The sequence below is a fragment of the Pectobacterium brasiliense genome (assembly GCF_013449685.1).
Taxonomy (GTDB): domain Bacteria; phylum Pseudomonadota; class Gammaproteobacteria; order Enterobacterales; family Enterobacteriaceae; genus Pectobacterium; species Pectobacterium brasiliense_A.
Window position 1 is genome coordinate 1 of record NZ_JACDSF010000067.1, and the last position, 44,225, is coordinate 44,225.

Genomic DNA, 44,225 nt, shown 5'->3' on the forward strand with positions numbered 1-44,225 from the left:
TTGATCACTCATGCGGACGCCCTGCGTGGGTACCACTACCACTTAATGTCTTTTTTATTGTGATTGAACTACTTAATTCTTCATTTGATGGGGGAAACCCTATCTATCGTAATGGTAGATTTACTGATCGTAGTCATTCCAATTTTATATTTATTCCACAGAGCGAACCTCGTTATTAAACTCCTTTAAAATAAAAAATGATACGGATCCTGCATTATACTCCCGTAATTTACGGTGTGCATCATGAATTGATGTGGTCATGGTGGCAGGTTAAATTTTTTTCTAAATGAGGCCAATGAATGAAAAAAGATGAAAGTGTTAAAAGTGAAAATAAATTGGAAGTTAATTTTCATGAGGGAAACGAAACTGAAGAAAAAATAAAACCTGAAGAGATAAAAAAGCGGCGGCCTGGATGTAAACGGGAAAAGTGTTTTTGTGCACGATGAAATATATCTTGGAAAAGGAGAGTGAAAATGGCGATATACAAGGTAAGTGATTTAACTACTAAGATTACAATTGATTGCCCTGATGATGTGTATATATTAGATGCCTTAGAGGAAGCAGGGGGGAATTTACCATACTCATGCCGTGCAGGCTCATGTTCGAGTTGTGTAGCATTATTAATTAATGGCGATGTTGATCAGAGTGATGGCAATTTCTTAGAAGCAGAAGATCAGGATATTTTTTTATTAACCTGCGTAGCTTACCCTCTTAAAAACTGTGTTATTAGAACGGGTGTTGAAGAAATGTATGGTGATAGAGTAAAAGCGCGCCGACAGATTCTTTCAGACCGGTTGCGTATTAATATTGATTTTTTATTAGAGTCTGAAGGGTTTAAAACAAAAGGATATGTTCCTAAAAATGACAAGGGGAAAACAGATGAAAACTCAGGGGTTACTATCGGTGGAGGTGTGGATTTAGGACAAAGAGATAAAAATGAATTGCTACGTGATGGTGTACCGCAAGATCTTGTGGATATATTGTCACCTTATACCAGAATTAAAGGGAATGTTGCTGCTGAAAAATTAAGGAACTCACCATTAACTTTGAGTGAAAATGATGCTGACTTCTTAACCTCTATTTACACACAAAAAGCAATAAGAGATGTAGGAAAGCGTTTTGACGCTGAATCAGTCGGTTTGAAGTTTAATGAGTTACCGACAAACACAAGGACGGCGATAGTAGATTTGGAATTTCAATATGGGAATCTAAAAGTAAAAACGCCAAAGTCTTGGGGGTATATTACTCGTAATGAATGGGATTTATTCTTAAAGGAGCTTAATGATTTTGGTGATGATTATAAAACAAGAAGACAGAGGGAAGCGGCATTAATTCAGCATGATCTTGCTATGCAGGCTTATTTAGACGAGGAAATGCGAGAGGTGATGCGTTTCTTTGAAAATGATTTTTGGCTATGGCGGTAATGGAATGTTTTTTAAATAACGGTCAGTATAACTGAGTGTGCTGATAGGACAGGGGGCGATGTATTAACACCGGTATGAAATCGGAACTAGCTGGGTAAGTAGTTCCGGTTTTTTATTAGAAAGTTGACATTTATTAAACCAATCGAATGTTTAGAGACCGTAATTTAAATTGTACATTGGCTGACTTTGGGTAGTTCACCATCAGTGATGGAAGCTGGCTGGCGATGGTCGTAAGGATACAATAAAGTCCTTAATTGCGTGACAGCCTCATACCGCTTAAAAAGTGTTGCATTGTGCCACTGGCTTAGATGATAATGAGTATCAATTAGACTAATATCATCTGCTTTTTGCCTGTTGAAACCATTATGACGCAGCTAATTTCTTTCTGGAGTGATTTTTACCAGACCCACCAAGGATGGCTGCGGGGATGGCTTTGTAAAAAAATAGGCTGCATTCATCAGGCCGATGATCTTACCCATGACACCTTCCTAAAACTCCTGACGCTTGCCGACCCTGCCGCTATCCGACAGCCTAAGGCGTATCTGATGGTGACGGCGAATCACGTCATGATCGATCAGTTCCGTAAGCGTAAGCTGGAACAAGATGCGTTATCTGCATTAGCAGTACTAGTTGATGGGGAAGAAGAGCATTCTGCGGAATATCGTGTTGCGATAAGTCAACTTGTGGCGACAGCGCTACATATTCTGACCCATGAGTTAGATGAAAAGGTACAACGTGCGTTTATTATGGCGCGTGTGGAAGGACACGATTATCGGACGATTGCTGAGGCGCTGCACGTGAGCGAAAGTAGCGTAAAGCAATATCTGGCGAAAGCGATGGTGCATTTCCATAGCCGGATCTTTTTCCAGGAACATGATGAAGCATAACGCTGACTTTGAGCAGATTCAGCAGCAAGCCGCTGAATGGGTACTACGCTTCTCGGAGGTCGAGCAGGATAGCGACGACGCGATATTACTGCACAAAGAGTGGCAGCAGTGGTGCCTGAGCGATGCTCGCCATTCTGTGGTTTATCATCAGATGCAGCAATTATGGGCAAGTGCAGCCATCACGCCAGCGGCGACATCCCGAAAATCACGCTCATCCCGTTATGCTGCTCTGGCGATTTTCATCGCAGGTGGTTGGTTACTAAGCCAACTGCCTTATGCTTATTGGTTGGCCGATCAGCGCACTGTTGCTGGTGAAGTTCGGCGCATTGTTCTGGATGACGGCAGCGAATTGATGCTGAACAGCAATTCGGCTGTGAATATTTCCTTCACATCACAAAAACGAACAATCACGTTGCTACGTGGTGAAGTTTACGCGCATGTTGCCAAAGATCCGCGTAGCAGACCGTTTGTGATTGACAGTGCACAGGCAGCGGCTCAGGCACTGGGTACTCGCTATAGCGTACGTGATACAGGAGAGGATACGCTGGTGAGCGTTGACGAATCTCGTGTACGTGTTACTGCAAATGAGAACTCGGATATCCGCCTCGACCTTGGTGCTGGTCAGCAGGTTGGACTCGATCGGCTCCATATTACCCGGCCAGTGGGGGCATCAACGGAAGCGGGTTGGATTCACAACCAATTGATTTTTGAAAATGCCCCGTTCATTCAGGTTGTTGATGAACTTTCCCGTCATTACTCTGGGCTGATTTATCTGGATCCGCGTCAGCGTCAGGAACTCGACAGCCTGCACTTTACTGGTGTTCTGCCATTGAATGACAGTCAGCAGGCGCTAGAGTTACTGAAACATTCCCTTCCTATCTCCGTCCGGCAGTCTTTCGGTTACATTGTCTGGATTAGTGAAAATAAAAATCTTTAATAATCAATGGCAAGAGACTAATTTAAATGTAAATGATAATTATTTTTATTTTCTTCTGCCCGATTTTTGCTGAACAACGTCTTCTCTCCTGAAAACATAAAATAATTCAGGATAAATTCATGCGTAATTTTTTGGGGATGCGTAACACGATTTGGCCGATTGCGATGCTAACGCTGGCGTTAAGCGGAGGCGGTTCAGCGTTTGGCGCAACGGCACCAGCACAATCAATACTCCTTCCTGCACAGTCATTGGAAAAATCATTAACACAGTTGGCACGGCAGACGGGTGTCAATTTTGGTGTTGATAGCCAACTGGTTGCAGGGAAGCAAGCTCCTGCTCTGGAAGGAAACTACACGGTGGAACAGGCTTTGGGACGGTTATTGAATAGCAATAACCTTTATGCAGAGCCTACAGAAACCGGTAAAGCTTTTATCATTCGCCCAATGGCTAGCGTGCCTGCGGCGGATGATGTGCAGAGCATAACTACGGGGGCAGAGAATAGCCGTGTAGGAAATGAAGGGCGCGGCGATGTGATCATGGTAAAAGCGCAGATTACGCCGGGGCCGATGGAGATCGGTAGCCAGCAATTGGTAGCTGAGGAAATCGCAAAAAAGCCGACAGCTAATGGAAATATTACTGAATTGCTGCGCACCAATCCAAACGTGCAATTCTCTGAAACTTCACGCAATAGTGAGACGCCGGGAGAGCTGGCCCCAGATGTTGTCTCGTTTCACGGTGAGAAATTCTATAACAACAACTTCATGATCGATGGGATGTCGAACAACGATCGCCTGAACCCCGGTGTGAATGTCGGTGAGGTGGGGTCTACAGCCAATGGGAATGCGGCTAATGATTTCCCATCTGGCCACCCTGAATCTTTCTGGATAGACAGTAGCCTGATTGAAAGTTTGTCGGTTTACGACAGTAATGTGTCGGCTAAGTATGGGCAGTTCACTGGTGGGGTAATTGATGCAAAACTTAAAAAGCCCTCGTTTACCGAGCCATCCGGTTCTATCTCTTACCGCACAACGCGGTCGTCATGGACGAAATATCATCTGGAGAAAAAAGATGAAGCCTCGTTTAGTACCGCTACCACGCTTAAAAGGCAGCCTAAATTTACCAAAAATTTTTATAATCTGAATGTGAGCCAGCCCCTTAATGATAATGCGGCGCTGATGTTTGTATATAGCCGTAAGGAATCTGACATTCCGTTCTGGCATACGATTTTGCAAAAATGGGAAGATCAGTCGCGCGAATCCGAAACGTATATGTTACGTGGTGCGTGGGATGCTAATGAACGAAATCAATTTAGCTTATCACTCATGCATTCACCTCATAGTGCAAGCTATGTGCGTTCCAATATAAAGGGTGGGGATTTTACTGCCGAAGGTGGTGGATATAATGCCAACCTGAAGTGGGATAATCAGAATAAATGGGGGAAAGTCGCAACACAGTTAATATGGAAGCAGAATGAAAACACCATAAAGAATAAAGGAGATAACTTTTATGCTTGGGCTAAAACAGACAGTATTGATTGGGTATCGAGCTTCTCTGGCGTTGCTGCTCAGCAGGGTGGGTATGGCACGATAAGAACCGAGCAATCTGGCATTAACTTTAAACAGGATTGGCAGTTAAATCCTTTTTCTGCATTGGGTGTACAGCACCAGTTTGATTTTGGCTTTGATACCGATTTCTCCAAAGCGCGCTACCAACGTAGAGACACATCTTACAGTTATTCAGTGGCAGTCAAAAGCGCAGCGATAGTATGTAAAAGCGGTGATTCAGCTTGTATCAACGGTGAACAGTACCTCAGCCAAAGATCGGTTTATGAAGCGTCTGATGTGAGTGTCGCTGCTAGCACTTACGCGGCTTATTTACAGGATACGCTGACTGCTTCCCGTTTAACGATGGTACCCGGTGTTCGCGTTGATTATGACGACTACATGAAAAACATGAATGTCTCACCACGCTTCAGTACCAGTTATGACGTTTGGGGCGATCGTTCCACTGAGGTTTTCGGCGGTGTGAACCGTTACTATGCTGGCAATGTGCTGGCCTATAAGCTGCGTGAAGCGCGTAAACAACCTTATACAGAATGTCGAGCTAATACTCTAACTAACAGAGGAGGATGTACCGAGAAATCAACGAATACAACTCCCGATGATTGGGTTTTTGCTAAGGAACTTAACCAAACTAATTACCGATACACTTCATTAAATACCCCCTATAGTGATGAATTGAATCTCGGTGTGCAGCAACGTATTTATGATACGGTTTGGGCGCTGAAATGGGTTCATCGTGAAGCAAAAGATCAATTTTCTGCTGAGCAAAATAAAACCACAAAAACTTATGAACTCACTAATAACGGTAAATCCGAATCAGACACGTTTAGCCTGGTGGTAAAACCCGTTTCTCCAATTGAATGGAACTCCGCGGTATTCAGCTGGACTGCGGGGGGGAATATTCAGAAAAGTACTTCTTCAAATAAAGACTATGACACTGAGTCGGATATCGATGGCTATATTCTCTACAACGGAAAAATGATCCGCGCTATTGATAAACCGGCAGATAATTTCAATCGCCCTTGGACGGCATTTCTTGAACTGAATACAGAAATACCCAACTGGCGTTTGGATTGGACGCAACGCTTGAGCTATGTGGGTGGCTATAAGGCGATGACGCGAACTGAAACTATTAACTGTCCAGATGATGACCGTTGTTCCGGATATGTTGGTGCTACCGATGTTTATGAAGAAGAGCAGTATGGCAACAATATGCTGTTGGATTGGCGTGTGACTTATACCCAGCCATTAGGTAAGCAGAATCTAAAAGTGGGCGTAGATGTACTTAATGTCCTGAATAAAGCCAATAAGAATGAATCTAATTATGGATTGGGTCGTCAGTTTTGGCTTGATGTGACGTATTCATGGTAAGCGATAAAAAATAATAAAGGTCAGTGATGAAAAATAAAATCATGTACTGGCTAGCGGGCGTTATTTTCCTGTTAGCTGGAAGTGTTGTGAGCCAGGCTGAAGAAATAAAAAGCCCGTTGCCGGTCATTAAAGAAGGGACATTGGCGAATGGACTTCGCTATACCCTCGTGCCGCTGGAAGGGCAGAAGTCACGGGTCGATATTCGCCTGATTGTGGATGTCGGTTCGATTGATGAGAAGGACAACGAATCTGGTGTGGCGCATATCGTGGAGCATATGGTATTCCGCGCCAGCGAGGCGTTTCCTCAAGGTGTCAGTACCGAACTGTACAAGCAGGGATGGGTTCGTGGGCAGAGCTATAACGCGGTGACCAACTACGAGCGCACCATGTATATGATGAGCCCGCCGAAAGGGAATCGCGATCTGGGGACGACCTTGCAGGCGCTGAGCCAGATGACGGGCCATGCCAAGCTGCTGCAAAACGATCTCGATGATGAGCGCAAAATCATTCTGGAAGAGTGGCGTGGCAAACTGGGCGTAGCGGAACGCATGAACCAGCAGCGCGTACAGGCGATTCGCCATGACTCTCGTTATCCTTCCCGCCCAACGATTGGCACGGAAGCGTCGATTAACGACACGCCAGCCAGCGTACTACAGGATTTCTACCAACGCTGGTATCACCCGTCGAATATGCGTTTGATGATCATTGGTGATATCACGCCTGCGGATGCAGAACGCGAAATTCAACGCTATTTTGCACCGTTGCCGAATGTTGCTGTGCCAGCCCGTGATTACTACGAGCCGTTACTGAAACCGAGACTCAACGTGGCGCGTTTGCAGGACAGCCAGAGTGGCAGCAGCCAGGTGTCATTTGTCTACCGTTTCAATGACAAAGATACATTCGGCCAATCCGATTACCGTCATCGTTTACTGACGCAAATCACACTGTCTGCGGTAACACGTCAGGTTCGTCGACAACAAGCGGAACTGCCGCAAGACGCCAGTAGTCTGGTGGTGCGTAAATCGGATATCGGTAAAACGACGGCTGCACTAGGCTTTTTCGCCAATGTGATGCCAGGGGGTCATGACGCTGCTATTTCCGCTGTACTGAAAGAAATTGAGCGTTTCAAACGTTATCCGTTAAACGAACAGGACATCACGGAGATCACATCCGACATTCGTGAAGTCGCGCAGCGGATGAGTACTACCCCTGAAACACGCGAGTTCTCCGATTGGGTTCAGCAGTTGACTATTGTTTGGCAGCAGGATCGCCCTTATGTCGGCAGTCAGCAGCGCGGTAAAGATGCACTGGAAGCGCTGGATACCATCACGGCGGAAGATGTGAACCGCCATTGGCAACGTTGGTTAGCGTCACCTGATACGTTGGTTCAGTTTAGCGTGCCGGGCGCGACGCCTTTCACCTTGCCTAAACCGGATGCGATTCGTAAGTTGCAGGCACAGTGGGCAGCAGCGACGCTGGCACCGCTGCAAGTAGAAAAAGAGAAAGTCATCCCTGAATTGCCTGCCGTAACGCAAAGTGGGAAACGTACGGCGGTGAAGACCTTCGCCGCGCAGAAGGTCGAGCAGTGGCAGTTGAGTAATGGTGACCGCGTAGTATGGCTGCGTGCGCCAGAGGCGGGTAAAAAAGTCTACTTCACAGCCGTGAGCGACGCGGGATATTTATCGACGTCGACCAATCCGTGGCAGGTACTGTTGGCAAGCCAATTAGTCAACCAAAGCGGGCCGGCAACATGGAGCGGTGAAGCGCTTAATAACTGGAAAAAGGAAAAAACGCTGTCGCTGGGCATCAATCAGGAAGCGGATCAATTGACGGTAAGCGGGAATGCGCCAACGGGTCAGTTGGCAAATCTGCTAGCGTTATATCGTGAGCTGAATGTGGCTCCGGGTATCGATCCTGACGTGATGAAAGAGAGTATGATGGGGCTGGCGCGTCAAAAAGCCATTGACGATCAATCGGTTTCAGGAACACAGGCGAGTGACATTACCAAACTGCGTTTTGGTGAGCCAGCCTGGCAGCAGCCTGAAATTGCAGAGCTGAAGCAAATTTCAGCGCCGGCGCTGCTTTCACAGTGGCATAAAGCGGTGTTTGCACCCGTTACCTACTATCTGGTGGCAGATATGCCCGCTGCACAGATTTTGCCGCAGGTTGAACGCTATTTAGCGACGATCCCGCGTCAGTCTACTGGTGACGTGAAATCACATCTGGCTCTGCCGGGTAAACGTGAAGCGACATCGGCTATCAGTATTGAACCGCGTGCCGATATCCGCGCCTGGAGCTTCACACCGCATGCGTGGACACCACAGACCGCGGTGCAGGTGAGCGTTGCCCGTAATCTGGCGAATAAATATCTCAAAACCAGCCTGCGTGATGATGCGTTAGGCATTTACCGCATGCGTGTCGACAGTGAACTGGAAGATAAAAGACAGCGTATTGAGACAGAAGTGAGCTTCACCAGCGCACCTGAACGTGCGCAGGAGCTATGGACATTGGCCGAGAAAGCCTTTGCTGAACTGCCGAAAAATATCACTCAGCAGGATGTAGACGATCAGAAAGCACAGTTCATTCGTGCAGAAAAAGGGCGTCAGAGCGATCTCATGACGATAGAGCGCCGCCTGCTCCTGAGCTACCGCCACTATAACGACCCGCGTTATCTGACTAGCGTAGCCAAACTGGCGGATAGCATCACGCTGGAAGACGTACGGGCGATGTCGGCGAAGCTGTATAACCCGGATAACCGCGTGCTTTACATCACCTTGCCGCAAGAGGTGAAAGAGTGAGGAAGGTTGTCGCTCAATTTGTCGATCTCTGCCGCCCCTTCTGGGGCGGTAAACGCAGCTGGCAGGCATGGCTCCTACTGCTTGTAGCCATTTCGATGGGCGGGATGATCGTCTATCTTAATGTGTTGTTAAACGAGTGGAGTAAGACGTTTTATGATGCGTTAGGCGCATTCGACAGCAATTTGTTGCTGTCTCTGATGAAAGAATACGGCGTTTACATCCTGCTCTATATCGGGTCGATCGTGTATCAGGAGTGGTTTACCAAACTGCTAATTATCCGCTGGCGTACCGCGTTAACCGCCGAGCTGGTAGATAGCTGGCTGGCGAAGCGGGCATTTTATCGCATGTCGGTGGCGGGCAAGATTGATAACCCAGACCAGCGTATTGCCGAAGATATCAACCTGTTTGTCGATAAAGCCGTTAGTCTGGTCATCGAATTTTTGATCGTGACCGCGCGTTTGTTCTCTTTCGTCGTCATTCTGTGGGGATTATCGGGCGTTCAGCGCTTTACGCTGTTTGGCAAAGAGTGGGTAATCGAAGGTTATCTGGTGTGGATCGCTATTCTGTATACGCTGCTCGGCAGCCTGATTACGCATGTGGTCGGGAAGCGTCTGCATAATATTAATTATGAGAAGCAAAAGGCAGAGGCCGATTTCCGTGCGGCGCTGCTACGTAAGCATGATAACGCCGAGCAAATCGCGCTGTACGGCGGTGAAGCGCAGGAGAAAAGCCATCTTCAGCGGCATTTCTCCGCCATCGTGTCGAACTGGGGGCGTTTTATGAATGCCGAGCGTAATCTGGGCTTCTTCACCACAGGCTATATGCGTGTAAGCCAGATTGTGCCGGTCTTTGCCGCTCTGCCTGCTTTCCTGAGTAAAACGGTAACGCTGGGCGGGCTGATGCAGATTCGCGGGGCGTTTGCGCAGTTGCACGGTGCGCTGAGCTGGTTTATCCATAAGTACAAAGAATTCGTGATTCTTTCTGCCAGTATGGCGCGTCTCAGCCAGTTCAAGGACGAAATCAAACGTCATCAGTCTGAACAGGTCGATGCGCCGGTAGGGCAGGATTTACGTATTGATCAGCTTTCTTTCACCACGCCGCAGGGCTCTCCGCTGCTGCAAAAGGTGGATCTGCGCTGTGAAGCGGGTAGCTGGAGTAAGTTTTCTGGCCGCAGCGGGCTGGGGAAATCCACGCTGCTGCGTACGCTAAATGGTCTGTGGCCGTATTACGATGGCCGCTGGCAATCGCTGGAAGGTCGCAGCTTGCTGTTACCGCAGCAAAGCTATTTGGGGCAGGGTACGCTGGCAGAGATCCTCTGCTATCCGCATCCGCCGCTGGCCGACAGTGAGATGCTGCGTCAGACGCTCGATAGCGTTGGGCTGGGCGCGTGGCGCGATCGTCTGGATGAGCAACTGAACTGGGATCGGGTGTTCTCCGGCGGGGAGCGGCAGCGTGTCGCCTTTGCCCGCGCGCTGATTGCTAAACCCGATACGCTCTATCTGGATGAAGCGACCAGCAATCTGGATCATGACGCCGCCAGACAGCTTTTGGCGCTGGTCAAGCTGGTGTTGCCCGCGTGTACCGTGGTGGCGATTACGCACCAGACGGAGCTGGACGATTTGTTCACGCACCGTTATGACTTAACGGATTTTGCCTCACAGCGCAGTTGATGTTGTTCGCAGGCCTTCCGGTTCTCGGGAGGTCTGCGGTTCTGGTAGGTTTCTTTTCACATGCCACCTATAATCCTTCGCAGGATTATCCCGTCTTTACGGCACTTTTCGTCGCTCGCAGACTCCAACCCCCATCTTACTAAGGGGGCTGATGACGAAAGCCGTTCAATCTTGAGGAGTACATGCCATGAATTTTCGCCCGCTGGGGTTATCGCTGGTGCTGGGTTTACCGCTGTTTCTGACCGGATGCAGCACACTTTCCAATTTCTCCTGGTCCAGCCTGTCGCCGTTTAACTGGTTCGGCAGCTCGTTGGACGTTACCGATGCGGGTGTCGGTGGCATCAATGCCGGTACGCCACTGTCCGAAGGGGCGCTACAGAGCGCGCTGGATGGCAGTTATCAACTGCGTAGCGGAATGGGAACGTCCAACGGTCAACTGGTCGCGTTTTATCAGGCGCTGGATGGCAAAGAGGTGAAAATGATCGTCAGCGGCCAGCCGAAGGGCAGCGTGCGCAAAGTTGAGGTCATGGATCCGGCGATTGGCAGCGCAGGTGGTGTGAAAATAGGGGATGCTTTTAGCACTACCTACAGTAAAGCGTTTGAATCCTGCCAGTTAGGGCAAGGTGATGATGCGCAGAGCGTGGAATGTGCCGCGCCGCAGAGTACGCATATCAGCTACGTCTATTCCGGCGAGTGGAGCGGCCCGGAAGGCTTGATGCCGCCCGATGATATCCTGAAAACCTGGAAAGTGAGCAAAATCGTGTGGCACGCGCAGGCGCGAAACTAACTTGCGTTTACGCAAGGTAAAAGTCAGGCGGCTTCCGGTATGATAGCGGCGCCGCCTGATATTTTTTCGGCGGTCGTATGCGCCATAACTATCGTAGTAAACCATAACAACAAAGAAAAAACTGACGCTTGAGGAAGCAGAAATGACACCAATTCAAAGCGGTATTTTATTGGAACACCGCCGTTTTGCCATTTTTATGGAAGCGATGATTCAGGGAGAATTTGATGCTATCCGGCAGGGATGCAAAAAATTCTGTCAGACGTTGCAAGCGTTACAGCAGCAGTATCCTGATGCGGGATTGGGCGCGGTGCTGGCATTTGGCAACGACGTTTGGCGCGATCTGGATTGCAACCACGGCGCAGCGGAGCTGAAACCGTTCACACCGTTGGGTAACGGGCTTGCTCCAGCCACGCAGCGCGATCTACTGATTCACATCCAATCACTCCGTCATGATGTTAATTTCACGCTGGCACAGGCGGCGCTGGCCGCGTTTGGCAGCGCGATCCGTATCGAAGAAGAGACGCACGGTTTCCGTTGGGTGGAAGATCGCGATTTAAGCGGCTTTGTCGACGGCACGGAAAACCCGCAGGGCGATGCCCGTCACGCTGTGGCGATTATCCCTGAGGGCCAGCCGGATGCGGGCGGCAGCTACGTGTTTACCCAGCGTTGGGAACACAATCTGAAGCAGCTACAGCGTTTTAGCGTGGAACAGCAGGAACAGATGATCGGGCGTACCAAGCAGGATAACGAAGAACTGTCTTCCGATGAGCGCCCTGTGACCTCGCATCTTAGCCGCGTAGATTTAAAGGAAGACGGCAAGGGGCTGAAAATTCTGCGCCAGAGCCTGCCTTATGGCACCGCGAGCGGGAAAAATGGACTCTACTTTGTCGCTTACTGCGCACGTTTGCATAACATTGAGCAGCAGTTGCTGAGCATGTTCGGCGATCGTGACGGTAAACGTGACGACATGCTGCGCTTTACGCGTGCCGTCAGCGGCAGCTACTTCTTTGCACCTTCTCTGGATCAGCTTTTATCGCTGTAAGATCTGACGCGTTTTCCTGATGCCTGCATCTGTGCAGGCATCCGTTCTGTGAGTTTTCCCTTTTTCCACTTTCCTTTATCGGGCTATCTGGCCGCATTTTCCTTTTCCCTCCTGCTTTTTCCTCTCATATCGCTCGTTTTGTGGTTATGTACTTTAGCGCTTAAAAATCCCGAAATGATATATATAAAGGTTATATGTTAACCGTCACTTCCCCCTACACTGATTTACGCTGACAAGCGCATTCGATTCAAAAAACGGCTATGTAACGGCTCCGACAACAAAGCCTACCGAATAGGCTCTAACTCTGACAGGACATAAGATGAATCAAGTACAGGTGAAAGGCTCGCTGGTGAAAGGTTCTCTGGCGCTGTCATTGCTGCTGGGCGGGCAGAGCGCGGTCTCTGCTACCGAGCTGCTGAACAGCTCTTATGATGTGTCGCGCGAGCTCTTTGTAGCGCTCAATCCTGGCTTTGAAAAACAGTGGCTGTCGCAACACCCTAACGATCCGCTGACGATCAAACAGTCGCATGCCGGTTCATCTAAGCAGGCGCTGGCTATTCTGCAAGGCCTGAAGGCCGACGTTGTGACCTACAATCAGGTGACGGACGTTCAGATCCTGCACGACCGCGGTCAGTTGATTCCCGCAGATTGGCAGACGCGTTTACCGAATCATAGCTCTCCGTTTTACTCCACCATGGCCTTCCTGGTTCGCAAAGGTAACCCAAAAGGCATTCACGACTGGAACGATCTGGTGCGTGATGACGTTAAATTGATTTTCCCGAATCCGAAAACCTCCGGCAATGCCCGTTATACCTACCTTGCGGCCTGGGGCGCGACCAGCAAAGCCAACGGTGGCGACGAGGCCAAAACGCGCGCGTGGATAACGCGTTTTCTGGCGAACGTCGAAGTCTTTGATACCGGCGGCCGTGGCGCAACCACCACGTTTGTGGAACGCCAGTTAGGCGATGTGCTGATCAGCTTTGAATCTGAGGTGAATAACATCCGTAATCAGTACGGTGCTGAGAACTACGAAGTGATCGTCCCGAAGGTCAACATACTGGCAGAATTCCCTGTGGCGTGGATCGATAAGAATGTCGAGAAGAACGGCACCGAGCAGGCGGCAAAAGCCTATCTGAATTATCTGTATAGCCCGGAAGCACAGAAAGTGATCACCGATTTTTACTACCGTGTGAATAACCCTGAACTGGCGCAAACGCTAAAATCTCGTTTCCCAGAGACCACCTTATTTCGGGTAGAGGATCAGTTTGGATCGTGGTCACAGGTGATGAAAACCCACTTCGACACCGGTGGTGAACTGGACAAACTGTTGGCGGCTGGTCGTCAGTAATGTCTTTGAGGTCTGGTAACTTCTTTTCTGGTTCAGGTAAACGGGTGCTGCCGGGATTCGCGCTGAGTCTGGGCAGCAGCCTGCTGTTCGTCTGTCTGATTCTTTTACTGCCCTTAAGTGCGCTGGTGATGCAGCTCTCAGAAATGAGTTTGGCGCAGTACTGGGCGGTGATATCTAACCCGCAGGTGGTAGCGGCCTACAAGGTAACGCTCCTGGCTGCGGGGCTGGCGACGGTATTTAATGCGGGATTCGGCCTGTTAATGGCGTGGATCCTGACGCGTTATCGCTTTCCCGGCCGAGCCTTGCTGGATGGATTGATGGATTTACCCTTTGCGCTCCCGACTGCGGTGGCGGGGCTGACGCTGGCTGCGCTGTTTTCAACGACCGGCTGGTACGGCGCATGGCTGGCCGAATTCGGCATCAAGGTATCCTATACCTGGCTGGGCATTACGGTTGCGATGGCGTTCACCAGCATTCCTTTTGTCGTGCGTACCGTCCAACCGGTGTTGGAAGATCTGGGGCCTGAATACGAAGAGGCGGCACAAACGCTGGGCGCGAATCGCTGGCAGTGTTTTCGCTACGTTATTTTACCGGAGTTAACCCCGGCGCTATTAACGGGCACCGCGCTGTCGTTTGCCCGCAGTCTGGGCGAGTTTGGCGCGGTGATCTTTATTGCGGGTAACATTGCCTGGCAGACGGAAGTCGTTTCGCTGATGATCTTTATCCGCCTGCAGGAGTTTGATTTCCCTGCCGCCAGTGCGATTGCCTCCGTCGTGTTAGCAGCATCCTTATTGATCCTGTTTGGCGTTAACGTGCTGCAACGCCGTTTTGGTCAACGGACCCGGAGCGTGTAATGGCAGAGATACCGACTGTGACGTCACGGCATCAACCTCATCCGCTTCGGCAGGAACGTAACTGGGCGAGAACCGCGTTGATTGCACTGGGCGTGATATTATCGCTCATCATGCTGGTCATCCCTTTAGTGTCAATTTTTGCCGCTGCGCTATCGCATGGGCTGGGGGGCGTCTGGCGTAATCTGAGCGACCCTGACATGCTGCATGCCATTGGCCTCACGCTGCTGGTGGTTGCGATTGTCGTACCGGTGAATCTGGTGTTTGGTACGCTGCTGGCGTGGCTGGTCACGCGCTTTCAGTTTCCGGGGCGGCAACTGCTGCTCACGCTGATCGATATCCCTTTTGCTGTTTCTCCGGTGGTAGCGGGTTTGCTGTATCTGCTCTTTTACAGCACCAACGGCCCGGTTGGCGGCTGGCTGGATGAGCAGGGGATACAGCTGATGTTTGCCTGGCCGGGCATTGTGCTGGTGACGATATTTGTGACCTGTCCGTTCATGGTCAGGGAGCTGGTTCCGGTGATGATGAGTCAGGGCAGTAAGGAAGAAGAAGCGGCGGTATTGCTTGGTGCGTCAGGCTGGCAAGTGTTCTATCGGGTGACGCTACCGAATATTCGCTGGGCGCTGCTGTATGGCGTGGTGCTGACGAATGCCCGAGCGATTGGTGAGTTTGGCGCCGTGTCCGTGGTTTCAGGCTCGATTCGTGGTGAAACCTACACGCTGCCGCTACAGGTCGAATTGCTGCATCAGGATTATAACAGCGTGGGGGCGTTTACCGCGGCGGCGCTGTTAACCGTGATGGCGATACTGACGTTGTTCATCAAAAGCGCCTTGCAGTGGCGTGTGAAGCGGCAAATGAATAAACGCTAACTTTACTCTTTTCTATCACTCGCGCCGCATGCGCGAGGCTTTTTAGGACTCAACTTGTGACAACGCTTGAGCAGTGTATTGGCAATACCCCGCTAGTGAAATTACAGCGCCTGACGCAGGGGTTAAACAGTGAAATCTGGCTGAAGCTGGAAGGAAATAACCCCGCCGGATCGGTAAAAGATCGGGCCGCATATTCCATGATCCAGCAGGCAGAGAATCGCGGTGACATATCTCCCGGTGACCGGCTCATCGAGGCGACCAGCGGGAACACCGGCATTGCGCTGGCGATGATTGCGGCGGTAAAAGGCTATCGTCTGCGTTTGTTGATGCCGGACAACATGAGCTATGAACGCCAGACCGCGATGCGTGCGTATGGCGCGGAGCTGGTTTTGGTCAATCGCAAGCTGGGGATGGAAGGGGCGCGGGATCGCGCAAAACAGATGGTGTTGGCGGGAGAGGGGAAAACGCTCGATCAGTTCAATAACCCAGACAATTCGCTGGCGCATTTTCTGACGACTGGCCCGGAGATTTGGCAGCAGACGGCAGGTAAGGTGACTCACTTTATCTCCAGCATGGGAACGACCGGCACGATTTCTGGCGTCAGCCGCTATCTTAAGCAGCAGAACCCAGCGATTTGCACGGTGGGATTACAGCCTGCGGAAGGCAGCCACATTCCCGGTATTCGCCGCTGGACGCCGGACTACATGCCAGGGATTTTTCGTGCCGATCTGGTCGATCGCATTCTGGATATGACGCAGGTGGATGCCGAGAATACGTTACGCCAACTGGCGCGTCAGGAAGGTATCTTCTGCGGCGTCAGTTCCGGTGGCGCGGTGGCTGGCGCACTGCGGCTTGCGGCAGAAAACCCCGGCAGCGTGATTGTGGCAATCGCCTGCGATCGCGGCGATCGGTATCTGTCCACCGGGGTATTTGACTGACGACTATTCCCGCTCCAGTGCGTGAATCGGTTCCATCCGTGCGGCACGTCGGGCGGGGAAAAAGCCGAAGATAATGCCGATCAGGCTGGAGCACAGGAACGCGGCAATAATCGATGAACTGGAATAGATCATCGCGAAATTGCTGCTGAACTGGGCGAATAGCACGCCGATAGCCAGCGACAGCCCCACGCCGATGATGCCGCCGAACAGGCAAACCAGCACCGCTTCGATCAAAAACTGCTGCATGATATCGCTGGTGCGTGCGCCAACCGCCATACGGACGCCGATCTCTCGGGTTCGCTCGGTGACGGAAACCAGCATGGTGTTCATCACGCCGATCCCGCCGACAAGCAGCGAGATCAGGGCAATCATCGATACCAGCAGCGTGAGCGTGGTGGTGGTTTTCTCGATCATCTGACGGATGCTGTCAGTGTTCATGATAAAGAAATCTTTCGTACCGTGCCGCTGCGTCAGCAGGGCGGTGATGCTTTTCTCCGCGACGTTCATATCCATATTGTCTTTCACCCGCACCGTGATGCTTTTCAGGTAGGATTGTCCGACCATGCGCTTCATCACCGTGGTGTACGGCACCCAGACATTCAGGTTCTCATCGCTGCCGAAGCCTCCCTGATTCTTACTGACGACGCCGATAATCCGCACGGGCAGCGAGCCTAGCAAAATCACTTGTCCAATGGGATCTTCGCCGTGGGGAAAGAGCTTGTTAAGCGTATTTTTGTCAATCACGGCATCCTGCTTCAGTTCATCGACACTGCTGCGTGGGAAAAGCACGCCGCGTTGCAGGGTGTAGCCACGCACGGTGAAGAACTGCTCGCCAACCCCGGAAATGCTGGCGGAAACGGCAATGTTGCCGTAGCGCATCGTTACACTGGTTGAGATAGAAGGCGTGACGCTATGCACGTAGGGCTGCTGCGTCAGCGGCTGGATATCACTGGCTCGCAGCGTCTGGATGGCGCTGGCATCCATGTCGCCGAAGTCTTTGCCGGGGAAAATTTCCAGCGTACTGGTGCCCATCGAATTGATGTCGGCCAGCACCTGTTCCTGTGAGCCTTTTCCCAGCGCGACGACCGAGACGACAGACGCAATACCGATGATGATGCCGAGCATGGTCAGAAAGGTACGCATCCGCTGGGCGTTCATCGCCAGCAGCGCCATTTTAAACGCGTCGATAAAGCGATCTTTGAACTGATTCAGAGCGGACGTCGCCGGAGAGCTGGCGGCTTCCGTTGACGGCACGGCGGCTTCTTCGGGGCGCGTTTGTCGGTCGGCAATCACTTCGCCATCGCGCAGTTCGATGATGCGCTGAGCATGTTCGGCAATTGTCATATCGTGGGTGACGATCACGACGGTATTGCCCTGCCTGTGCAGATCGCGAAGTATGCTCAGAACCTCGTTGCCGCTGTGGGTGTCCAGCGCACCGGTTGGCTCATCCGCCAGAATGATGCCGCCGCCGTTCATCAGCGCCCGTGCGATACTCACACGCTGCTGCTGGCCGCCGGAAAGCTGGCTGGGCCGATAGTGGAGGCGACTTTCCAGTCCTAGCCGAGTGAGCAGTTCCGCCGCCCGTTGACGGCGCGCCAGCCGACTTTTTCCGGCATAAATGGCTGGAACTTCAACGTTCCCCAATGCGCTGAGGTCGCCGAGCAGGTGATAGCGCTGGAAAATAAAGCCGAAATGCTCGCGACGTAGTTCCGCAAGCTGGTCGTTGTCCAGCTCGCCAGCGGCGCGTCCTGCCACCTGATAATCACCGGCGGACGGTTTATCCAGACAGCCGAGAATATTCATCAGCGTGGATTTTCCCGACCCGGACGCCCCGACGATCGCCACCATCTCTCCCTGATTGATGGTCAGGTTGATGTCTTTGAGGACGGTGACGTCCTGTTCGCCGTTGGAAAAGCGGCGGGTAATACCGGTCAGCTTAAGTAAGGATGTGGACATACGTTACATCCCCATCGGTGGGCCAGGATGCGTAGACGCGACATCGCCGGACGATGGGCTGACAACGACCTGTTCCCCCACGCTGAGCCCCGAACGAATCTGGGTGCGCACGTTATCGTTGAGGCCAAGCGTCACCAGACGCGATTCAACCTTCTTGTTCGCATTCACGACCTGCACGTACCACATGCCGTCACGCGAGGTTAACGCCGTCGCGGGAACGACAATGGCGTTTTTCACTGAAGACAGCAGAATATACACCTGCGCCGTCATGGAAATGCGCAAGACGCCATCAGGGTTTTTCACATCGAACAGGCCGTTGTAATAGATTGCGGTACTGGATGATGAACTGGAACTGCTGCTTGAACTGGATGATGTTGTGGTCGAGTCCGTGTTGATGGAGTCTGGCGCTGGTTCAATTGAGCTCAGCGTGGCTTCGTAACGGTTATTCGGCTCGCCCAGAATACTGAACCACACGGGCATGCCGGTTTTCACCTTGACGACATCGGCCTCTGAGATTTTCACCTTGATGGTCATGGTGTCCAGATTGGCGACTTTGGCGATGGTCGGTGTCGTCTGAATCGCGTTGACCGTTTGCCCCGCTTCAACCGGAATGGCCACCACGGTACCGTCCATCGGTGAACGAATTTGGGTGTATCCCAGATTAACCTTGGCGGTGTTGACGGTAATCTGTGCCTGAATGATTTGGGCATCCAGCGCGTCGATATTGGCTCTGGTAGCATCCAGCGTCGCTTTTGCGCTGTCGTAGTCGGCCTGTGCCCCAACCCCACGTTTCATCAACATTTGCTGACGCTGCCAGCTTAATTCGTTATTACGCAATTCCGCCAGTTTGGCCGCTCGCTGTGCCTGAATGTTTTTTAACGCGGCCTCACCGTTTTTTAGCGTGTCCTGCTGAGTGAGGTCATCAATCTCGGCGATCAATTGCCCCTTTTTCACCTTATCACCCAGTTCGACGTGCAGCGCTTTGATTTGCCCCGAGGCTTGTGCACCGACGCTGACCTGCTTCTGTGCCTCAATTTTACCGTCAGCGAGCACGGTCTGTTCGAGATCCGCAATCTCGGCGGCGGTGGTAAGCGCATTGGGCGTTGGCGATGGCTTGTTGAAAAACAGATGAAGAACTACAGCAGCAGCGATAAGGCCAAGCGCGATCGTCGTACGGCGTCGTGTAAAAAATCGTGATTGCATCAGGGGGAGTCGTCCTTAATGGATGCATCTGTACCCGTCATACTTCAAGTTGCATGTGCGTTGGCTGCGCTTAGTCACCCGAATCACTTACCTGAGTAAGCTCATCGGGATTCCCTCGCTTGCCGCCTGCCTGAAACTCGAATTATTTAGGGTATCAACGGGAATAAATAACGCAGGTGAGTAATTTACCCCGAGTCCGTAAAGGTAGCGGTAATCTTTGCTGAAAGAAATGGTAAGGATTAAGTAAATCTGGCTGCGAATATTCACGCCAGGCCTGAGAATACAGCATCTATACCCATCATACTTCAAGCTGCTTGTGCGTTTCCTTCCCGCAACTCGAATACGTTGGGTATACCCGATTAATGAGGACAGGATATGAATATTTTACTGGTCGATGACGACGTAGAGCTGGGCGATATGCTCTGTGAGTATCTGAATGCGGAAGGGTTTTCAACCTCGCGGGTGCTGACGGGCAAAGAGGGCGTCGATGGCGCGATATCGGGGGATTACACCGCGATGATTCTGGATGTCATGCTGCCCGATATGAGCGGGATTGACGTGCTGCGCGAGATCAGAAAAACCCAGCAGTTGCCTGTCATTATGCTGACGGCAAGAGGCGACAACATCGACAGAGTTATCGGTCTGGAAATGGGCGCGGATGACTATATGCCTAAACCTTGTTACCCGCGTGAGCTGGTGGCAAGACTGCGGGCGGTACTACGTCGCTATGACGATCAGCCGAGCACAAAGCGCGACGAGAGCCTGGCCGCCAGCGGCGATCTGGTGTTGAACCCTGCCACGCGTATCAGCGAATGGCGTGGGAAGCCGTTTGATCTGACGGCGTCTGAGTTTAATTTACTGGAGCTGCTGTTGCGTTCCCCGGAGCGGGTGGTGTCAAAGGATGAGCTGTCCGAAAAATGCCTGGGGCGTCGCCGTGAAGCGTATGACCGCAGCGTGGACGTGCACATCAGCAATATTCGTCAAAAGCTCGGTACCTTGCCGAGCAACACCATGACGATTGAAACCGTGCGCAGCGTGGGATACCGGATTCGCTGATGATGATTCGTGGACGACTTTTCTGGAAGATACTGCTCGGGTTCTGGCTGACGTTCCTCGTCATGTCTCAACTGCTGTGGCTGGCTTTTTCTTTTAACGGCGAGCGACATAAGCCGTTGGAAGAAATCGTGGTGTCGCGCATTGCGACGATGCAAACGGAGATGGTGGCGGCGGCGCTGCAACATGGCGGCTTGGGTGAACTGAATGATGTGATGTCGCTACTGCCTCAGCAAGAGCAGCAATACATTTCCGTCACGGAATCGCCGCTGCCGCTGTCCGATCAGGAGTTGGTTTCCGCCCCGCAGAACGCGTTGCTCGATGAGGCTTTTGCGCCGGATAAACGTGGCATGCCGCGTGCCACGCCTATAATCAAGCAGGTCAGCGGCCCTGCCGGAAAGTGGTATCAGATTCGCTATGACGCCGAGCTGCTGCGCAGCGAATTTCGCCCCCCTCGGCCAGTCGAATTTCTCAATGTGCCGGTGCCGTTTATCATCATTGCGGGGCTTGGTGGCCTGTTGTTCAGCTCGGTGCTGGCATGGAGCCTGGCTCGTCCGCTAAGTCAGATTCGTGCGGGGTTTGATCAGGTTGCGCAGGGTGATCTGAACGTGCGTCTGCTGCCGGTGATGCATAAACGTCATGATGAAATCAGCGATGTCGCGCGTGATTTCGATTCGATGGTTGAACGACTGGACAGTCTGGCTAGCGCGCGTGAACAGTTGCTGCATGATGTTTCGCATGAGCTGCGTTCCCCGCTGGCGCGTTTGCAGCTCGCTATCGGGTTGATAAGACAGAATCCTGACAATATAGAGAGTTCCTTGCAGCGTATTGAGCGTGAAGCTTTGCTGATGGATAAGATGATTGGCGAGCTGCTGACGCTATCGCGCACGGAGCATTCTGGTATTGAGGAAGCCTATTTCGATTTGCTGGGGCTGGTGACGGCCGTGGTCAACGATGCGCGCTACGAAGCGCAGGTCACTGGTGTTGAAATCCTGCTGTCGGCCGATGAGGACGAAGATTACACGGTTAAAGGCAATGCGGAACTGATGCGCAGGGCGGTCGATAATGTGATGCGCAACGCGCTACGTTTTTCTGCTCCCACGCAGCAGGTTTCTGTGTCGCTCATTGGCAATGAACATGAGTGGACGATTCAGGTCGCCGATCAGGGGCCTGGCGTGGAGAAAAGTAAACTCTCCAGCATCTTCGATCCTTTCATTCGGGTTGATTCGCCGCTGTCTGGCAAAGGCTATGGGCTGGGGCTGGCAATTACCCGTAAAGTCGTACTGGCGCACGGCGGGCATATTGAGGCGGAGAATGGTGAACAGTGCGGTTTAGTGATTCGTCTGTGCGTACCGCGCTGGAAAGCCTGAAACGAAAACGGCACCATCCGGGTGCCGTTTCGTGCAAACGTAGTAAACCATCCGTAGAAGGCGGCTTACTTTTTGATACGGATAACCGGCGTTTCACCGACAACAACCGTACCACTCAGTTTGGTCAATTCCTTGATTTCATCCATGTTGGAAATAACCACTGGTGTCAGAGTAGACTTCGCTTTTTCTTCCAGCAGAGCCAGGTCAAACTCGATAACGAGATCGCCTTTCTTCACGCGCTGGCCTTCTTCAGCGATGCGCTTGAAGCCTTCGCCTTTCAATTCAACGGTATCAATACCAAAGTGCACAAACAGCTCAATGCCGCTGTCAGACTCGATGGAAAACGCATGGTTGGTTTCAAAAATTTTACCGATGGTGCCGTCTACCGGTGCGACAATCTTGTTGCCAGTTGGCTTGATGGCAATGCCGTCACCGACGATTTTCTCTGCAAATACGACATCAGGAACGTCTTCAATATTGACGATTTCACCGGACAGCGGGGCAATGATTTCGATGCTGCCAGTGTCTTTTTTGTCGTCAGAAACCAGAGACTTCAATTTATCGAACAAACCCATGATTCTCTCCTAAGCATTAATATTGGGCCAGCATATACCCTAATCTTTCAAGTTGGTGTGGCATTGGTTTTCTTCGCTACCCCGACTGCGAATTTATCGCCTGTCGGGGTGCTGATTGCCACCTTGAAACCTATTAGGTAAAGCAGAATCAGCAGAGCGTTTTTTCTTTAATAAAGCGGCTCACCAGATTGCTTAACTCTTGTGCTGTCGGTTGAGCGAGTGCTTGTTCCGCCAGCGCCTTCGCATCTTCGTAATTCGCATTACGGATGATTTTCTTGATGCTCGGGATAGAGATCGCACTCATGCTGAATTCGTCCAGCCCCATTCCCAATAACAGTAGTGTAGCACGTTCGTCACCGGCGAGCTCACCACACATCCCTGTCCACTTGCCTTCGGCATGAGACGCGTCAATAACCTGTTTGATCAGGGTCAGGACAGCAGGGGACATCGGGTTATAGAGATGAGAAATCAGCTCATTACCGCGATCAACTGCCAGAGTATACTGGGTTAAGTCATTTGTCCCAATACTAAAGAAGTCGACTTCTTTGGCTAAATGTGGCGCGATAGCGGCGGCGGCAGGTGTTTCAACCATCACGCCGACTTCAATGCTTTCGTCGAAGGCTTTACCTTCTTCTCTCAGCTGTGCTTTCAGCATCTCCAGTTCGGCTTTCAGCTCACGCACTTCTTCCACGGAAATAATCATCGGGAACATGATACGCAGCTTGCCAAATTTTGATGCGCGCAGGATGGCACGCAACTGGGCATGCAGGATTTCTTTACGATCCAGACAGATACGGATAGCGCGCCAGCCAAGGAACGGGTTCTCTTCCTTTGGCAGGTTCATGTATGGCAGATCTTTGTCGCCACCGATATCCATGGTACGGACGATAACGGCCTGAGCACCAACGGCTTCGGCAACCGCCTTATACGCCTGGAACTGCTCTTCTTCGGTAGGTAGCGAGTCACGATCCATGAACAGGAATTCGGTACGATACAGGCCGACACCTTCTGCGCCGTTACGCTCAGCACCCGCGACATCACGCACGGTACCGATGTTGGCACAGACTTCAACCTGATGACCGTCCAGCGTGATGGCTGGCAGATCTTTCAGCTTAGCCAGCTCATACTTTTCAGCGTGATATTGCTGCTGAACGGCTTTTAATTCTTCGATTTTTTCTGCGGTCGGATTCTGATAGATCTGGTTGTTTACGGCATCCAGAATCAGATAGTCGCCGTTTTTAACCTGCTGGGTCACGTTGGTCGTGCCAACGATCGCAGGCAGTTCCAGCGAACGAGCCATAATGGACGTGTGGGACGTGCGGCCACCGAGGTCGGTGATGAAGCCCAGCACTTTGTCCAGATTAAGTTGCGCGGTTTCTGACGGTGTCAGGTCCGTTGCAACCAGAATGACTTCATCCTGAATATCGCCCAGATCGACGATGGGCATATTGAGAATGTTTCTGAGCAAACGCTTCCCGATATCACGCATGTCTGCGGCGCGTTCTTTCAGATATTCATCATCAAGTTCTTCCAGTGCTTTAGCCTGGTTTTCGATGACGGAAAATGCAGCTGCGTCGGCGGAAGCATGCTCATCTTTAATCAGGGCTATGATTTCCTGCTCGAACTCTTCATCTTCCAGCAACATGATGTGGCCTTCGAAGATGGCTTCTTTCTCTGCGCCCAGCGTCTCGCCTGCTTTCTTCTTGATAGCTTCCAACTGTACGGATGCTTTGGAACGGCCAGTCAGAAAACGTTCAATTTCCTGCTCCACCTGATCTGCAGAGATTTTTTTCCGGTTGATGAGAATTTCATCTTCTTTCAGTAACAGTGCCTTACCAAAAGCAATACCCGGTGATACTAATATGCCTGAAATCATAACCCTACCTTACTCGATTCTGGTGTTCACTAAAAAACTCGTCGTTTACTCGAGCTCAGCCATCAGCTTAACCAGGTGTTCAACCGCTTTTTGTTCGTCTTCGCCTTCCGCAGCGATAGTAACCACAGTTCCTTGTGTTAAGCCGAGTGTTTGTAATTTGAACAGGCTCTTAGCGCTAGCGCTCTTGCCGTTAGACGTCACTGTGATTTCAGAGGTGAAGCCTTTAGCTTCTTTGACGAACTGAGCAGCAGGACGGGTGTGCAGGCCATTCGGTGCGGTGATAGTCACTTCTTGCTGGAACATGCTTTTTCCCCAACTTATGGATTAGATTAATGTTGTGGAACTAAAGTTTAGTTGATTCACTGAACTTTAGCCTGTTTGGTTAGCTCCTGATTTATGTTACAGGGGCAGGCCACGATGCGACAAGAAAACCGTCAAACGTATTTCCTGAATAAAATACCATCAAATACCGCAGATTCCGTCACCCATTATCTTAACCTCAGTCGCAAAACGGCGATGTGGGCTATCGTGCGCAGGAAAAAAGCGGTCATGCGCAGGAAAAACATAATGTGATGAGGCGTGGTACTTGCCGGATATTAATTTCACGCATCAAAATAATTGTTCGGTTAAATACTAAACCTGATGTAGAAAAGCAATCCATATGTGGTGGAAAGTTTGAACTGTGCCACAAAAAAGCACCTAAATAGGTGCTTTTTTAACACATTGGTCACTTGTTGTTCGAGTGTGACCGAGGGGCTATTGTTGCAGTTCCTGCTCGGTAAACAGGTCGGCAAAGAGTGCTGTGCTGAGGTAGCGTTCGCCGGAAGAAGGCAGAATAACGACGATAGTTTTATCTTCAAATTCTTTTTCTTTGAGCAAGTTCAGCGCGGCAGCAACGGCTGCACCGGAAGAAATACCCGCCAGAATGCCTTCTTCTTCCATCAAACGGCGCGCGGTGCCGATCGCTTCTTCGTTCGTCACTTTCTCTACACGGTCAATCAGTTTCAGGTCCAGGTTACCTGGAATGAAACCCGCGCCGATGCCCTGAATCTTGTGCGGGCCTGGCTTTAGTTCTTCGCCTGCTAGCGCCTGAGTGATCACCGGTGAATCGGTAGGTTCAACCGCCACGCTGATGATGGCCTTGCCTTTGGTGTTCTTGATGTAGCGGCTGACACCCGTCAGCGTACCGCCTGTACCAACGCCAGAGATAAAGACATCAACCTGACCATCGGTATCTTCCCAAATTTCAGGGCCGGTGGTTTTCTCGTGAATTTCTGGGTTAGCGGGGTTGCTGAACTGCTGTAGCAGCAGATAACGCTGCGGATCGCTGGCTACAATCTCTTCGGCTTTGGCGATGGCACCTTTCATGCCTTTCGCGCCTTCGGTCAGCACCAGATTAGCCCCCAGCGCTTTCAGCAGCTTGCGGCGCTCGATGCTCATGGTTTCCGGCATGGTGAGCGTGAGTTTGTAACCGCGAGCGGCGGCGACATAGGCCAGGGCAATCCCTGTGTTTCCGCTGGTAGGTTCAACCAACTCAATGCCTGGTTTTAGAACGCCACGCTTTTCTGCATCCCAAATCAGGTTGGAGCCGATACGGCATTTTACGCTGAAGCTGGGGTTGCGGGATTCCACTTTAGCCAGAATGCGTCCGTTGCCGATACGGTTCAGGCGAACCAGCGGCGTATGGCCGATTGTGAAAGAATTGTCTTCGTAGATCTTGCTCATAGCCTGTCCTTATAACTGTATGAAATTTTTGCGAACGTAGAGAGAATACCCGTTCACACTTTTCAGTGAAGTAAAGAATTGCTATATCGTTATGTTCTTAAGAAATATCTTTTCATTACAATAGAAAACACTGGCCGTTATCAGCCAGAGCTTGCTGTCTTGTTATGGCGATTTTTTCGGCAGGGTTGCTGACAGATCGCGATAACGATCCACCCACAGCTGCGTTGCACCACATACCGCGACGGGCATGATGACCAGATTCAAAAAAGGCACTAGCGTAAACAGGCTGACCAACGCGCCAAACTGCATATTGGCGACTTTATGGCGACGTAATGCCTGACGCATCGTGGTAAATCCCACTTTGTGGTTATCAAAAGGATAATCGCAATATTGAATCGCCAGCATCCACGCGCTGAACAGGAACCACAGTACCGGAGCGACAGTTTGCCCAATGCCGGGAATGAAATAGAGAAGCAATAGCACAATGGCGCGTGGCAGGTAATACCCCAGCTTTTGGACTTCACGCTTCATGATGCGTGGGACGTCTTTAGCAATGCCGAGTATGCCGCTGTCCGGCAACGTTTGGCCGGTGAGTTTTGCTTCTAACTGCTCGGCTAACAAGCCGTTAAACGGTGCGGCGATAAAACTGGTGATTGTGCTAAATAGGTAGCTGAATATCAGCAAAATGGAGAGCACGGCAAGTGGCCAAATGAGGTAGCTGAGCCATTGCAGCCAGCTCGGAATGTGGCTCATGATCTGCGGAATCCAGTCATTCAACTGGGTAAAAAGCCACCAGAAAGCCCCACCCATCAGTGCGATGTTCATCAGTAAGGGCAGAATAACGAAACGTCGGATGCCTGGCAGTGAGAGCAGGCGCCATCCAGCTAGAAAATAGTGTATGCCGCCGCGAACCTGGCCTGTGGTATTACCGTAAGACGATTTTTCAGAAGATGATGGTTTTTCTGAAGACGATGGTTTTTCTGAAGACAATGGTTTTTCTGAAGACAATGGTTTTTCTGAAGACATAGTGCCTATAGACTCAGTCATTTGTTTGTTGAGACATCATATCGGGATGATCTTATGCTGACCAGCCCGCATTTGGATGAAAAAACAGCAAAAAAGTGCGTTGTATCTATCTTTATTGTCATAAAGTACCGTGCAGGCTTGCACTTGTGTACTCAGGCAAATAGAGTTAGTAGTATAGGTATTTGCCGTAGTGGCAATGTTTTTTTGGAACAATTGGGATAGCAATGATGCAGGACTTGCGTCTGATATTAATCGTTGTTGGCGCGATCGCTATAATAGCGCTTTTACTGCACGGCTTGTGGACTAGCCGTAAAGAACGCTCGTCCCTTTTTCGTGACCGCCCAGCTAAACGTGTAAAGAAAGCGCGTGATGAAACACCGCTTGACGATGTGGATGAAGGTGTTGGCGACGTTCGCGTGAAGGGGGCTCGTCCGCTGCAGAGTGAGCCTTCATTTGGCAACGCTTCACTTGATAACGCATCATTTGATAATCCTTCATTTAATAACAACAGTGAACGTGAAGACGCTCGTTCAGTGGCGAAATCGCCGTTCGAGCATTTGTCTCCCGCCTCTTCTTACGATCCCCTACTGGATGAAGCGATGCCAGTGGGTTCTCTGCGTGCGCAGGTACGTGGTGATGCTAACCCGCAGGTTGTCGCCCCTAGAGAAACCGCTATTCCCGAACCGAGCATTGGTGCTCTGCGTGAGCCGTTTGCGTATGACGCGTCAGCATCTGCGCCACAGCAGCCTGCCGCACATTCGCTGCATGAAAAAGTTCAGCCGGTGCTTGCACAACCTCAGCAACCTGCTGAGCCAGTTGAACCTGCGGCGGCAAAAGAAGCGGTTTTGGTTCTGCATGTGGTGGCCCATCATGGGGGAGGGATCGGTGGTCAACTGCTGTTACAAAGCCTGCTTCAGGCCGGTTTCCAGTTTGGTGAAATGAACATTTTTCATCGCCATGTGAACCCCGCTGGCGCAGGCCCAGTGTTGTTCAGTCTGGCGAACATGGTTAAGCCTGGTTCGTTTAATGTCGATGCGATGTCCGAATTCTCGACGCCCGGCGTGTCCATTTTCATGATGGTGCCGTCTTATGGCGATGCCAGCCAAAATTTTAAACTGATGTTACAGTCTGCACAGCGTATTGCTGACGATGTTGGCGGTGTGGTGCAGGATGACGAGCGTCGTATGATGACGCCGCAGAAGGTTGAATCCTACAAAGCACGCATTCGTGATGTGCTGAAAGCTAACGCCTGATAGTATAAAGCTTGTGAATTCTGTGGGTGAGAGAAGCCTCCGTTAGTGGAGGCTTTTTTTATTTTTAGATCCGGCAGCGGTGTGGTGTAAAAAAGCAACAAAAGGTGAAACGTAGTGAGTGAAGCAAAAGGATTAAAACAAGAGCTTGGGCTGATTCAGGGCGTGGGGTTGCTGTCTACTTCTTTGCTGGGAACTGGGGTGTTTGCAGTGCCCGCACTGGTTGCACAGTTGGCACAGCAAGACAGCCTATGGGCGTGGCCGATCTTGATCCTGCTTGTTTTTCCTATCGCCATTGGCTTTGCCGCGCTAGGTCAACATTTCCCGAATGCGGGCGGGGCTGCGCACTTTGTTAACCTCGCTTTTGGGCCGCGCATGGCGCGTGTAACCGGCTGGCTATTCCTGTCCGTTATTCCTCTGGGGCTGCCTGCTGCTTTGCAGATTGCCGCCGGATTCTGGCAGGCGGCATTTGGCTGGAGCGATCTGGGGCTACTCTGCGTACAGCTTCTGACGCTGGGTGGTATCTGGCTGCTTGGCCTGCGCAGTGCGGGATCCAGCGCCAATATTCAGATCGTCATTGCGATGCTGGTGGTGGGGCTGGTTGCCGCGATCTGGTGGCAGGGCGATATCACGCCTGCACACATTCCCTGGCCGTCGGTGAGTGAACTGTCGTGGTCTAACACTTTCGGTGCGCTGGCTGTGATGTTCTGGTGCTTCGTCGGCCTTGAAGCCTTTGCCCACATGTCGACGGAGTTTCGGGTGCCGGAGCGGGATTTCCCACGGGCTTTACTCATCGGCATGCTGGTCGCTGGCGCGGTGTATTGGGGATGTACGGTAGCCGTGCTGCATTTTAAGGCTTACGGAGAGGGAATTGCCGCAACGGCCTCACTGCCGAGCATCGTTGTGCAGCTGTTTGGCGAACACGCGCTGTGGATTGCCTGCTTTGTCGGGTATCTGGCCTGCTTTGCCAGCGTGAATATCTATACGCAGGGCTTTGCACGTTTAGTCTGGTCGCAGGCATCGAAAGGAAGTGCTCTGGCGAAGCTGTCCTCAGGGCAAGCGCCGGTGAATGCGCTGTCGGTTGTGGTGGCCTGCTGTCTGGTGTGCTGCCTGTTAATTTACTGGCTTAGGTTGCCGCTGGATATGCTGATTGTGTACGCGAACGGCATCTTTGTGCTGATTTATCTGCTGTGTATGCTAGCAGGATGGCGTCTGCTGAAAGGTCGGGCGCGCGTGATGGCGGCAATAGGCGGAATACTCTGCTGTGCGTTGTTGCTGATGATTGGCTGGAAATCGCTGTATGCGTTAATCATGCTGGTTGTGCTGTGGCTGTTCCTGCCGCGTAAGCATTTCCACTGAGTCGTGTACAGGGGCTTTATGAGGTGATGAAAATTAGTGTGCCGCTACACCATTGGTTAGAAAAGGAGGAATATTTCCTCCCTATTTCGCTTGGGATGTGGCTATCGGGTACCCACATAATCTGCTATTTAGCTTTCGAGGGTGATTAGTCTACTATTTCTCTCCATTTCAACTATAGCCGCTGCATCTTGTTCAAGAATTGCCAAATCAGTATTGAACAACACAACACGGCCATAAGATGTGACAAGATCGGTAGTTTTCTCTATATGGTCGCCAGACTTAACTTTACATGCAGTAAATCCGTAACTTGATAATGGTGAACACATCTCCTCTATATGCACATCCTTTACCATTCCTGAAGCGGATGAACTGAGAAAATATTCAACTGCATACTTCTTCAATGTCGGAGTATTCATGGTTTTCTCTCTAAAATCAGAAGAAGAAATACGAGCCATCAAACCAAGATCAATGAGGGAATGTGAATTACATTCATTCACGAGACGGGGCCCAAGCCCACCATGCATTCTTGCTCCTGACTCAACCAATACGGGGCCATCTGAGGACATGATGACTTCATTGTGGGAGCTACCGTTAACAATCCCGAGTGAGGTCAGGACCTTTTTGACATAGTTAACGAGAGACGAATGTTCAGTTACCGGTTCAGTAATCATTTGCCGATAAATAGGCACTCCATCTACCTGTTCTTTTATATATCTGAATATATTTACGATGAAATGCTCCCCCTCATTGCTTACTGCGTCAACAACATACTCGATCCCTTCGATTTTCTGTTCTATGAGCAGTTCACTATTGCGGTTACCGGAGTAGTCTAAAGTACCGATTAAGCTATCATAGGCCTTTTTTATTTCATCAACGCCTTTACAAAAGAAAACACCTTCTGTTCCGAATGAGCGAATGGGTTTAACCACATACTCAGTGAAAGGATTATCAATGCACCACTGTAATATGCAGTTAAAATCCCCCGATTTAAAATGCGGAATATATCTGATGCCTTCCAATTTTATCTGTTTCTGCATCAGATATTTATCACGACGCGCGGCTGAAAGTGACAGTATATTAGGCATACGGTTCCATTGATCACACAGCAAATCAAATACAGATACACCAGGTTCAGAGCCACAGATGATAAAGTCAGGCGCTTGTGTTAAATAACTCTCAATTTCAGCCACAGTAACACTTAGTGATTTATAATAAAAAACCTGTGCATAATCTTCCTTCTTGAAGGTTGCCATAACAGCTTCGGGAAGATGACTATTTGTTATCAGAGCAATAGTATCATATCCATAGAGTGCTTTAATTCTATTCGCGAACACTGCGCCACTTGAAAAAGGGTCAACTACCAGAACATATTTATTCTTCACTGATGCATCCTTATTTAAAAAATACTTTCAAATAATTTCTATACTAGCGATATCGCTCGATGGATAAGAACAGCATGCAAGACGAATACCGTTATCTCTTTCTGTTACGGAAAGACAGAAATCGGGTTCGCTTTTAACCTCTCCACTATTCAGCCGGAATTTACAACTTCCACATATCCCCGATCTACACATACTTCTAATGGGAACTTGATGTAAAATCAGGTTCTCCAGTACAGTCTTTTTTTTATTTACTCTCACCTGTCGGGACAGATTTCTGCCGGATATAATCATGTCTGATTGTTCTTCCGTTTTTTCCTCTTCTAATTCTAAGGCCGTTGAGGAAGTAAATGATTCTGTTTCGACCTTTGCCATAGGAAAAATCAGCCGTATTGATTCTCCCATGACAGCAGCAAATTGAATACTCCCGCAAATAACAACTTTATCGGGTTCATAGGAAAAATTAATTTTCCGTAGATCTATTCTTCCATAGCGAATAAGTTCGTCAACCCTGTATAACGGGCTGCGTGTGACATGAATATGCAAGTTGAACCAACTACAGCGCCTGTATAGATCAATAAGTTCATTTAAGTAAGGGATAGCGATTAGTTCGTTAAAACTCAATACGAGTGTTACCGTATGTCCTGTGTGTTTTTCTCCATAATATCTATAATATTCCCTAATCAGTGATAGAGGAAGTGTGATTCCTATTCCCCCCGCAATCATTAGCAAATGATTGCTATTTTTAATGGTATCGAAAGTGATATCTCCACCAACACCGACAACTTCTATTTCATTTCCAATCAAACAGAGCTCCGTTATCCTAGATGAAAAACTGGCAGCCCCTTTATTCTCGACTATAATATCGTAGTATTGTTCATTGCTGACTGAGACCAGTGTATAGCATCGATATTGAGATAAATTATCTATATCCGAAAGCTTGAAAACCAAATATTTACCAGGGCTGAGAGCAGCATCAATTCCGGAGGTGTTCTCGACAAGGTTAAGGCGAAATAGTCTAGTATTAGCTGTAAGTGAATAGGATTCGGAGCAAATAAGCTTCATCAGGGATTATCCATAAATAATATTACAAGCCAATTCTAGATATGACAGTTTCTGCTGAGTCAAGGTAGATATTTATCTCATTGCAGCTGTCTGTTTCAGCAATAATTTCTCTGGCATACGGGAATTCAACCATATTGAACACATTTTCCCATGCACCAAGTTCGTTATCTGCGAATAAATCAGCAGTCTTCAACATGGTCTCCCGCAGATATTTCCTTTCACTACGGCTGAGGTCTCTCACAATATCATAAGCAACATAGCTAAATACGCTAGCATGACTCCATTCATCTTCTGCATGAATTCTCGTTACTTCGTGACAGATTTTTTGAATACTGAAATCTTCCGCCATGACTTTAAGATAGTCAGTTATCAACGTTTCACTTGCACAAGCTATGGCAAATCGGCTAAGCCGCCTCTGCCACTCTGCTCCACAACCAGCCAAGAGTTGCTGACGCCAGCTAATCAGATTGAAACTTGTGTGGTTTAATGGAGCAATACGTCTCCTATCATAGATATAATTGCAGGCCATAATTGACATACGTGTGTGAAGCGCTTCATCCAAAAGAGCTTCAGACATAACATCTTGTAACTCTGCTCGGTTAGGGGCGTTTACAGGGGGAGACTTAATTATATCCTCACATGCTGGCGTTACGATGTCGCATTCAATGTATATTGTCTTCAGGTTATAGATACCCCATGCATACGAGAGGCATCTATTTTTTAGCTCATCAGGTGCCTCCTTCCATGCTTCATGCAAACGAAATGGTAGAAGTGACTCACTAAAGTCTTTTTTTAATACATCAAACTCAAGGTCTGAATATTCTGAATGTCTGTTATTGACCGCTGCCCTACTTTTCCATAATAAGGAAAGCTTTTTCAACATTATAGCAACGTTCTCACTATCAGGGATCACTACATTAGTATTCATAAATTATGCCTCAGCTCATGTAACTGTTAATTACTATTTTTAACTCGAATCATGGTCATAAAAATGGAACCAGTGAGTGCAAGTACAGCTGAAATTACAAGAGCATTTTCCCAATGGCCACTATCAAGAATTTTTCCATAAATGACTGCCGATAAAGCACTCCCGAGATAGAAAGAAAGTTGGCGTATACTTGTCGATAATAGTGTTCTCTCTTTCGCGAACCCCGTAATAGCAAGCGTATCAAGAAGTGGCATCAGACAATAATTAAGTAAAAGCCTGATAAAATACAAAGCGATAAAAACCGCAACTGACATATGGAGAGACTGAGCATAGATGCATATGAATGTTAGCACTCCAGCGATAATGACAGTTGGTTTAAGGGAAAATCGTTTAACCAACAAAGGCGCAAAAATTGCTCCAACAATACTAATGACTTTGTCCCCCCCCATTATAAGAGAGATTTCACTGACATTCATTGAATACGCAAGATTGAATACAATATTAATGAATCGAAATATCAAAGTAATAGAGCCGCCAAGCAAGGAAGAGGCAACAAATAGCACAAAAAAATTAAACCATTCAGTTTCCCTACCCCTTGAAATTTTTATTCCCTCTTTGTCTGGTTCAACAATTCCATCTAAAGATCTCAATCGGAAATAAATCATCAATATGGCAGAAAAAAAAGATGCCACTAGAATAAACTGATAGTTTACTAGATTAGCCGCACGAGAATAATAAGTTATTAGGCTAACTATAACTGATCCCACCATAGCTGCCCCCAGATAGGAAATGAAGAAACAGCTAAATAGCGCAGTACGGCTACTTGCTTCAACATTTGATCCTACCAATGAATTTCCGAGCGATAGCAACGCAATCATGCCAGATAAGATCAACCCTAACGTTAGTGCACTCGCAGTTATTGTTGTCAAGAAGGGGAGTAAAATGAAAGGGAATGCATAAATGAAGGAAGAATAGATAAGAAGACTTTTCTGAGAAACTTTCTTACTCAGATAAATCAAAGGCACTACTGCTGCGGCCATCATTATCATTGCAATGGCGTAAATATGCCCTGTATCTGATTTATCAATCCCACGAATTTCCAGATAGAAATTATAAACAGCATCAAACATGCCATTACTTAGCCCCATTAAAAAAGTCGCAATCAGGAAATTCCTAACCGCAGGACTAAACCTCTCTATTTCTTTTAACATTTTTATTCTTTTTCTCCCTTTCTGATTAATTTCCTACCTGTAAACTCCTCAATTAGTTTTTCCCCAGTCAGCCATTCACCGTATCCTGCAGCTGTATGAATATGTCCAGCACCAGGAATTACTTTTATTTCACTTCCCCATGCGGAGGCCAGCTCATGAGCTCGTTGCAATGAAAGATGCTCGTCGTTATCGCTACAAATCAGAAGGGAAGTTATAGAAAGGTTCTTGGTAGGTAGCGGCCTTTGCTGACGAATATCCTCCAGAGCATCCTGAGCGTCAACGTCAGCAAGCGCAACCATAACTGCATAGATGACCTTCTCACTGGCGTAAGATTCTGCCCATTGGGCTACGCTAACAGCGCCACAACTATGCCCGATTAGCACGATGTCACCTGTAGTATTCTTTATTGCCTGATCCAGACGCTCTACCCATGTCTGGCGACAAGGATTATTCCAATCATCCTGTATGACACGGATAACATTCGTATACTTCCTTTCCATGTAAGACTGCCAATGTTCAGGACCAGAGTTAGTATAGCCAGGGACAATCAGATAAGTAGTTTCCATTCATTCCTCACATATGGGGTAATTTTTCAGGTTCGATATTGATCCCAAATCGAGATGAAAGAAGTAACGATAGTTCTTCTCGGTTTGCTATTTCGTTTGAAGAAGAAGACAACCCATCGACCTCAGTGAAAATGTTGTTGCGTATACTTATACGCCCATTTTTCGTTGGCATACTTGCCACATTGTTCATGTTGAGGAGACTATTTGGTGAATACAAAGTATAGAAATACGCCATATCAACATCTTCAATCGTTGTTTCAATATCATGAAAAGCATAAATATCTTCCCACAATGCATCCGGTTTACTATTTTCTTTCACTGAGACGATCCATCCATGCTTGTGACATTTACTTACACGAGAAGAAAGAAAAGAATGTTGGTGCTCATACCCATCAGCTAAAAGTAAAGGGGCCCTTGGGCCTTTAGCCCCATAACCAATGTCGAAGATCCAATCTTTCTCCTCTATTGAAATAACGAATATCTGGTGGGTTGCAGGGGTAAATATCGGTGTTAACAATCTGGCCAATCGGCACCTATATATAAATCCAACATGTTCTAGAAAAGGTTTAAGCAAAACAGAAAATTCAAAACAAATCCCTCCTCTTCTATTTCCTAAGATGGATTCGGCTATAGTTAAATAACTAATTCCCTTGGATGCATTTTCTTTCATGCTCATATTTTCAAATGGAATTGAATATATGTGAGCACAATGCAATTTAAAAAGATAACTTACATCTGAAATAGTAGGGGCGGAAATATTTATACGAGAAGTGAAACGTAGCAAATCGTTCATAAAACTCTCCATGTATTTCCTACAGTTACTAGATAACCGTAACCATAGATTCCATTGAAATGTACGAATTGAAAACGTGATAATACGGCTTAATTTGCAGTATGCAATGTTAAAAATCATGATTTATTTTGTAAAAAAACATTACTTGCTTTGTGGGGGGGTAAAACATACATATCTCATTGATTCTATATAATATAGTTAATAATTATATAGTTATCACTATATGAATTTTTATTTAAACGAAATAATTAAAAATTAAAATAATTACGTCATGTTATTTATAGGTATTTATTAAATGCTCCGGTGATCAAAGATAATATTACGCCCAACAACACCGAAGCGGGTAAGAGCAACAGATTAGGCCATGTAGTGGTCATGGAACAGGTTGTCGAATGGCAGGCAGGAACTGGCAGGCGAACTGGGATAATTTGTCCACGTTATTCGCTTACCCACCGGACATTCGTAAAGCGATCTACACGACGAATGCTATTGAGTCGCTAAACCGCGTGATCCTGCATGCCATCAAGAAACGAAAGGTGTACCCAACAGATGACTCTGCGAGGAAAGTGGTGTGGCTAGCGATCCAGTCGGCATCAAAAAAATGGACGATGCCGATACAAAACTGGCGGCTGCCGATGAGCCGCTTTATTGTCGAGTTTAGTACCGCCTAGACGGTCATTTCTGAGAAAGGCATTTACACAGAGTCGTGTACAGGGTCCCGTGACTGTCGCTGGCGCAGAGTAGGGAATCGAGCAACGCCCTGATTAGGGCGTTGTATCGCGATGATGACGAGCTGTTGTGATGAAACGAGTGTTATGACGATTGGTCGTTTTCTGGCGCTGCGGCGGGCTTTTCTTCCGTAGACAGTTTCGCTTCCAGCTCGGTCATACGCTGTTCCAGGCGAGCAATCTTCTCGCGCGTGCGGAGCAGAACCTGCGTCTGAATATCGAACTCTTCACGGTTCACCAAATCCAATCGGGTCAGCTGTGCCTGCAAGACCTGACGAATTTTTTTCTCCACATCATCACCCAATTCCCGGATACCTTTTGGCATAGATTCATGCACTTGACGGGCGATTTGCTCAATCTTCTTTGGGTCAATCATGTCGCTTTCCTGATTAGGTTATGTAAGTTATTACTATAGCAAGTGTAATGGGTATAAATAAAATCTGACATCGGCTTTGCACATATTCAGCATGGTTTTACTGTAATTCAGAATAATTTTACTGTAATCCAGCAGACGTTTTGCCCTATTTCCTGTTGTGGATCAATTGCCCTATCGAGGTATTAGCGTTATAGTAAACCCGCTTATTCTCAGGGCGGGGTGTAATTCCCCACCGGCGGTAAACCAGTGAACGCAGTCTCTGCGCACTGGAAGCCCGCGAGCGCTCTCGCTGTTTTTTCCGATATTAATTATCGGTTTCGCAGCGTGGGGTCAGCAGATCCGGTGTAATTCCGGGGCCGACGGTTAAAGTCCGGATGGGAGAGAGTAACGGTATCTGTCGGGCTATATGCCCGCTCGCGTTATTTTTGTTAACTATTACTATGCAACCAGTAGTAGTGGTTACTCCTCAAGCTCGCCCTGATTCTGGTAATCCATAATAACATTGAGGTTTTTTACCATGAATCAGACATTACTTTCTGAATTTGGCAATCCTACCGAACGCGTAGAACGCGCACTTGATGCATTGCGTCATGGCCGCGGCGTGCTGGTGTTGGATGATGAAGATCGTGAAAATGAAGGTGACATGATCTTTTCCGCTGAAAATATGACCGTTGAACAAATGGCGCTGACGATTCGTCACGGTAGTGGCATTGTGTGCCTGTGCCTGACGGAAGAGCGTCGCCAGCAGTTGGAATTGCCGATGATGGTGGAGAAGAACTCCAGCCATTATCAAACGGCATTCACCGTGACGATCGAAGCCGCCGAAGGCGTGACGACTGGCGTTTCGGCTGCCGACCGCTTAACCACCATTCGTGCCGCGATTGCGGATAACGCCAAGCCGAGCGATCTGAATCGCCCTGGTCACGTATTTCCGCTGCGTGCCCAGCCGGGTGGCGTGTTAACGCGCGGTGGTCACACTGAAGCGACGGTTGACCTGATGACGCTGGCAGGCCTGAAGCCGTCTGGTGTTCTGTGTGAACTGACGAATGATGATGGTTCAATGGCGCACGCGCCGGAAGTGATCACATTTGCCAAACAGCACGATATGCCAGTACTGACGATTGAAGATCTGGTGGCTTACCGCATCGCGGCAGCGCGCAAAGCTAGCTGATTCACGCAGTGTATAGAAATAAGAAGGGCCGAGTAATCGGCCCTTTTGTATTTTATGGCGTTAGGTTTTTTAACGGCTAACCGGTGCTTACGGCTTTCTTGCCAGCAGCGTTGCGAAGCGCAGCTTGATGCGGTTACCCTGCGCATCGGTCTTGTGTAGCTCACCCATATCCTCGTTGTATTTGAGGATCTCCCAATCGGCGTAATAGTTCTTCAGCTCGTTTTCTTTAAAGGTAAACGAGAAAGGCAGTGGGCACGGACAATCTTCTGTCGACATCGCGGCGATAATCAGGTTATAGCCGCCGTTAACGGTGTTGTCCTGCATATTGCTGATGATGTGCGGAATGCGATCGCGTTCCAGAAACATCAGCACGACGGTCGACAGGATAAAATCGTACTGCTCTTTGATTTCCGCCAGATTGATGTTGTAAACGCCCGCTCGGATGTTTTCCAGCGCTTCGCTCTTGATGATGTTATTCAGCGAATCAATGCTTTGCTCGTGCTTATCACAGGCCGTGACGTCAAACCCGCGCAGGTTCAGGTACAGCGAATTACGCCCACCACCGCAGCCTAAATCCAGCGTTTTACCCGGTTTGATGTGCTGCATGGCGTTGATCACTTCGGAATGGGTACGCGTCAGACCGTATTTTTTATGATATAAATCTTCCGCGGAGCAGAAAAAGCTGAGCTGACATTCGAGATCGTCAGAGAACGAGACGATGCGGTGCCACGCCTGTGGTTCAACAAACGGCGGCTGGTTCTGTTCGGAGAACTGGAACGTCTCCAGCGTTTCGCCGTCTTCGGTCAGCATGGAGAAGGTCATTTCCCCTTTCAACACGGTCAGTTTTGCCCAGGTGCCTTCCTGCGTGTTGTGCTTTTCCTGAAACGCGGCAGGCAGCGTCTGGCTGTTCCACTGCGGCATCTTCTTATAACAAATGAGATCTTGCATCGTTACCTCGGTCTGTAAATTCTAAAAGGCATGGCCGTATTCTATTAATCCGCACGCAGGTTGACCAGAAATATGTATTTTAAATGCATTATTTATTTTGCTGTCTCAGTCCGTGGTTTAACTCACTGTGGAAAGCTGTCGCAGCAGTGGAAATGCCTCTTTCATTCGCTCACCACCGACCACAAAGGCGCGTAGCACCTGCTGACTATCCAGCGCTTTTGCCACCATCCCCTGTTCGTTCCATTCCTGCTGCCAGTGCAAATCACTGCCAGTGGTATCGCCTGCCATCTGTAAGGGAAACAGCGGCGTCTTGATTTTAACCAGCATTGGCGGCAGTGTCAGCGCCTCACTGGCACCCAGCAGGTTTTTCGCCAGCGTAATCGCGCTGAGCTGAATCGGTTGCAGGAAAGGCAGGAGCTTACTGCCAATCTCCGCGCAGTCGCCCAGTGCATAAATCAGTGGATCGGTAGTCTGTAACTGCGCATTGGTCTGGATACCTTTCTGCACCATTAACCCCGCCGTTTTCGCCAACTGTGTGTTGGCCTGCAAACCGATAGCGGAGAGAACCTCATCTACTTCTACAGATCGACCATCGGTAAATGTGGCCTGTACGCCGGTTTCGGTTTTCTCCAACTGTTGCAGGGTTGTGTTCAACTGCAGAGAAACGCCCTGCTGCGTCAGCGTGAATTGCAGGCGCGCGCTGACTTCGGGCGGCATCAACGCGGGCAGAATGCTGCTGGCACAGTCAACCAGCGTGACCCGTTTTCCGGCGCGACCCAGATCCATCGCCAGTTCGGTACCGATGAGCCCGGCACCGAGCACCAGTATGCGTTCAGCCTGCCAGAGCCGACTTTCGTGGGTGCGATATTCCTGCTGACTATTGAGCGTCAGCATATGTTCGCGTCCCGGAATCGGCGGCACTATCGCGCTGGCACCGGTTGCGAACACAAGCTTGTGGTAGTCATAGCGATCCGCGCCGCAGATGACCTGTTGCGCATGGCGGTCAATGGCGGTGACGCGCGTATTGGCCAGCAGCGCAATGCGGTTTTCTTCAGCAAACGCGGTTGCCGACATCTTGGTCAGATCGTCGGCGTGCTGTTGCAGACTCATCACATGACTCAGATCCGGCTTGTTGTACTCATCGCCGCTGTCGGCAGTAATCAGGCGGATAGGGCAGTGCGCATCCAGCTTGCGTAGCTGCCGGATGAGCTGGCGGGCGGCAAAGCCCGCGCCAATAATCACAATATCTTTCATCATCCTCTCCTTAGCGAATCGGATTGAAAACGTCTTTGCCCAGCCCGCATTCTGGGCAGAGGAAGCTGTCTGGTACGTCCGACCACATGGTGCCCGGTGTGACATCCTGCATCGGTTCGCCGAGTGCCGGATCGTAGATCCACTGGCAGACGCTGCACTGCATACAGCCGTTTTCTGACTGTGCCGTTGGCTGTGCGGTTGTCTGTGGCGCAGCGACTTCATTGCATCCGCAGGCGCTCTCGGTAGGAGCGCTCACATTCTGCGGGGCGGTTTGCGGTGCCGCAGCGGTCTGTTTTACGGGCGAGATGACGCGACGGGCAGGCGTATTATCCAGCGGATGCAATGCCCACTGACGCGCGATTTCGCGACCGTGTTCGCGACAAATTTCCAGCGCGGAACCATCAGGACGCCACTTGGTTTTCAGCGCCAGCGTGGTTTCGAAACCAGCGTCCATCAGACGGGTTTGAACGCGGTCTACCGCGCCGCCGTTCCAGCCGTAGCTGCCGAACGCCGAGGCTTTCTTGTTTTGGAAACGCAGACCGGTGATCTCTTCCAGCATGGCGGCGACCTTCGGCATCATCACATTATTCATGGTGGATGAACCGACTAGCACGCCTTTCGAGCGGAAGACCTGTGTCAGGATCTCGTTCTTGTCGTGACGGGCGACGTTGTAAATTTTTACCGCGACGCCGGGATCGACATCGTTGATACCTTGCGCAATGGCGTCGGCCATCATGCGAGTGTTATTGGACATGGTGTCGTAAAACAGCGTGATGCGATCTTCCTGATAGCTGTCTGCCCACTTCAGATACAGGTGAATGATCTGGGCAGGATCGTCACGCCATACCACGCCGTGTGAGGTCGCAACCATCGACAGCGGCAGGTTAAAGCCCAGCACTTCGTGGATCTTGGCGGTCACCAGGCGGCTGAACGGCGTCAGAATATTGGCGAAATAGCGTTGACACTGCTCGAACAGTTCAGTCTGATCGACTTCGTCATTGAACAGGTGCTCATCGCAGTAGTGCTGGCCGAACGCATCGTTACTGAACAGCACGGCGTCCTCGGTCATGTAGGTCATCATACTGTCCGGCCAGTGCAGCATCGGCGTTTCGATAAAGATCAACTGCTTACCGTTGCCGATATCCAGTGTGTCGCCGGTTTTGACCGTGTGGAAATTCCACTCAGGGTGGTGATGGTGACCGGTAATGGAATCGATCGCGTTGTGAGTGCAGTAAATCGGCGTGTTGGGAATACGCGCCATCAGCTCGCTCAGCGCGCCGGCGTGATCCTCCTCGGCGTGGTTGATCACGATGTAGTCAATCGTATTCAGATCCACTTCCGCCATCAGGTTTTGCACAAACTCACGGCTGAATTTGTGATCGACGGTATCGATCAGCACGGTTTTTTCTTCGCGGATCAGGTAGCTGTTGTAGCTGCTGCCTTGCAGCGTCTTGTATTCGGTGCCGTGAAAATCACGGACTTCCCAGTCGCGTTGTCCAACCCAGTGGATATTGTTCTTAACGTGAATCGTCATGTTCTGAAACCTCAATAGTCATAGTCGGGAATATGCTGTAGAGATTGCAGGAAGTGTGCCAATTTTTAATATATTGATTTATAAAGTTTTAATAAATAATAATTGTCAAAATGACATACTTTATCTATTGTCTTAATGACACAGGTTCTGTCATTAGGACACACCATGACGCTCTCTATTAACGCCCTTGCCCGTATCGCTATCGAACTGCAAATGGGGCTATCGAATCAGGATCGTTTCCAGCGCTTAATCAACAGCCTGCGCCAACTGTTGCGCTGTGATGCCTCGGCGCTGTTGCGTTACGAGAATCAGCTGTTCCGCCCGCTGGCGATCGACGGTCTGGCACCGGATGTACTGGGGCGACGCTTTCGCCTGTCCGATCATCCGCGTCTGGAGGCGATTGCCCGCGCGGGTGACGTGGTGCGCTTTCCGGCTGATAGCCAGCTTCCCGATCCCTATGACGGCCTGATCCCCAGTCAGGAGGATCTTAAGGTGCATGCCTGCGTCGGCCTGCCGCTGTTTGCCAATCAGAACCTGATCGGGGCACTGACCGTGGATGGTATGGACCCTTTCCAGTTCGACCATTTTAGCGATGAGGAACTGCGGCTGGTGGGGGCGATGGCGGCGGCAGCGCTGAGTAACGCGCTGCTGATGGAGCGCCTTGAGCGGCAGTTGCCCGCGCCGGTGCGGGCTGAAAGTCCGGCGGCGGAAAGCGTCGAGGAAATGGTTGGACTGTCGGAACCGATGCAGCGGTTGAAGAAAGAGGTCGATATTGTCGCGGGCTCCGATCTGAACGTGCTGATTATGGGAGAAACCGGCGTCGGCAAAGAATTGGTGGCGCGAGCGATTCATCGTGGTTCCAGCCGGGCAAGTCATCCTCTGGTGTACCTGAACTGTGCTGCGCTGCCGGAGTCGGTCGCGGAGAGCGAGCTGTTTGGTCATGTGAAGGGGGCGTTTACCGGTGCGATCCACCATCGCACCGGCAAGTTTGAGATGGCGGATAACGGCACGCTGTTTCTGGATGAGATTGGCGAACTGTCGCTGACGCTACAGGCGAAGCTGCTGCGCGTTTTGCAGTATGGCGATCTCCAACGGGTGGGTGATGACAGCAGCCTGAAAGTGAACGTGCGCGTGCTGGCGGCGACCAACCGCGATCTGCGGCAGGCGGTGCTGGATGGGGCTTTCCGTGCTGACTTGTTCCACCGTCTGAGCGTGTTCCCGCTGTCTGTACCACCGCTGCGTGAGCGCAGTCAGGATGTGGCGCTGCTGGCGGGATTCTTCTGCGAGCGCAGCCGCGTGCAACTGGGGCTGGCGCGACTGGCGTTGACGGCAGATGCGGGCGCGCTACTGGAGCAGTACGACTGGCCGGGGAATGTGCGCGAGCTGGAACACGCTATTTACCGTGCCACCGTGCTGGCAAGAGCAGGGCAGGAATCGGGCGAGGTGCTGTTAGGCCCTGAGCATTTCAATCTTGAACTTCCCGCTCAACCTGCTCATTCCGCCACGGGATCGTCGAATGCTATCGAGATAGAGCCAGCCTATTTCATCAGTGGCGGCCTGCGGGAGGCAACGGACGACTATCAGCGCCGGATCATCCAACAAACGCTGGCACGCCATGAGGGCAACTGGTCATCCTGCGCCAGAGAACTGGAAATGGACAGCGGCAACCTGCACCGTCTGGCGAAGCGGCTAAAAATTAAAAAAGATGTTTTTTAATTCGGCAGCTATCACTTTTAGATAAAAAAGATCGCTGATTTTTAGTGGCGTAAAAGGGGCTGAACCGAAAGAGGCTTTCAGGATGAGCCGCATGGATGCGGCGAAAACCAGTGCCGCGTCGGACAAAAACGTCAGAGACGTTTTTGAACAGCACATGTGCTGGCCCGAAGGGCGAGTCTCATTTATGAGACGAGTCATCGCGTCACTGGTGGTCCGTTAAAAAGCCTCTGGCGGTGAAGGTATCGCGTAGCGACCCCGTTCCGCCAAAAAGCCTGAGGTCAAGGAGCAGCGGCGATTGGCTGCTCCTTGTCGGGTGCGTGCAGAGAATCTGCATGAAAATACCGATTGTTATCGCACACGAAATATCGCCTAACTTCTAACCGCCGTAGGGCTTCCTTAACCGCACTTCACGCACTTGGCGCTCTGAATCACCTGGAAGAAATCGTTGCCTTTATCATCGACCAGAATAAAGGCTGGGAAATCTTCGACTTCGATTTTCCAGATGGCCTCCATTCCCAGTTCAGGGTATTCGACGCAGGTCAGGCTCTTGATGCTGTTCTGCGCCAGAATCGCTGCCGGGCCGCCGATGCTGCCAAGGTAGAAGCCGCCGTGTTTATGGCACGCGTCGGTCACCTGCTGAATACCAGCGTACTTGATGCCCTCAGTGTCAGCATAGTTG

37 protein-coding genes, 1 pseudogene and 1 riboswitch are annotated in these 44,225 nt (G+C 50.0%); of the genes and pseudogenes, 20 read left to right on the forward strand and 18 right to left on the reverse strand.

What is annotated here, in order from left to right; all coding sequences use genetic code 11:
* Positions 1-299: 299 nt before the first annotated feature.
* The 13 genes from H0248_RS20315 to cysM all read left to right on the forward strand — a co-directional run bounded on the left by H0248_RS20315 (position 300) and on the right by cysM (position 16,484).
* A complete protein-coding gene (locus H0248_RS20315; RefSeq protein ID WP_180787274.1) occupies positions 300-446 on the forward strand; it encodes a hypothetical protein in 147 nt (48 codons plus the stop codon).
* Between the two features lie 27 nt (positions 447-473).
* Positions 474-1,424, forward strand: a complete 951-nt coding sequence (locus H0248_RS20320) for a pesticin C-terminus-like muramidase (RefSeq protein ID WP_180787275.1) — start codon at positions 474-476, stop codon at positions 1,422-1,424.
* Between the two features lie 365 nt (positions 1,425-1,789).
* Entirely contained in the window at positions 1,790-2,311 is a 522-nt protein-coding gene (locus H0248_RS20325; protein ID WP_095993759.1) for a sigma-70 family RNA polymerase sigma factor, read from the forward strand.
* The gene (locus tag H0248_RS20330; protein ID WP_240351918.1) at positions 2,298-3,248 is read left to right on the forward strand and encodes a FecR family protein; all 951 of its coding nucleotides are present in this window, start codon (positions 2,298-2,300) and stop codon (positions 3,246-3,248) included. Before H0248_RS20325 ends, H0248_RS20330 begins: the two co-directional genes overlap by 14 nt.
* A gap of 119 nt (positions 3,249-3,367) precedes the next feature.
* Positions 3,368-6,181, forward strand: a complete 2,814-nt coding sequence (locus H0248_RS20335) for a TonB-dependent receptor (protein WP_180787276.1) — start codon at positions 3,368-3,370, stop codon at positions 6,179-6,181.
* Positions 6,182-6,207: 26 nt separating this feature from the next.
* Positions 6,208-8,979: a M16 family metallopeptidase gene (locus H0248_RS20340; RefSeq protein ID WP_180787277.1), complete on the forward strand. Its 2,772-nt coding sequence runs from the start codon at positions 6,208-6,210 to the stop codon at positions 8,977-8,979.
* Positions 8,976-10,649 carry an ABC transporter ATP-binding protein/permease gene (locus H0248_RS20345; protein ID WP_102118219.1) on the forward strand — a complete coding sequence of 558 codons (1,674 nt, stop codon included), beginning with the start codon at positions 8,976-8,978 and terminating at the stop codon, positions 10,647-10,649. Before H0248_RS20340 ends, H0248_RS20345 begins: the two co-directional genes overlap by 4 nt.
* A gap of 187 nt (positions 10,650-10,836) precedes the next feature.
* A complete protein-coding gene (locus tag H0248_RS20350) occupies positions 10,837-11,436 on the forward strand; it encodes an RpoE-regulated lipoprotein (RefSeq protein ID WP_180787278.1) in 600 nt (199 codons plus the stop codon).
* Positions 11,437-11,578: 142 nt separating this feature from the next.
* Positions 11,579-12,478, forward strand: coding sequence for a Dyp-type peroxidase (locus H0248_RS20355; RefSeq protein ID WP_102118221.1), 900 nt, complete (start codon positions 11,579-11,581; stop codon positions 12,476-12,478).
* Between the two features lie 319 nt (positions 12,479-12,797).
* Entirely contained in the window at positions 12,798-13,826 is a 1,029-nt protein-coding gene (locus tag H0248_RS20360; protein WP_180787279.1) for a sulfate ABC transporter substrate-binding protein, read from the forward strand.
* On the forward strand, positions 13,826-14,680 hold the full coding sequence (gene cysT, locus H0248_RS20365) for a sulfate/thiosulfate ABC transporter permease CysT (RefSeq protein ID WP_110163718.1): 855 nt from the start codon (positions 13,826-13,828) through the stop codon (positions 14,678-14,680). Before H0248_RS20360 ends, cysT begins: the two co-directional genes overlap by 1 nt.
* The gene (gene cysW, locus H0248_RS20370) at positions 14,680-15,546 is read left to right on the forward strand and encodes a sulfate/thiosulfate ABC transporter permease CysW (RefSeq protein WP_180787280.1); all 867 of its coding nucleotides are present in this window, start codon (positions 14,680-14,682) and stop codon (positions 15,544-15,546) included. The genes cysT and cysW overlap by 1 nt, the downstream gene beginning before the upstream one ends.
* A gap of 56 nt (positions 15,547-15,602) precedes the next feature.
* Positions 15,603-16,484, forward strand: a complete 882-nt coding sequence (cysM, locus tag H0248_RS20375; RefSeq protein ID WP_180787281.1) for a cysteine synthase CysM — start codon at positions 15,603-15,605, stop codon at positions 16,482-16,484.
* A gap of 3 nt (positions 16,485-16,487) precedes the next feature.
* Here cysM and H0248_RS20380 read toward each other — a convergent pair whose 3' ends face one another.
* Complete coding sequence (locus H0248_RS20380; protein ID WP_180787282.1) at positions 16,488-18,440, reverse strand: MacB family efflux pump subunit; 1,953 nt, start codon at positions 18,438-18,440, stop codon at positions 16,488-16,490.
* 3 nt (positions 18,441-18,443) lie between these two features.
* Positions 18,444-19,643, reverse strand: coding sequence for an efflux RND transporter periplasmic adaptor subunit (locus tag H0248_RS20385; RefSeq protein ID WP_039522816.1), 1,200 nt, complete (start codon positions 19,641-19,643; stop codon positions 18,444-18,446).
* Between the two features lie 375 nt (positions 19,644-20,018).
* Between H0248_RS20385 and H0248_RS20390 the strand changes: the two genes are divergently transcribed.
* Positions 20,019-20,699 (forward strand): response regulator transcription factor, encoded by a 681-nt coding sequence (locus H0248_RS20390; protein ID WP_180787283.1) that lies wholly within the window; start codon positions 20,019-20,021, stop codon positions 20,697-20,699.
* Positions 20,699-22,066 (forward strand): ATP-binding protein, encoded by a 1,368-nt coding sequence (locus H0248_RS20395; RefSeq protein ID WP_180787284.1) that lies wholly within the window; start codon positions 20,699-20,701, stop codon positions 22,064-22,066. Before H0248_RS20390 ends, H0248_RS20395 begins: the two co-directional genes overlap by 1 nt.
* 65 nt (positions 22,067-22,131) lie before the next feature.
* On the opposite strand, the gene crr is transcribed toward H0248_RS20395, so the two are convergent.
* The 5 genes from crr to cysZ form a co-directional block, all read right to left on the reverse strand.
* The gene (crr, locus tag H0248_RS20400) at positions 22,132-22,641 is read right to left on the reverse strand and encodes a PTS glucose transporter subunit IIA (protein WP_010284368.1); all 510 of its coding nucleotides are present in this window, start codon (positions 22,639-22,641) and stop codon (positions 22,132-22,134) included.
* A gap of 148 nt (positions 22,642-22,789) precedes the next feature.
* Positions 22,790-24,517 (reverse strand): phosphoenolpyruvate-protein phosphotransferase PtsI, encoded by a 1,728-nt coding sequence (gene ptsI / locus H0248_RS20405; RefSeq protein WP_180787285.1) that lies wholly within the window; start codon positions 24,515-24,517, stop codon positions 22,790-22,792.
* A 45-nt stretch (positions 24,518-24,562) separates the two neighbouring features.
* Positions 24,563-24,820, reverse strand: a complete 258-nt coding sequence (gene ptsH, locus H0248_RS20410) for a phosphocarrier protein Hpr (RefSeq protein ID WP_005971891.1) — start codon at positions 24,818-24,820, stop codon at positions 24,563-24,565.
* A 453-nt stretch (positions 24,821-25,273) separates the two neighbouring features.
* The gene (cysK, locus tag H0248_RS20415) at positions 25,274-26,242 is read right to left on the reverse strand and encodes a cysteine synthase A (RefSeq protein ID WP_102118228.1); all 969 of its coding nucleotides are present in this window, start codon (positions 26,240-26,242) and stop codon (positions 25,274-25,276) included.
* A gap of 162 nt (positions 26,243-26,404) precedes the next feature.
* Positions 26,405-27,289 (reverse strand): sulfate transporter CysZ, encoded by an 885-nt coding sequence (gene cysZ, locus H0248_RS20420; RefSeq protein WP_374705283.1) that lies wholly within the window; start codon positions 27,287-27,289, stop codon positions 26,405-26,407.
* A gap of 203 nt (positions 27,290-27,492) precedes the next feature.
* On the opposite strand from cysZ, the gene zipA reads away from it, so the two are divergent.
* Together zipA and yjeH are read left to right on the forward strand one after the other, a co-directional pair.
* Positions 27,493-28,521 (forward strand): cell division protein ZipA, encoded by a 1,029-nt coding sequence (zipA, locus tag H0248_RS20425; RefSeq protein WP_180787287.1) that lies wholly within the window; start codon positions 27,493-27,495, stop codon positions 28,519-28,521.
* A gap of 114 nt (positions 28,522-28,635) precedes the next feature.
* Positions 28,636-29,877, forward strand: a complete 1,242-nt coding sequence (gene yjeH / locus H0248_RS20430; protein WP_180787288.1) for an L-methionine/branched-chain amino acid transporter — start codon at positions 28,636-28,638, stop codon at positions 29,875-29,877.
* Positions 29,878-30,005: 128 nt separating this feature from the next.
* Here the strand turns inward: yjeH and H0248_RS20435 are convergent, their stop codons facing one another.
* Genes H0248_RS20435 through H0248_RS20460 form a run of 6 tightly spaced genes read right to left on the reverse strand, consistent with a single transcriptional unit; the run spans position 30,006 to position 35,819 of the window.
* Positions 30,006-31,259 carry an ATP-grasp domain-containing protein gene (locus tag H0248_RS20435; RefSeq protein WP_116186305.1) on the reverse strand — a complete coding sequence of 418 codons (1,254 nt, stop codon included), beginning with the start codon at positions 31,257-31,259 and terminating at the stop codon, positions 30,006-30,008.
* A gap of 27 nt (positions 31,260-31,286) precedes the next feature.
* Entirely contained in the window at positions 31,287-32,321 is a 1,035-nt protein-coding gene (locus H0248_RS20440) for a 2Fe-2S iron-sulfur cluster-binding protein (RefSeq protein ID WP_116155483.1), read from the reverse strand.
* Positions 32,322-32,343: 22 nt separating this feature from the next.
* Positions 32,344-33,249: a diiron oxygenase gene (locus tag H0248_RS20445; RefSeq protein ID WP_116155484.1), complete on the reverse strand. Its 906-nt coding sequence runs from the start codon at positions 33,247-33,249 to the stop codon at positions 32,344-32,346.
* Between the two features lie 26 nt (positions 33,250-33,275).
* The gene (locus H0248_RS20450; protein WP_116155485.1) at positions 33,276-34,460 is read right to left on the reverse strand and encodes an MFS transporter; all 1,185 of its coding nucleotides are present in this window, start codon (positions 34,458-34,460) and stop codon (positions 33,276-33,278) included.
* Positions 34,461-34,462: 2 nt separating this feature from the next.
* Entirely contained in the window at positions 34,463-35,026 is a 564-nt protein-coding gene (locus tag H0248_RS20455; RefSeq protein ID WP_116155486.1) for an RBBP9/YdeN family alpha/beta hydrolase, read from the reverse strand.
* A gap of 7 nt (positions 35,027-35,033) precedes the next feature.
* Positions 35,034-35,819, reverse strand: a complete 786-nt coding sequence (locus tag H0248_RS20460; protein ID WP_116155487.1) for an arylamine N-acetyltransferase family protein — start codon at positions 35,817-35,819, stop codon at positions 35,034-35,036.
* Positions 35,820-36,220: 401 nt separating this feature from the next.
* On the opposite strand from H0248_RS20460, the pseudogene H0248_RS20465 reads away from it, so the two are divergent.
* Positions 36,221-36,504, forward strand: a pseudogene (locus H0248_RS20465) (transposase); the annotation flags it as partial.
* A gap of 128 nt (positions 36,505-36,632) precedes the next feature.
* Here H0248_RS20465 and ubiK read toward each other — a convergent pair.
* The gene (gene ubiK, locus H0248_RS20470) at positions 36,633-36,923 is read right to left on the reverse strand and encodes a ubiquinone biosynthesis accessory factor UbiK (protein WP_039472052.1); all 291 of its coding nucleotides are present in this window, start codon (positions 36,921-36,923) and stop codon (positions 36,633-36,635) included.
* A 201-nt stretch (positions 36,924-37,124) separates the two neighbouring features.
* A riboswitch (FMN riboswitch) is annotated at positions 37,125-37,313 on the forward strand.
* 127 nt (positions 37,314-37,440) lie between these two features.
* On the opposite strand from ubiK, the gene ribB reads away from it, so the two are divergent.
* Positions 37,441-38,094, forward strand: a complete 654-nt coding sequence (gene ribB, locus H0248_RS20475) for a 3,4-dihydroxy-2-butanone-4-phosphate synthase (protein WP_102118232.1) — start codon at positions 37,441-37,443, stop codon at positions 38,092-38,094.
* 87 nt (positions 38,095-38,181) lie between these two features.
* Here ribB and tehB read toward each other — a convergent pair whose 3' ends face one another.
* The 3 genes from tehB to norV all read right to left on the reverse strand — a co-directional run bounded on the left by tehB (position 38,182) and on the right by norV (position 41,830).
* Positions 38,182-39,042: an SAM-dependent methyltransferase TehB gene (gene tehB, locus H0248_RS20480; RefSeq protein WP_180787290.1), complete on the reverse strand. Its 861-nt coding sequence runs from the start codon at positions 39,040-39,042 to the stop codon at positions 38,182-38,184.
* Between the two features lie 117 nt (positions 39,043-39,159).
* Positions 39,160-40,296: an NADH:flavorubredoxin reductase NorW gene (gene norW, locus H0248_RS20485; protein WP_180787295.1), complete on the reverse strand. Its 1,137-nt coding sequence runs from the start codon at positions 40,294-40,296 to the stop codon at positions 39,160-39,162.
* A 10-nt stretch (positions 40,297-40,306) separates the two neighbouring features.
* The gene (norV, locus tag H0248_RS20490; RefSeq protein ID WP_180787291.1) at positions 40,307-41,830 is read right to left on the reverse strand and encodes an anaerobic nitric oxide reductase flavorubredoxin; all 1,524 of its coding nucleotides are present in this window, start codon (positions 41,828-41,830) and stop codon (positions 40,307-40,309) included.
* 165 nt (positions 41,831-41,995) lie between these two features.
* Here norV and norR point away from each other — a divergent pair, with 165 nt between their 5' ends.
* The gene (gene norR, locus H0248_RS20495; protein ID WP_180787292.1) at positions 41,996-43,546 is read left to right on the forward strand and encodes a nitric oxide reductase transcriptional regulator NorR; all 1,551 of its coding nucleotides are present in this window, start codon (positions 41,996-41,998) and stop codon (positions 43,544-43,546) included.
* A gap of 396 nt (positions 43,547-43,942) precedes the next feature.
* Here the strand turns inward: norR and H0248_RS20500 are convergent.
* The coding region (locus H0248_RS20500; RefSeq protein WP_180787293.1) for a fumarate hydratase C-terminal domain-containing protein at positions 43,943-44,225 on the reverse strand (283 nt) is incomplete at its 5' end.

Coding starts and splice junctions, on each gene's coding strand:
- H0248_RS20315 (WP_180787274.1), top strand. CDS start 300: ATGAAAAAAGATGAAAGTGTTAAAAGTGAAAATAAATTGGAAGTTAAT.
- H0248_RS20390 (WP_180787283.1), top strand. CDS start 20,019: ATGAATATTTTACTGGTCGATGACGACGTAGAGCTGGGCGATATGCTC.
- cysZ (WP_374705283.1), bottom strand. CDS start 27,289: ATGACTGAGTCTATAGGCACTATGTCTTCAGAAAAACCATTGTCTTCA.
- H0248_RS20380 (WP_180787282.1), bottom strand. CDS start 18,440: ATGTCCACATCCTTACTTAAGCTGACCGGTATTACCCGCCGCTTTTCC.
- norR (WP_180787292.1), top strand. CDS start 41,996: ATGACGCTCTCTATTAACGCCCTTGCCCGTATCGCTATCGAACTGCAA.
- cysK (WP_102118228.1), bottom strand. CDS start 26,242: ATGAGCAAGATCTACGAAGACAATTCTTTCACAATCGGCCATACGCCG.
- H0248_RS20385 (WP_039522816.1), bottom strand. CDS start 19,643: ATGCAATCACGATTTTTTACACGACGCCGTACGACGATCGCGCTTGGC.
- H0248_RS20320 (WP_180787275.1), top strand. CDS start 474: ATGGCGATATACAAGGTAAGTGATTTAACTACTAAGATTACAATTGAT.
- H0248_RS20355 (WP_102118221.1), top strand. CDS start 11,579: ATGACACCAATTCAAAGCGGTATTTTATTGGAACACCGCCGTTTTGCC.
- crr (WP_010284368.1), bottom strand. CDS start 22,641: ATGGGTTTGTTCGATAAATTGAAGTCTCTGGTTTCTGACGACAAAAAA.
- H0248_RS20340 (WP_180787277.1), top strand. CDS start 6,208: ATGAAAAATAAAATCATGTACTGGCTAGCGGGCGTTATTTTCCTGTTA.
- H0248_RS20455 (WP_116155486.1), bottom strand. CDS start 35,026: ATGGAAACTACTTATCTGATTGTCCCTGGCTATACTAACTCTGGTCCT.
- H0248_RS20325 (WP_095993759.1), top strand. CDS start 1,790: ATGACGCAGCTAATTTCTTTCTGGAGTGATTTTTACCAGACCCACCAA.
- norV (WP_180787291.1), bottom strand. CDS start 41,830: ATGACGATTCACGTTAAGAACAATATCCACTGGGTTGGACAACGCGAC.
- H0248_RS20335 (WP_180787276.1), top strand. CDS start 3,368: ATGCGTAATTTTTTGGGGATGCGTAACACGATTTGGCCGATTGCGATG.
- zipA (WP_180787287.1), top strand. CDS start 27,493: ATGATGCAGGACTTGCGTCTGATATTAATCGTTGTTGGCGCGATCGCT.
- H0248_RS20450 (WP_116155485.1), bottom strand. CDS start 34,460: ATGTTAAAAGAAATAGAGAGGTTTAGTCCTGCGGTTAGGAATTTCCTG.
- tehB (WP_180787290.1), bottom strand. CDS start 39,042: ATGCAAGATCTCATTTGTTATAAGAAGATGCCGCAGTGGAACAGCCAG.
- ribB (WP_102118232.1), top strand. CDS start 37,441: ATGAATCAGACATTACTTTCTGAATTTGGCAATCCTACCGAACGCGTA.
- ubiK (WP_039472052.1), bottom strand. CDS start 36,923: ATGATTGACCCAAAGAAGATTGAGCAAATCGCCCGTCAAGTGCATGAA.
- cysW (WP_180787280.1), top strand. CDS start 14,680: ATGGCAGAGATACCGACTGTGACGTCACGGCATCAACCTCATCCGCTT.
- norW (WP_180787295.1), bottom strand. CDS start 40,296: ATGAAAGATATTGTGATTATTGGCGCGGGCTTTGCCGCCCGCCAGCTC.
- ptsI (WP_180787285.1), bottom strand. CDS start 24,517: ATGATTTCAGGCATATTAGTATCACCGGGTATTGCTTTTGGTAAGGCA.
- H0248_RS20445 (WP_116155484.1), bottom strand. CDS start 33,249: ATGAATACTAATGTAGTGATCCCTGATAGTGAGAACGTTGCTATAATG.
- cysT (WP_110163718.1), top strand. CDS start 13,826: ATGTCTTTGAGGTCTGGTAACTTCTTTTCTGGTTCAGGTAAACGGGTG.
- ptsH (WP_005971891.1), bottom strand. CDS start 24,820: ATGTTCCAGCAAGAAGTGACTATCACCGCACCGAATGGCCTGCACACC.
- H0248_RS20330 (WP_240351918.1), top strand. CDS start 2,298: ATGATGAAGCATAACGCTGACTTTGAGCAGATTCAGCAGCAAGCCGCT.
- H0248_RS20360 (WP_180787279.1), top strand. CDS start 12,798: ATGAATCAAGTACAGGTGAAAGGCTCGCTGGTGAAAGGTTCTCTGGCG.
- H0248_RS20350 (WP_180787278.1), top strand. CDS start 10,837: ATGAATTTTCGCCCGCTGGGGTTATCGCTGGTGCTGGGTTTACCGCTG.
- H0248_RS20440 (WP_116155483.1), bottom strand. CDS start 32,321: ATGAAGCTTATTTGCTCCGAATCCTATTCACTTACAGCTAATACTAGA.
- H0248_RS20395 (WP_180787284.1), top strand. CDS start 20,699: ATGATGATTCGTGGACGACTTTTCTGGAAGATACTGCTCGGGTTCTGG.
- H0248_RS20460 (WP_116155487.1), bottom strand. CDS start 35,819: ATGAACGATTTGCTACGTTTCACTTCTCGTATAAATATTTCCGCCCCT.